The sequence below is a fragment of the Gemmobacter serpentinus genome (assembly GCF_008973825.1).
Taxonomy (GTDB): domain Bacteria; phylum Pseudomonadota; class Alphaproteobacteria; order Rhodobacterales; family Rhodobacteraceae; genus Gemmobacter; species Gemmobacter serpentinus.
The window spans coordinates 1-57,671 of record NZ_WCHR01000016.1 but is presented as its reverse complement, the minus strand read 5'-3'; the positions used below and the strand labels follow the sequence as shown (position 1 = coordinate 57,671).

Annotated in this window: 46 protein-coding genes (1 of these 46 running past the window's edge); 33 read left to right on the top strand and 13 right to left on the bottom strand. The window is 65.0% G+C overall.

What is annotated here, in order from left to right:
* From GBJ34_RS08525 to GBJ34_RS08495, 7 genes are all read left to right on the top strand, one after another.
* On the top strand, nt 1–314 hold the final stretch of the coding sequence (locus tag GBJ34_RS08525; RefSeq protein WP_151718846.1) for a hypothetical protein. It extends 1,102 nt beyond the left edge of the window; the window shows 314 of its 1,416 coding nt (coding positions 1,103–1,416); its start codon lies off the left edge, out of view; the stop codon is at nt 312–314.
* Nucleotides 315–324: 10 nt separating this feature from the next.
* Nucleotides 325–1,314 (top strand): glycosyltransferase, encoded by a 990-nt coding sequence (locus tag GBJ34_RS08520; RefSeq protein ID WP_151718845.1) that lies wholly within the window; start codon nt 325–327, stop codon nt 1,312–1,314.
* Nucleotides 1,315–1,528: 214 nt separating this feature from the next.
* On the top strand, nt 1,529–7,918 hold the full coding sequence (locus GBJ34_RS08515; protein ID WP_192931152.1) for a type I polyketide synthase: 6,390 nt from the start codon (nt 1,529–1,531) through the stop codon (nt 7,916–7,918).
* Complete coding sequence (locus GBJ34_RS08510) at nt 7,919–8,914, top strand: glycosyltransferase (RefSeq protein WP_151718843.1); 996 nt, start codon at nt 7,919–7,921, stop codon at nt 8,912–8,914.
* A gap of 55 nt (nt 8,915–8,969) precedes the next feature.
* Nucleotides 8,970–13,538, top strand: a complete 4,569-nt coding sequence (locus GBJ34_RS08505; RefSeq protein ID WP_151718842.1) for a MupA/Atu3671 family FMN-dependent luciferase-like monooxygenase — start codon at nt 8,970–8,972, stop codon at nt 13,536–13,538.
* 146 nt (nt 13,539–13,684) lie between these two features.
* Complete coding sequence (zapE, locus tag GBJ34_RS08500; RefSeq protein WP_151718841.1) at nt 13,685–14,800, top strand: cell division protein ZapE; 1,116 nt, start codon at nt 13,685–13,687, stop codon at nt 14,798–14,800.
* A gap of 45 nt (nt 14,801–14,845) precedes the next feature.
* Nucleotides 14,846–16,468, top strand: coding sequence for a DUF4139 domain-containing protein (locus GBJ34_RS08495; protein WP_151718840.1), 1,623 nt, complete (start codon nt 14,846–14,848; stop codon nt 16,466–16,468).
* Between the two features lie 63 nt (nt 16,469–16,531).
* Here GBJ34_RS08495 and GBJ34_RS08490 read toward each other — a convergent pair whose 3' ends face one another.
* On the bottom strand, nt 16,532–17,179 hold the full coding sequence (locus GBJ34_RS08490; protein ID WP_151718839.1) for a carbonic anhydrase: 648 nt from the start codon (nt 17,177–17,179) through the stop codon (nt 16,532–16,534).
* A gap of 126 nt (nt 17,180–17,305) precedes the next feature.
* Between GBJ34_RS08490 and GBJ34_RS08485 the strand changes: the two genes are divergently transcribed.
* From GBJ34_RS08485 to GBJ34_RS08475, 3 genes are read left to right on the top strand one after another with little or no spacing between them, the layout of a single operon-like run.
* On the top strand, nt 17,306–17,701 hold the full coding sequence (locus GBJ34_RS08485) for a hypothetical protein (RefSeq protein WP_226341098.1): 396 nt from the start codon (nt 17,306–17,308) through the stop codon (nt 17,699–17,701).
* Nucleotides 17,702–17,752: 51 nt separating this feature from the next.
* A complete protein-coding gene (locus tag GBJ34_RS08480) occupies nt 17,753–19,120 on the top strand; it encodes a leucyl aminopeptidase family protein (protein WP_151718838.1) in 1,368 nt (455 codons plus the stop codon).
* Nucleotides 19,121–19,123: 3 nt separating this feature from the next.
* Nucleotides 19,124–19,945, top strand: a complete 822-nt coding sequence (locus tag GBJ34_RS08475) for a C40 family peptidase (protein ID WP_151718837.1) — start codon at nt 19,124–19,126, stop codon at nt 19,943–19,945.
* Nucleotides 19,946–19,952: 7 nt separating this feature from the next.
* Here GBJ34_RS08475 and GBJ34_RS08470 read toward each other — a convergent pair whose 3' ends face one another.
* Together GBJ34_RS08470 and GBJ34_RS08465 are read right to left on the bottom strand one after the other, a co-directional pair.
* A complete protein-coding gene (locus GBJ34_RS08470; protein WP_151719151.1) occupies nt 19,953–20,309 on the bottom strand; it encodes a DUF2794 domain-containing protein in 357 nt (118 codons plus the stop codon).
* A 515-nt stretch (nt 20,310–20,824) separates the two neighbouring features.
* Nucleotides 20,825–21,826, bottom strand: a complete 1,002-nt coding sequence (locus GBJ34_RS08465) for an asparaginase (protein ID WP_151718836.1) — start codon at nt 21,824–21,826, stop codon at nt 20,825–20,827.
* Nucleotides 21,827–21,994: 168 nt separating this feature from the next.
* Here GBJ34_RS08465 and GBJ34_RS08460 point away from each other — a divergent pair, with 168 nt between their 5' ends.
* From GBJ34_RS08460 to GBJ34_RS08445, 4 genes are all read left to right on the top strand, one after another.
* Entirely contained in the window at nt 21,995–22,531 is a 537-nt protein-coding gene (locus GBJ34_RS08460) for an invasion associated locus B family protein (RefSeq protein ID WP_151718835.1), read from the top strand.
* A 96-nt stretch (nt 22,532–22,627) separates the two neighbouring features.
* Entirely contained in the window at nt 22,628–23,839 is a 1,212-nt protein-coding gene (gene rlmN, locus GBJ34_RS08455) for a 23S rRNA (adenine(2503)-C(2))-methyltransferase RlmN (RefSeq protein WP_151718834.1), read from the top strand.
* Between the two features lie 92 nt (nt 23,840–23,931).
* Nucleotides 23,932–24,363, top strand: a complete 432-nt coding sequence (locus GBJ34_RS08450) for a DUF1489 family protein (protein WP_151718833.1) — start codon at nt 23,932–23,934, stop codon at nt 24,361–24,363.
* 72 nt (nt 24,364–24,435) lie between these two features.
* Complete coding sequence (locus GBJ34_RS08445; RefSeq protein WP_226341097.1) at nt 24,436–26,106, top strand: phosphoethanolamine transferase; 1,671 nt, start codon at nt 24,436–24,438, stop codon at nt 26,104–26,106.
* Here the strand turns inward: GBJ34_RS08445 and GBJ34_RS08440 are convergent.
* Entirely contained in the window at nt 26,098–27,162 is a 1,065-nt protein-coding gene (locus GBJ34_RS08440; protein ID WP_151718831.1) for a Gfo/Idh/MocA family protein, read from the bottom strand. The two genes, GBJ34_RS08445 and GBJ34_RS08440, sit on opposite strands and share 9 nt — an antisense overlap.
* Nucleotides 27,162–27,947, bottom strand: coding sequence for a ThuA domain-containing protein (locus tag GBJ34_RS08435; RefSeq protein WP_151718830.1), 786 nt, complete (start codon nt 27,945–27,947; stop codon nt 27,162–27,164). Before GBJ34_RS08435 ends, GBJ34_RS08440 begins: the two co-directional genes overlap by 1 nt.
* A 165-nt stretch (nt 27,948–28,112) precedes the next feature.
* Between GBJ34_RS08435 and GBJ34_RS08430 the strand changes: the two genes are divergently transcribed.
* The 9 genes from GBJ34_RS08430 to GBJ34_RS08390 all read left to right on the top strand — a co-directional run bounded on the left by GBJ34_RS08430 (nt 28,113) and on the right by GBJ34_RS08390 (nt 35,939).
* Nucleotides 28,113–28,466, top strand: a complete 354-nt coding sequence (locus GBJ34_RS08430; protein ID WP_226341096.1) for a winged helix-turn-helix domain-containing protein — start codon at nt 28,113–28,115, stop codon at nt 28,464–28,466.
* A gap of 63 nt (nt 28,467–28,529) precedes the next feature.
* Nucleotides 28,530–29,294 carry a molybdate ABC transporter substrate-binding protein gene (gene modA / locus GBJ34_RS08425; protein WP_151718829.1) on the top strand — a complete coding sequence of 255 codons (765 nt, stop codon included), beginning with the start codon at nt 28,530–28,532 and terminating at the stop codon, nt 29,292–29,294.
* 36 nt (nt 29,295–29,330) lie between these two features.
* Nucleotides 29,331–30,029 (top strand): molybdate ABC transporter permease subunit, encoded by a 699-nt coding sequence (modB, locus tag GBJ34_RS08420; RefSeq protein ID WP_151718828.1) that lies wholly within the window; start codon nt 29,331–29,333, stop codon nt 30,027–30,029.
* On the top strand, nt 30,026–31,105 hold the full coding sequence (gene modC / locus GBJ34_RS08415) for a molybdenum ABC transporter ATP-binding protein (RefSeq protein ID WP_151718827.1): 1,080 nt from the start codon (nt 30,026–30,028) through the stop codon (nt 31,103–31,105). The genes modB and modC overlap by 4 nt, the downstream gene beginning before the upstream one ends.
* 47 nt (nt 31,106–31,152) lie before the next feature.
* Entirely contained in the window at nt 31,153–32,181 is a 1,029-nt protein-coding gene (locus GBJ34_RS08410) for an ABC transporter substrate-binding protein (protein ID WP_226341095.1), read from the top strand.
* Nucleotides 32,178–33,170 carry a FecCD family ABC transporter permease gene (locus tag GBJ34_RS08405; RefSeq protein WP_151718826.1) on the top strand — a complete coding sequence of 331 codons (993 nt, stop codon included), beginning with the start codon at nt 32,178–32,180 and terminating at the stop codon, nt 33,168–33,170. The genes GBJ34_RS08410 and GBJ34_RS08405 overlap by 4 nt, the downstream gene beginning before the upstream one ends.
* Before the next feature lie 23 nt (nt 33,171–33,193).
* Nucleotides 33,194–34,177 (top strand): FecCD family ABC transporter permease, encoded by a 984-nt coding sequence (locus GBJ34_RS08400; RefSeq protein WP_192931151.1) that lies wholly within the window; start codon nt 33,194–33,196, stop codon nt 34,175–34,177.
* Nucleotides 34,174–34,965 (top strand): ABC transporter ATP-binding protein, encoded by a 792-nt coding sequence (locus GBJ34_RS08395; protein WP_226341094.1) that lies wholly within the window; start codon nt 34,174–34,176, stop codon nt 34,963–34,965. Before GBJ34_RS08400 ends, GBJ34_RS08395 begins: the two co-directional genes overlap by 4 nt.
* On the top strand, nt 34,962–35,939 hold the full coding sequence (locus tag GBJ34_RS08390; protein WP_151718824.1) for a siderophore-interacting protein: 978 nt from the start codon (nt 34,962–34,964) through the stop codon (nt 35,937–35,939). The genes GBJ34_RS08395 and GBJ34_RS08390 overlap by 4 nt, the downstream gene beginning before the upstream one ends.
* Before the next feature lie 143 nt (nt 35,940–36,082).
* Here the strand turns inward: GBJ34_RS08390 and GBJ34_RS08385 are convergent, their stop codons facing one another.
* The 7 genes from GBJ34_RS08385 to GBJ34_RS08355 all read right to left on the bottom strand — a co-directional run bounded on the left by GBJ34_RS08385 (nt 36,083) and on the right by GBJ34_RS08355 (nt 45,937).
* Nucleotides 36,083–37,783: an ABC transporter ATP-binding protein gene (locus tag GBJ34_RS08385; RefSeq protein WP_151718823.1), complete on the bottom strand. Its 1,701-nt coding sequence runs from the start codon at nt 37,781–37,783 to the stop codon at nt 36,083–36,085.
* 68 nt (nt 37,784–37,851) lie between these two features.
* Entirely contained in the window at nt 37,852–40,029 is a 2,178-nt protein-coding gene (locus tag GBJ34_RS08380) for a TonB-dependent siderophore receptor (protein WP_151718822.1), read from the bottom strand.
* Between the two features lie 102 nt (nt 40,030–40,131).
* Nucleotides 40,132–41,025 (bottom strand): helix-turn-helix domain-containing protein, encoded by an 894-nt coding sequence (locus tag GBJ34_RS08375; protein WP_151718821.1) that lies wholly within the window; start codon nt 41,023–41,025, stop codon nt 40,132–40,134.
* A gap of 165 nt (nt 41,026–41,190) precedes the next feature.
* Entirely contained in the window at nt 41,191–42,090 is a 900-nt protein-coding gene (locus GBJ34_RS08370; protein ID WP_151718820.1) for a DMT family transporter, read from the bottom strand.
* A complete protein-coding gene (locus GBJ34_RS08365; protein WP_151718819.1) occupies nt 42,087–42,974 on the bottom strand; it encodes a LysR family transcriptional regulator in 888 nt (295 codons plus the stop codon). The genes GBJ34_RS08370 and GBJ34_RS08365 overlap by 4 nt, the downstream gene beginning before the upstream one ends.
* Nucleotides 42,975–43,100: 126 nt before the next feature.
* Nucleotides 43,101–44,696 (bottom strand): phosphoglycerate dehydrogenase, encoded by a 1,596-nt coding sequence (gene serA, locus GBJ34_RS08360; protein ID WP_192931150.1) that lies wholly within the window; start codon nt 44,694–44,696, stop codon nt 43,101–43,103.
* An 83-nt stretch (nt 44,697–44,779) separates the two neighbouring features.
* A complete protein-coding gene (locus tag GBJ34_RS08355; protein ID WP_151718817.1) occupies nt 44,780–45,937 on the bottom strand; it encodes a phosphoserine transaminase in 1,158 nt (385 codons plus the stop codon).
* A 515-nt stretch (nt 45,938–46,452) separates the two neighbouring features.
* Between GBJ34_RS08355 and GBJ34_RS08350 the strand changes: the two genes are divergently transcribed.
* From GBJ34_RS08350 to GBJ34_RS08320, 7 genes are read left to right on the top strand one after another with little or no spacing between them, the layout of a single operon-like run.
* Nucleotides 46,453–47,481, top strand: a complete 1,029-nt coding sequence (locus GBJ34_RS08350; RefSeq protein ID WP_151718816.1) for a hemin-degrading factor — start codon at nt 46,453–46,455, stop codon at nt 47,479–47,481.
* Nucleotides 47,478–48,326: a heme/hemin ABC transporter substrate-binding protein gene (locus GBJ34_RS08345; protein ID WP_151718815.1), complete on the top strand. Its 849-nt coding sequence runs from the start codon at nt 47,478–47,480 to the stop codon at nt 48,324–48,326. Before GBJ34_RS08350 ends, GBJ34_RS08345 begins: the two co-directional genes overlap by 4 nt.
* A gap of 18 nt (nt 48,327–48,344) precedes the next feature.
* On the top strand, nt 48,345–49,391 hold the full coding sequence (locus GBJ34_RS08340) for a FecCD family ABC transporter permease (protein WP_151718814.1): 1,047 nt from the start codon (nt 48,345–48,347) through the stop codon (nt 49,389–49,391).
* Between the two features lies 1 nt (nt 49,392).
* Nucleotides 49,393–50,172 (top strand): heme ABC transporter ATP-binding protein, encoded by a 780-nt coding sequence (locus GBJ34_RS08335; RefSeq protein ID WP_151718813.1) that lies wholly within the window; start codon nt 49,393–49,395, stop codon nt 50,170–50,172.
* Nucleotides 50,173–50,196: 24 nt separating this feature from the next.
* On the top strand, nt 50,197–51,270 hold the full coding sequence (gene exbB, locus GBJ34_RS08330) for a tonB-system energizer ExbB (RefSeq protein ID WP_151718812.1): 1,074 nt from the start codon (nt 50,197–50,199) through the stop codon (nt 51,268–51,270).
* A gap of 3 nt (nt 51,271–51,273) precedes the next feature.
* A complete protein-coding gene (gene exbD, locus GBJ34_RS08325; protein ID WP_151718811.1) occupies nt 51,274–51,690 on the top strand; it encodes a TonB system transport protein ExbD in 417 nt (138 codons plus the stop codon).
* Nucleotides 51,687–52,532, top strand: coding sequence for an energy transducer TonB family protein (locus tag GBJ34_RS08320; RefSeq protein WP_151718810.1), 846 nt, complete (start codon nt 51,687–51,689; stop codon nt 52,530–52,532). The genes exbD and GBJ34_RS08320 overlap by 4 nt, the downstream gene beginning before the upstream one ends.
* A 44-nt stretch (nt 52,533–52,576) precedes the next feature.
* On the opposite strand, the gene GBJ34_RS08315 is transcribed toward GBJ34_RS08320, so the two are convergent.
* Nucleotides 52,577–53,506, bottom strand: a complete 930-nt coding sequence (locus tag GBJ34_RS08315; protein WP_151718809.1) for a LysR family transcriptional regulator — start codon at nt 53,504–53,506, stop codon at nt 52,577–52,579.
* Between the two features lie 189 nt (nt 53,507–53,695).
* Between GBJ34_RS08315 and chvE the strand changes: the two genes are divergently transcribed.
* From chvE to mmsB, 3 genes are all read left to right on the top strand, one after another.
* Entirely contained in the window at nt 53,696–54,718 is a 1,023-nt protein-coding gene (gene chvE, locus GBJ34_RS08310; protein ID WP_226341116.1) for a multiple monosaccharide ABC transporter substrate-binding protein, read from the top strand.
* Nucleotides 54,719–54,799: 81 nt separating this feature from the next.
* Entirely contained in the window at nt 54,800–56,320 is a 1,521-nt protein-coding gene (gene mmsA, locus GBJ34_RS08305) for a multiple monosaccharide ABC transporter ATP-binding protein (RefSeq protein ID WP_151718807.1), read from the top strand.
* Between the two features lie 13 nt (nt 56,321–56,333).
* Nucleotides 56,334–57,512, top strand: coding sequence for a multiple monosaccharide ABC transporter permease (gene mmsB, locus GBJ34_RS08300; protein ID WP_151718806.1), 1,179 nt, complete (start codon nt 56,334–56,336; stop codon nt 57,510–57,512).
* The last annotated feature ends 159 nt before the right edge of the window (nt 57,513–57,671 follow it).

The following is a 57,671-nucleotide window of genomic DNA, read 5'->3' as shown; positions in this document are numbered from 1 at the left end:
TCATCATCATGGGGATTTATGGCTGGGCGGGCTATATCTCGCAATTCGGGCTGCTGGTTCTGCCCATGCTACTGCTTGGGGTAGAGGTCTGGCGGTCGCGCGCGCCGGTCACGCCATGGGTTGCGACCATCAGCCTGATCTTCGCGGCCAATCTGGTGGACCTGCTGCCGAATGCCACGCTGGTGCCCTTTACTTGGCTGATGGCCGGGGCTTTGCTGGGGCACGCCGAAAGCCTGGCCCGCCGCCGGATCGAGGATCGCGAGGCGCGGATCGTGTCGGGCTGGCATCCCGGGCATGGGCGGACGGTGATATGATAGGGCTGGCATGAAGGTCGATATCGGGGTTTTCGCCCATAATGAGGCGGCGGGCATCGGTGGCATGGTCGCGGGCCTGCTGACGCAGGACATGGGGGCCTTTGACGTGCGCATCCTTGTGCTGGCCAATGGCTGCACCGACCGAACCGCCGATCTGGCCCGCGCTGCGGGTGCCGAGGTGGCCGACCTGCCTGATGGCGGCAAAAGCCGGACATGGAACCGCTTTGTCCACGATCTGTCACGCGCCGACGCCGATATCCTGATCTTTGCCGATGCCGATATCGCGCTGCCCGAGGCGGATGCGCTGCGCCGTCTGGTGGAGGGCTTGCAGGCGCAGCCCGGACTGCATGTGATGAATTCCCGCCCCGTGAAGGATATCGTGGCGCGTCCCGATGGCCTTGGCTGGCAGGACCGCTTGATCGCCATGGCGGGCGGCACGCTGGATGATTGGCGCAAGGCGATTTGCGGCCAGCTTTACGCGATGCCTGCCGCGCGGGCGCGGGCGCATTGGATGCCGGTCGGCCTGCCGGTCGAGGATGGCTTTCTGCGCGCCATGGTGCTGACCGATACGCTGACCGTGCCGGAAGACCTGTCGCGCATCGATGGTGGCGATATCTGGCATATCTACGAATCGGAGCGCAGCATCCCGGCGCTGATCCGGCATCAGGTGCGGATCGTCATCGGCTCGGCCATCAATATGGCGTTGTTTGAAACAATCCGGGCGCTGCCTGCGCCTGCCCGCGCCGGGGCCTTGCAGCAAGCGGCGGCGCAACCCGGATGGCTGGGCGATGTGATCCGTGCCCGGCTGCCGCGCTGGCCCGATGGCTATGTGCCACTGCATTTCCTGACCAAGCGCAGCCAGAATCTGTTGCGCGACCGGGCAAGGCTCTTGACGCCAAAGGGAATTTTGCTGCTTTGCGCGGGCTTTGGGTTTGATCTGATTGTTTATGTCATGGCGCAAATCCGCATGGCTCGGGGCACCGGCGCCGGGCATTGGTAGGGCCCTTTGCCGCATTCCGGCGGGCATTGGGGCGGGAATGTGGCGAAGATGTGGCATTGTCCCGGTCGGGGGGATGATCACGCGCGCATTCCCCCTCGGGTATCGTTGCCGTCCTCTTTACGATAAAATCGCCTAAGTAAGAGTGGATTGCAGGTGCCTCTATGCAGGCGCTGCGGTGCTGTTGCGTTTTGATTTGGCAATGTGACGGATTGATATGACCGATCGGCTGGTGCAGCCCGCGGAGATCGCGGAAACGGATATCGCCATTGTTGGCATGGCGGCGCATCTGCCCGGTGCGGCGTCGATTGTTGACTATTGGGAAAATCTGCGCGCAGGCGTCGAGAGCATCCGCCATCTGTCCGAGGCCGAGCTTCTGGCCAATGGCGAGGCACCCGCCAAGATGCGCCACCGCAATTATGTGCCCGCAGCCGCAATCCTGGATGACTTTGCGCATTTCGATGCGGACTTCTTCGGCTTTTCCCCGAAAGAGGCCGCGATCCTTGACCCGCAGCATCGCCAGTTCATGGAAGTGGCCTGGGAGGCGTTGGAGAATGCGGGCCATACGCCTGAGGGCTTCAAGGGGCCAATTGGCGTCTATGCCGGCTGCGGCATGGGGTCGTATTTCTATTTCAACCTGTGTTCCAACCGCGATCTGGTTGAAAACACCGGCATGTTCCTGTTGCGCCATACCGGCAATGACAAGGATTTTCTGGCGACCCGCGTCAGCCATATCTTCGACCTCAAGGGGCCGTCGATCAATGTGCAGACCGCCTGTTCCACCAGCCTTGTTGCGGTGCATTACGCGACGCAGGCCCTGCTGAACGGCGAATGCGACATGGCGCTGGCTGGCGGCGTCACCATCGAGCTGCCGCATGGCCGGGGCTATGTCTTCAATGAGGGCGAGATCCTGTCGCCCGATGGCCATTGCCATGCCTTCGATCACCGCGCGCAGGGCACCGTCTTTGGCTCTGGTGCGGGCTGCGTGGTGCTGCGCCGGGCGGTCGATGCGATCCGCGATGGCGATCATATCTGGGCGATCCTGAAAGGCTCTGCCGTCAATAATGACGGGGCGGCCAAGGCCGGATATCTGGCCCCATCGGTCGAGGGGCAAGCGCGCTGCATCGCCGAGGCGCAGGCGATGGCGGGCGTCACATCTGACACGGTGGACTATGTCGAATGCCATGGCACCGGCACCTATTTGGGCGACCCGATCGAGGTGGCGGCGCTGACCCAGGGCTTTGCCGAAAGCGCGCAAAGCGTGGGCACCTGCCGCATCGGCAGCGTGAAGACCAATATCGGCCATCTGGATACGGCCGCGGGGGTTGCAAGCCTCATCAAAGTGGCGCTGTCGCTGCATCACCGCGAGATCCCGCCGACCTTGGGCTATGAGGCCCCGAACCCCGCGATTGATTTCGAGACCTCGCCCTTCCGGGTGAATGACCGGCTGACGGAATGGGCGGCATCCGCCCATCCCCGCCGCGCGGGCGTCAACAGCCTTGGCGTGGGGGGCACCAATGCCCATGCCGTGCTGCAAGAGGCGCCCTTGCGCCCGGCATCCGAAGACAGCCTCTGGCCGTTCCAGCCATTGGTGATTTCTGCCAAATCCAAGGCGGCACTGGACGGGCAGGCGGTGCGCCTTGCCGCGCATCTGCGTGCGCACCCGGAACAGCCGCTGGCCGATGTGGCCTATACGCTGAAGGAAGGCCGCCGCGCGTTCGAAAAGCGCCGGGTTCTGGTGGCTGCGAGCCATGCCGAGGCCGCCGATCTGCTGGAAGGCAAAGACCCCCGCCGGGTGTTCAGCCATGACTGGCTGGGCGATGACCCCGAGGTCATATTCATGTTCCCCGGCGGCGGCGCGCAATATGCGGGCATGGCGCGCGATCTGTACGAGACCGAGCCGGATTTCCGCGACTGGATGGATCGCGGCCTGGCGATCCTGCAACCGAAGCTCGACTATGACATTCGCGCGCTTTGGCTGCCCGAACCGGGGGCCGAGGCTGCGGCGGCGGAGCGGCTGAAGCGCCCCTCGGTGCAGCTGCCGCTGATCATGATCACCGAATATGCGCTGGCGAAGACCTATGAGGCCTGGGGCGTGACCCCCGCCGCGCTGATCGGCCACTCCATGGGCGAGAACACCGCCGCCTGTCTGGCGGGCGTCATGTCGTTCGAGGATTGCATCGGCCTTGTCCATCTGCGCGGGCAGTTGTTCGATACCGTGCCGCCGGGCGGCATGTTGTCGGTGCCGCTGGATGAAGCCAGCCTGCGGCCGCGCCTCACGGGCGATCTGGATATGGCATCGGTCAATGCGCCGGGGCTTTGCGTGGTCTCCGGCCCCGATACGGCGCTGGCCGCGCTCGCCGCTGACCTTGCGGCGGAAGAGATCGAGACGCAGCGCATCCAGATCGACATTGCCGCGCATAGCCGGATGCTGGAACCCATTCTGGCCCGCTTTGCCGACTATCTGCGGGGCATCCGCCTGAATGCGCCGCAAGTGCCGGTGATCTCCAACCGGACCGGGCTGCCGCTGACCCCGGAACAGGCCATGAGCCCGGATTACTGGGTGCAGCATCTGCGCGGCAGCGTGCTGTTCCAGCAGGGCATGGCTTGGCTGATGCAGGAACCCGGCCGGGTCTATATGGAAATGGGGCCGGGCCGCGCGATGTCGTCTTTGGCGCAGGCCAATGGCGTGGCGGGGGGCCAGGTGATCCCTGCGCTGCGTCACCCGGAGCAGAAGATTGCGGATGACGCCTGGCATATGGGCAGCATCGCCCGGCTTTGGGCCTGTGGCGTCACGGTCGACTGGTCGCAGATCTGGGCCGATGCGCGACGCAACCGCCTGCCGCTGCCGGGCTATGCCTTCCAGCGCAAACCCTATTTCATCGAACCCGCCGCCCCGCAGGCGGTTGAGGCCGAGCCGCTGCCGATGAAGATCGGCGATCTGGCGCAATGGGGCTGGCAGCCGGTATGGCGCGCCCGCGCGGTGGACGAATCCGACGATGCCACCCTGCATAGCTGGCTGGTCTTTGCCGATGAGGCGGGGCTTGCCAGCCCGGTCATCGCGGGTTTGCGCGCGGCGGGTCATCACGTCACCACGGTGCGCACGGGCGATGCCTATGCCCCCGATGGCGCGGGCGGCTTTATCCTGAACCCCGAACGCGGGCGTGAGGGCTATGACGCCTTGATCCGCGATCTGGTGGCCTCGGGCCATGCGCCCGACCGGATCGCACATTTCTGGCTGGTGACGGAGCGGGAAAGTTTTCGCCCCGGTTCCAGCTTCTTCCATCGCAATATCGAACAGGGCTTCTATGCGCTGATGTTCCTGGGCCAGGCGATGGTCGCGGAAAATCTGCCGCGTCCCATTCATGTGACCGTGGTGACCTCGGGTGCCGCGCAGGTGAAGGAAGAGGGCCTGCCCTATCCGGAAAAGGCCACCATCGCGGGGCCTGCCAAGGTCATGCCGCGCGAATTGCCGGGCCTGACCTGCGCCGCGCTGGATGTGGTGCTGCCCGTGCGGCCCAAGGGCTGGCGCGCCAAGGCCGATCCGGCGGCGCTGGATCATCTGGCGGCACAGGTGTTGGAAGATCTGCTGGCAGAGCCGGGCAACCGTGCCGCCGCCCTGCGTGGCGAAAAGCGGTTTGAGCGGGGCGTGAAGAAGCTGCCGCTGCAACCGGCTGGTGCGCTTGATCTGCCTGACGGGGCGCCGGTACTGATCACCGGCGGTTTCGGCGGCATTGGTCTGACGTTGGCCGAGAAACTGGCGGTGACGGCGCGGGCGAAGATCCTGCTGATCGCCCGCCGGGATCTTCCGCCCCGCGACCGATGGGCGGCGCATCTGGCCCGTCATGGGGCGGGCGATCCGATCGGGCGGCGCATCTTGGCGGTGCAGCGGCTGGAAAGCCTTGGCGCGCAGGTGATGGTCGCCCGCGCCGATGTCTGCAATACCGAGGAAATGCGCGCGGCCATTGCTTCAGGCGAAGCTGCCTTTGGTCCGATCCGGGCGGTGATCCATGCGGCGGGCGTGGTCGATGACGGCCCCTTGCTGACCAAATCCCCTGCCGCGGTCGAAGAGGTCTTTGCGCCCAAGCTGCATGGCACCCATGTGCTGAATGATCTTTTCCCCGACGGGAAGCTGGATCTTCTGGTGCTGTTTTCCTCCACCTCCACCGTGACCGGGCCTGCGGGGCAAGTCGATTATGTGGCGGCGAATGAATACCTGAACGCCTATGCGCAATCTCGTCAGTCCGGGCGCACCCGCGTTCTGGCGCTGAACTGGGGTATCTGGGCCGATGTCGGCATGGCGGCCGAGGCTTTGGCGGATCGCAATGGCAGCCGCCCGCCCGCGCCGAAGCTGCCGGTGGCGCGGCCGATGCTTGACAGCTCCACTTTCGATGCGACCGGCGCGCGGCTGTTCGAGAAGCGGCTTGATACCCAGGCCTGGATCCTGGATGGGCACCGCACCAAAGATGGCGCGGCGCTGATCCCCGGCACCGGCTATCTGGAGATTGCAGCCGAAGCCGCCGCCGAAGAGGGCTGGGGCAATTTCGAATTGCGCGACCTGATGTTCTTCCGCGCGCTGGACGTGGCGGATGGCACCGCGCGCGAGATGCGCCTGCGTCTGACCCCCTCGGATGAGGGGTTCGGGTTCGAGATCCGTTCCGGCTATGAGATGCGGGGGCGGCAGGGCTTTGCACTGAACGCGCAGGGGCGGTTGATGCCGCTGCGGACGCCTGCGGCATCGGTGGATCTGGCGGCGATTGCCGCCCGGATGGGGCCTGCGCAGGAAGACCCGCGCGGCATCCGTTCGCCACAAGAGGAACATCTGAACTTCGGGTCACGCTGGCGCGTGCTGCATCGTATGGCGCTGGGTCAGGGTGAGGGGTTGGCGATGCTGACCCTGCCGCTGGCGGCGCAGCCCGATCTGGCACAGGGCTGGCTGATGCATCCGGCATTGCTGGATCTGGCGACCGGCTGGGCCATGGGGCTGATCGACGGCTATCGCCCCGATCACCTCTGGGTGCCGGTGTCCTATGGCCGCGTCCGGGTCTGGGGGCCGCTGCCCGCACGCCTGCACAGCTGGGTGCGCAATGCCGCGGCCAATCGTGGCGCGGGGCCGGTTGCGGTCTTTGACATCACGCTGGCGGACGAGACGGGCCGGGTGCTGGCCGAGATCGAAGGTTTCACCATCCGCAAGCTGGATGCGGGCTTTACCCATGCCCCGCCCGCCGAGCGTGATCTGGAATTTGACGTGATTGAGGGTGCCAAGGCATCCTCGCCCCAGGAAGAACGCCTGTTGCACAATCTGGGCCAGGGTATCCGGGCCGAGGAAGGGGCGGATGCCTTCCTGCGCGCGCTGTCAACGGGTGCCGCGCAGGTGATCGTATCATCGCTGGATCTGCCCGCGTTGATCCGTCAGGCCGATCAGGTCGAGGCCGCGCGCGTTGAGGGCCAGACCTTCGCCCGTCCTGATCTGGACAGCGATTATGTCGAGCCGAGGAATGACATCGAACGCACGCTGGTCGGATTCTGGCAGGATCTGCTGGGCGTGGGGCAGGTGGGCGTCGAGGATGACTTTTTTGCCCTTGGCGGCCATAGCCTGATCGCGGTGCGGCTGTTTGCCATGGTCAAAAAGGCGTTTCGCGTCGATTTCCCGATCTCGGTTTTGTTCGAGGCCCCAACCATTGCCGGTTGCGCGGCATTGATTGAGGAGCGCATCGGGCCGCAGGATGGCACGGCCCCGAAAGCCGCAGCCCCGACCCGCCGTTTCAACCATCTGGTGTCGATGCATGAAGGGGCGGGTGGCTCCAAGCAGCCGTTCTTCCTTGTCGCAGGTATGTTCGGCAATGTGCTGAACCTGCGGCATCTGGCGCAGCTTCTGGGGGGGGATCGCCCGTTCTACGGGTTGCAGGCGCGCGGGTTGTTCGGCGAGGACGCGCCGCACCAGACCCTGCCCGATGCCGCCCGTGACTATATCGCGGAGCTGCGTCAGGTGCAGCCGCAGGGCCCCTATCTGCTGGGGGGCTTTTCGGGCGGTGGCCTGACCGCTTGGGAAATGGCCCGCCAGCTGGAGGCCGAAGGCGAGGAGGTTTCGCTTCTGGTCCTGCTCGATACGCCGCTGCCGATGCGCCCGCCGCTGTCGCGGCTGGATCGCGGGCTGATCAAATGGGCCGAGCTGAAGGCGCGCGGCCCGGGCTATCTGCTGGATTGGGCCAAGGCCCGCTGGGCATGGGAGCTAGAGAAACGCCGCCCCAAAGCCGCGACCGAGGTGGCGCACCAGTTCCACAATGCCGAGATCGAGGCCGCCTTCCGCGCCGCCCTGCCGATCTATGCCCTGCCGCTGCGCAAGGGGGCGACCGCGCTGTTCCGACCGCCGCTGGATCTGCGCTGGCAGGTGTCGAACGGGCAATGGGTGTCGGGTGCCAAGGAATATGTCTTTGCCGACAATGACCTGACCCGCTTTGCCCCGGCGCTGACCGTGCATGAGGTGCCGGGCGATCATGACAGTATGGTGCTGGAACCCAATGTCCGCGTATTGGCCGCCCGCCTGCGTGATGTGATCGCGGGCATCGAGGCGCAGGACGCCACGCTGCGCGAGGCGGCCGAATAGATGGCGACGGTTCTGACGGTCATCCTGAACTGGCGCACGCCGGAGATGTCGCTGCGCTCCTGCGCGGCGGCGCTGGACGCGATGCAGGGCGTGACCGGGGCGATCATGCTGGTTGACAACGATTCCGGCGATGGCTCGTTCGAGGCGATGCAGGCCGAGGTCGCAGCGCGCGGCTGGGACAAGGGCGTGGTGCCGGTGCGGGTGCTGCAATCGGGGCGCAATGGCGGCTTTGGTGCGGGCAACAATTACGGGATTCTTGCGGGGCTGCCGCCGGAATTTCCCGGCGGGACACGGCCCGATTACGTCTATGTGCTGAATTCCGACGCCTTCCCGGAGCCTGAGGCGATCTTGCGCCTGCATGACCACCTGGAGGCGCATCCGCAGACCGGCTTTGCAGGCAGCTTCATCAAGGGCGAGGACGGAGTGCCGCATCACACCGTGTTCCGGTTTCCGTCAGCCTTGGGCGAATTGGAGGGGGCCGCCCGTTTCGGCCCGATCTCGCGGCTGTTGCGGCGCCATATCGTGGCGATGCCGATCCCGGATCAAAGCTGCCGCGCCGACTGGATGGCGGGGGCCAGCGTGATGATGCGGCAGGATATGCTGGATCGCATCGGCCTGTTTGATGAGGAATTTTTCCTGTATTATGAGGAAACAGACCTGTTCCTGCGCGGCGCGCGCGCGGGCTGGACGGCCGATTATGTGCGCTCCTCCGTGGTGGTCCATATCGGCTCGGTGACCACGGGCATGAAGACCTGGACCCGGATCCCGACCTTCTGGTTGGATAGCCGCCGCCATTATTTTACCAAAAACCACGGGCATATCGGGTTTGTTCTGGCCACGCTCGCTCAGGTCGCGGGGGGGGCGTTCTGGCGTTTGCGGCTGCTGGTGCAGCGAAAGGACCGGGGCGATCCGCCGCATTTCCTGCGCGATCTGATCCTGCATCATATGGGCAGGCGCGGACGGAACAGGGCGGGGGCAACCCGCGCCAAGAATTAGGTCTGCTCCGGGCTGTCGGGGCATCGCTGCCCGTCTGGGTGGCAAGGAGTGTATGATGAACCCGTTTTCCTGTGTGCTTGTCGGCAATGAAAGCCTGACCCGCGAATGCGGCGAGATGTGGCTGGCGCGTGGCCACCGGATCGACGCATTGGTCACCCGTAGCCCCGAGGTCGCGGCATGGGGCACCGGGCGCGGGTTGACGGTCATCGCACAGGAAAAGGGTTGGGAAGCCGCGCTGCCTGATGCGGTGGACTGGCTTTTGTCAGTGGCGAATCTGTCGCTGATCCCTGACGCGGCCTTGGCGCGGGCGACACGGGGTGGGGTCAACTTCCATGACGGCCCTTTGCCGCGCCATGCCGGGCTGAATGCGCCGGTCTGGGCCATCATGGGCGGCGAGGCCGCGCATGGGATCACCTGGCATCGCATAAGCGGCGGTGTGGATGAAGGTGACATCCTTGTACAGCGCCTGTTCCCGATTGCCGCGACGGATACGGCGCTGACCCTGAACACCCGCTGCTTCGAAGTGGCGCTGGACAGTTTCCCGGATCTGATGGCGGCGCTGGAAAGCGGCGCGCCGGGGCGGCCGCAGGATCTGTCGCAGCGCAGCCTGCATCTGCGCGCGGATCGTCCGACGGCGGCGGGGCGGATCGACTTCACCCAAAGCGCCGAGCAGGTTGCGGCGCTGGTGCGGGCGCTGGATCATGGCACTTACTGGAACCCGCTGACCACGGCCAAGCTCTGGGATGGGCGGCGCCATGTTGTCGCGGGCGGGGCAGAGGTCGTGGCGGGCACGGGTGTGCCGGGGCAGATTCTGAGCGCGGCTGAGGATGCGGTGACGGTGGCCTGCGGCAGCGGCGCGGTGCGGCTGACGCGGCTGACCTGTCAGAAGGGATTTCCGGTTTCCGGGCACAGCTTGCCCAATCCGCTGGCCTCGCCCAGCCCGGCCAATGCGGCGGCGCTGACCCAGGCCCTGGCGTCGGTGGTGGCGCAAGAGGGGGCCTATCGCAAGGCCCTGCTTGCGCTGGACCCTGCCGAGGTGCCGGGGGCCATTGCCAGCAGCGCCCCGGAGTTCTGGCAGGCCATCCCCATGGCGGTGCCCTCGCTGGCGGTGGCGGCGCGTGGCCTGTTGCGGCTTTCGGGCAAGGCCGAGGCCGATCTGGCCTTTGGCACCTCGCATTCCACCCATGGCATTCTCTCGGATTGGGTGCCGCTGCGCATCGAGGCGTCCGGCCCCTTGCCGGAGGCTGCGGCACGCAGCGCGGCGGCGATCGCCAAGGCCGAGGCGCATCCGGCCTTTGCACTGGATCTGCTGGCGCGGGATCGGCGTCTGCTTGGGCTGAAGCCCCCGGGCTTCGGTATCGACGTCACGCCAGTGCCGGGCACCGTGGTCACGCTGACCCCCGAGGCGCTGCATTTTGACGCAAGCCGCCTGCCCCGCCCCGAGGCCGAGGCGATGGCGGCACGGCTATCCACCTTTATCGCGGCGGCGAAGGGTGACGCGCTGGTGGAAACCCTGCCGATGCTGACCGAGGTTGAGCGTGAAGCCGCGCTTTACGCCCCGAACCACACGCAAAAATCCTATGACGCCAATATCTGCATCCATCAGGCCTTTGAGGCGCAGGTGGCGCGCAGCCCCGATGCCGTGGCGGTGGTGTTTGAAGGCCAAAGCCTGACCTATGCTGCCCTCAACGCCCGCGCCAACCGCGCAGCCCATGTGCTGATCGGCATGGGGGTGGCCCCCGGCACGCTGGTGGGCCTGCATTGTCGCCGCTCGCTTGATCTGCTGGTGGGGGCGCTTGCGATCTTCAAGGCGGGCGGGGCCTATGTGCCGATGGACCCGGCCTACCCTGCCGAGCGCACCGCGCTGTTCATCGAGGATTCGGCCTGCCCGGTGATCGTGACGCAAAGCGCGCTGGAGGGTGCCCTGCCCGCGCATCAGGCGCAGGTCCTGTGCCTTGATACCGATAGCCGTCTTGGCCTTGCGCCGGAAACTGACCCGCAAAGCGGGGTCACCGGGGCCGATCTGGCCTATATGATCTACACCTCGGGCTCCACGGGGCGGCCCAAGGGCGTGATGGTCGAACATCGCAACGCGGCCAACTTCTTTACCGGCATGGATGATCGCATCGACCGTGATGCAGGTGCGGTCTGGCTGGCGGTCACCTCGCTGTCTTTCGACATTTCCGTGCTGGAGCTGTTCTGGACATTGGCGCGCGGCTTCAAGCTGGTGCTGACATCGGATGAGAACCGCGCGCTGGTGTCCAATGGCCGCATCGGTTCGGCGAAGGGGATGGAGTTCTCGCTCTATTACTGGGGCAATGACGATGGTGCAGGCCCGAAGAAATACGAGTTGCTGTTGAATGGTGCGCGCTTTGCCGACGAACATGGCTTCTGCGCGGTCTGGACGCCGGAGCGGCATTTTCACGCCTTTGGCGGCCCCTATCCGAACCCGAGCGTGACCGGGGCTGCGGTGGCTGCGGTGACCAAGCGTATTGGTGTGCGGGCGGGATCGGTCGTGCTGCCCTTGCACCATCCGGCGCGGGTGGCCGAAGATTGGGCGGTAATTGACAATCTGACCAATGGTCGGGCTGGGCTTGCCATCGCCTCGGGCTGGCAGCCGGATGATTTCGTGCTGCGCCCGGAAAACACCCCGCCCGACAACAAGAAGGCGATGTTGCAGGGCATTGACCAGCTGCGCCGGATGTGGCGCGGCGAGGCGGTCGATTTCCCCACCAAGTCAGGCACTTTCGGTGTGGTGACGCAGCCGCGCCCGGTTTCGAAAGAGATCGAGCTTTGGGTGACCACGGCGGGCAACCCCGCGACATGGCGCGAGGCGGGCGAGATCGGTGCCAATGTGTTGACCCACCTTCTGGGCCAAAGCGTGGATGAGGTTGCGGAAAAGATCGCGATCTATCACGCGGCGCTGCGCAAGGCGGGCCATGATCCGGCGAACTTCAAGGTTACCCTGATGCTGCACACCTATGTCTGCCGCGACCGCGAGCAGGCCCGGCGCGTGGCGGAAAAGCCGATGAAGGATTATCTGGCCGCAGCCGTCGGTCTGGTGAAGCAATATGCCTGGGCCTTCCCCGCTTTCAAGAAACCGGCGGGCGTCGACAATCCGATGGATATCGACCTGCGCAGCCTGTCAGCCGAGGAAAACGATGCGATCCTCGATTTCGCCTTCCAGCGATACTTTGAGGATTCGGGCCTGTTCGGCACGGTCGAGGATGCGCTGGATCGGGTGGAAAGTCTGAAACGGATCGGCGTGACCGAGGTCGCCTGCCTGATCGATTACGGCATCGCCCCCGAAGTGGTGATGGAGGGGCTTTACCCGCTGGCCGAGGTGCTGCGCCGCGCCAATGCGGGCGGGCAACCGGCAGCCGATGATTATTCGATTGCTGCGCAGATCATCCGTCACAAGGTCAGCCATCTGCAATGCACGCCGTCGATGGCGCGGATGATCCTGATGAATGACGAGGCCGGGGCGGCGCTTGGGGATGTGAAGACCCTGATGCTGGGCGGCGAGGCGCTGCCGGGTGCCTTTGTGCGCGATCTGCGCAAGGTCACCCAGGCACGCATTCTGAACATGTATGGCCCGACCGAGACCACGATCTGGTCCACGGTGGAGGAAGCGGGCGCGGGCGAAGGTGTGGTGAATATCGGCACGCCCATCGCCAATACTCAGGTCTATGTGCTGGATGATCGTCAGCAGCCGGTGCCACCCGGCACGCCGGGCGAGTTGTGGATCGGCGGCGATGGCGTGACGCGCGGCTATTGGCAGCGCGAGGATCTGACGGCGGAACGCTTCCTGCCCGATCCTTTCGTGCAAGACGGCGCCTGTGCCTGGGGGCCGCGCATGTATCGCACCGGCGATCTGGTGCGTCTGCGCAGGGACGGCAAGCTGGATTACCTTGGCCGCGCCGATTTCCAGGTGAAGCTGCGCGGCTACCGGATCGAGCTGGGCGAGATCGAAAGCCGGCTGGAGGAGCAGCCGGGCGTCACGCAGGCGGTTGTTCTGGCGCGCGAGGATCAGCCGGGCGATTTGCGGCTGGTGGCCTATTTCACCGGCAGCGCCAGCGAGGCCGGGTTGAAACCCGCGCTTGCCGCCAGCCTGCCCGACCATATGCTGCCCGCGCATTTCGTGCGGCTGGATCACTTTCCCCTCACGCCGAACCGCAAGGTCGACCGCAAGGCATTGCCCGCGCCGCAAGTGGCAATGGCAGAACCCGTGACCCATGTCGCGCCGGAAACCGATCTGCAATCGCAGATCGCCGCCGTCTGGCAAAAGGTGCTGAACGTGCCGAAGGTCGGCGCCAAGGACAATTTCTTTGCGCTGGGCGGGCATTCCCTGCTGGCGGTGCAGGCGCATCGGGAATTGCGCGATGGCTTGGGCCTGACCAAACTGTCGATCACCGACATCTTCCGCTTCCCCGTGCTGTCGGCGCTGGCCGCGCATCTGGGCGATGCCGCGAAGCCTGCAGTCGCGCCGGTGCGCGCAGCCCCCGTGGCTTCAGGGGTGGCCCCGGCATTGGCCCCGGAGACCGTTGGCACCAACAACCGTGCCGATGCAAGGATGGATGCGATGGCACGGCGGCGGGCGCTGCGGTCTGGCCGTGACGGCTGATCTGATCGCGCTGGAAAGGACCGCCATACGCTTTCACAGGAAGATCAGACTGATACTGGGCCGTTGGGTGACGGTGGTGGGGCATTTCCCGATACTTGTGACGCTCTGATCTTTTCGCGCGGGCCCAGCCGGGCTATGCAGGCCCCATGCGACAGACCCTGACCGAGATCTACGAATCCCGGGTGGCCGATGGCCGCCTGCGCGCCGATCCGGCGCAGCGCGCCGTCCTGCCCTTGCTGGAGGATCTGCGCAGCTGGCTGGAACAGAATGCCCATCGCAAGACCGGCCTGTTTGCCGGGCTGTTCGCCAAGCCGGTGACGCCGCCCAAGGGGCTTTATCTTTGGGGCGGGGTCGGGCGCGGCAAATCCATGGTGATGGATCTGTTTGTCGAAAACCTCGACATCACGCGCAAGCGCCGGGTGCATTTCCATGCCTTCATGCAAGAGATCCATAAGGGCATGTATGCCGCCCGCCAGACCGGGGTGGATGATGCGCTGAAGCCCGTCGCCGATGCGGTGGCGAAAGAGTTGCGGCTGCTGGCCTTTGACGAGATCCAGATCACCGACATCACCGATGCGATGATCGTGGGGCGGCTGTTCCAGATGCTGATGGATCAGGGCGTGGTGATTGTCACCACCTCCAACCGGGTGCCGGAGGATCTATACAAGAACGGGCTGAACCGCGCGCTGTTCCTGCCCTTCATCGCCTATATCCGCGACCATTTCATCGTGCATGAACTGGCCAGCCCCAATGATTACCGCCAGCACCGCCTTCTGGGGGCGCAGGTCTATTTTTACCCGTCCGGCCAAAGCGGGGCCGCGATTGACGCGATCTGGAATGATCTGTCGGGCGGTGCCCTTGGCGATCCGCTGGTGCTGGAGGTCAATGGCCGCAAGGTCGAGATGCCACGCTTTGCGAATGGTGTGGCGCGCGCGACATTCTGGGATCTTTGCGCCAAACCGCTCGGGCCCGCCGATTATCTGGCGCTGGCCAGCGCGGTCCGGGTCTTGATCCTTGAGGATATCCCGCAGCTGTCCTCGTCGAATTTCAACGAGGCCAAGCGGTTCGTCACGCTGATCGATGCACTATACGAGGCTAAGGTCCGGCTGATCTGTTCCGCCGCCGATGTGCCGGAGCGCCTTTACCTTGAAGGCGCGGGGGCGTTTGAATTTGAACGCACCGCCAGCCGCCTGCGCGAGATGCAGGATGCGGCATGGGGTCAGCAGGCGGATGCCGAAGGGGCAGAGCCGGGCTTGCCCTGAGCGCCCGGTCGGCGCATCCTGCCCCCGTCTTGACCGGAGGTTCCGATGCGCCCTTTGCCATCCCTGTTCTCGCTTGCGCTGGTGGCGCTGCCTTGCAGCCTGATGCCCGCTTGGGGCGATACGATCACCGCAACCTCGCAGGTGACGGCGGTCACGCTTTATCCGTCAGGGGCAGAGGTGACGCGGGTCTTGCGGCTGGATCTGCCTGCGGGCCAGCATGAACTGCGCATCGCCGATCTGCCGCAGGGCCTAGATCCCGGACTGATCCGGCTGGGCGCGGCGGCGGGCACCGATCTTGGGGCGTTTTCGTTGCAACAGGACGGGCTTGCCCCGGGTGAGACCGTGGCGCTGCCTGATCTTGATGCCGCTGTGGCCGATGCGCGGGCGGCGCGGGATGCGGCGCAATTCGCTATTGATTCCGTGGGTGCCCGCATCGCCGGGTTTGACGCGCGTGAAGGCTTTTTGCGTGGCTTGGAAACCGAGGCCACTGGCCAAAGCGTCGAAAGTATCGCCGCCCTGACCGAAGCCGTGGGCAATGGCGTGCGCGCGGCGCGCGAGGCGGCTTTGCAGGAACAGGCCACGCTGCCGCCCCTTGTGCAGACCTTGACCGAAGCGCAGGCCCGGTTGGAGAGGGCCGAGGCCGCGCAACAGGCCGGGCGCGACCGGCAGGCCGGAAAGGCCCTGTTGTCCATCGCAGTGGAGCAGGCAGCGGCTGGCGCTGCCGAGGTGACCTTGCGTCATTTTGTCGTCGATGCCGGGTGGCGCCCGGTCTATGATTTTGCCCTGACCCGCCAGCCCGCTCCGCAGGTCACGCTGTCGCGCGGTGTTTTGGTCAGCCAGTCCTCGGGCGAGGATTGGAAGGATGTGGCACTGGTTTTGTCCACCGCGCGGCCCACCGACCAATCTGCCCCGTCGGACCTGTGGCCTGAACTGCGCCGGATCGGCCCGCCGGAGCCGCCGATGGTGGGCGCTCCGATGGCGGGCGGGGCGATGATGGCCGATGCTGTGGCCGCCGAAGTTGCGCCGATGGCCAAGAATGCTGCGCTGGAAATGCAGGGCGAGATCGTCACCTATCGCGCGCCGGGCAACGTCAGCGTGGCAACCGGCGTGCAGGATCTGCGCATCGCGCTCAGCGAGGTGGTCTTGCCCGCGCAGATCGAGGCCCGCGCGGTGCCGCGCTATGATCGCACGGCCTTTTTGATGGCGACGGTGACCAATGGCACCGAGGCCCTGCTGCCGGGCGACGCCTATTACCTGCGTGACGGTGCCCTTGTTGGCGGCGGTGAGCTGGAGATGACGGCGGCAGGGGATGAGCTGGAACTGGCCTTTGGCCCGATTGACGGGCTGCGCCTGACCCGCGAGATGCCACGCAATTCCGAAGGCGATGCCGGGATGTTCAGCTCTGGCACCGCGCGCAGCGAGGTCGCGATCTTGAGGGTCGAGAACCTGACCACCGAGGATTGGAACCTGCATGTGATCGATCAGGTGCCCTATTCGGAACAGGACGATCTGAAGATCACCTATAGCGCCAGCCCGGCCCCGGACGAGACCGAGCCGAAGGGAAAGCGCGGGCTGCTGGGTTGGCACTTTGATCTGGCGGCAGGGGCCACACAGGAGATTTCGCTGGAAACCGCCTTGCGCTGGCCCGCCGGGATGGAACTGCGCTGATCCAAACGAAAGGGCCAGACCCGTGCAGGTCTGGCCCTTTTTCATTTCGTGTCAGCCTAGGTTTCAGATCGCGACAAAGCTGTTCAGCGCCGGGTCGAACTGTTCCAGCCCGCCTTCGCCGATATCGTTCCAAAGCCCATGCAGGGTCATCAACTCGGCCTCCACCGCTTCGCGCACGAAGGGGAAGGTCATCAGGTTCTCAAGGCTGACCAACACCGCCTGCTTTTCCAGCGCCGGGCCGCGCGCATCGGCGGACAGGTGGCTGACCCTTTCATAGCCGGGGCGCAGGATGTCCATCCAGCGGCCGACAAAGCTCGATTCCTCCAGCAGCGCCGGGGCATGGCCCGAGCACATGTCATCGCAGCCCTTCACGCCGCCGCAGCCGGAATGACCGATCACGATGATATGGGCGACCTTCAGTGCTGTCACCGCATATTCCACCGTGGCCGAGGTGCCGTGGTTGCGGCCATCGGGGCTGTAAGGCGGCACGAGGCCCGCGATATTGCGGTGGATGAAAAACTCGCCCTCATCCGCGCCGAAAATCGAGGTGACGTGCTGGCGCGAGTCGCAGCAAGAGATGATCATCGCGCGGGGGTGCTGGCCACCATGGGCCAGACGGCGATACCAGGCCTTGTTGTCCTGGTATGTGGTGGCCTTCCAGCCATGGTAACGACCGACAAGATATCCGGGCAATGGTTTCGCTTGGTCCATCGGTGCCTCCGTCTGGTTTTCGCCTTCTCTATGCTGCGATTGCAGAAAATTCGAGAGATTTCTTTGCCCCGCTTGCAACCATTTGTTCAGCGTCCGGCTGCAAGCTGTCGCTTGGGTGTATTCAGAATGTCGGGTGTCACAATGTTGGGCAAGGTGACGGTCTTGCGACCGAAAGATCGGCTGCGCCAGAATGCGGAGCCGGTGGCCGCGATCTATCGCGATCTGGGCACCGCGCAGGCGGAGCAGGTGGTGACGCGGGCCTTGGGCGAACTGGCCCTGACCATGTCGAGCCTTGCCACGCAGGTGCGGGCGCGCGATCTGCATGATCTGGGGCGGCAGTTGCGCCGTCTGCAGCGCATGTCGGAACAGTTGGGCATGATCAGCCTGGGCCAAGTGGCGGGGGATCTGCGGCTCTGTCTGGATCAGGGCGATTCCACCGCCTTTTCGGCGGTCTGGGCGCGGCTGTTGCGGGTGGCAGAGCGGTCGCTGGTGGTCGACAAGGATCTGCTGGAAACGAGCTGACTTGCGGGCGGCGGCGAATGGGATAGGGTTTGCCGCAAAGGAGACCGCCCGATGCCCCCCGTTTTTGCCGATCCGAACCTGCCTTCGCGCGCCTTGCATGTCGTGGCCCCCGAGGGGCTGGAAGACTGGCTTGCCACCCAGCCCGCAGGTGATTTTCTGCGCGCTGCGGGGTTCAAGGCAGGTTTGGGCGAGCTGGCGCTGATTCCCGGGGAGGGCGGCGTGGTGGCGGCAGTGATCGGGCTTGGCTCTGTGCAGGCGCGCGCGCGGCAACGTTTCGGTCTGGCCAAAGCGGCAACCGCCCTGCCACCCGGCATCTGGCACGCCGAAGGCATCCCCGCCGATCTTGCGCCTGAATCCGCGCTTGGCTGGCTTTTGGCGCAGTATCGCTTTGATCGCTACAAACCTGTCACCGCCGAATTGCCGCGCCTGAAATGCCCGGCAGGTGTCAATGAGGCGCAGGTTCTGGCAATGGCGGCGGGCGAATATCTGACCCGCGACCTGATCAATACCCCGGCACAGGACATGGGTCCGGCAGAACTGGCCGAGGCGTTTCTGGCGCTTGCCGCCCGGTTCAACGCCGAGGCAGAGGTGATCGAGGGTGCGGCGTTGGAACAGGGCTTCCCGATGATCCATGCCGTGGGCAAGGGATCGGACCGCGCGCCGCGTCTGTTGTCGCTGCGTTGGGGCAAGGCCGGGCCGTTGCTGACACTGGTCGGCAAGGGGGTCTGTTTCGACACCGGCGGGCTGGACCTGAAACCTTCCTCGGGCATGTTGCTGATGAAGAAGGATATGGGCGGCGCGGCCACAGTGATGGGGCTGGCGCAGATGATCATGCAGCTGGATCTGCCGCTGCGCCTGCGCGTCATCGTGCCTGCCGTGGAAAACAGCGTTTCGGGCCGGTCGATGCGCCCGAAAGACATCCTGCGCTCTCGCAAGGGTCTGACGGTTGAGGTCAATGACACCGATGCCGAGGGGCGGTTGGTTCTGGGCGATGCCCTCGCCTGGGCCACCGAGGAAGCGCCAGAGGTGCTGATATCGATGGCCACGCTGACGGGTGCCGCGCGCATCGCGGTTGGCCCCGATCTTGCGCCCTATTACACCGATGATGAGGCGATGGCGCAGGCGTTGGAGGCAGGCGCGCGGGCGGGGTCGGATCCGGTCTGGCGGCTGCCCTTCCACAATGCCTATGAAAGCGTGATCGAGCCGGGGATTGCCGATCTCGACAATGCGCCGGGCTATGGCTTTGCCGGGTCGATCACCGCGGCACTGTTCCTGCGCCGTTTTGCGGATCACCCGCGCTATATGCATTTCGACATTTACGGCCATACCCCGAACGAGGCCCCGGCGCGGCCCAAGGGCGGCGTGGGGCAGGGTGCGCGGGCGCTGCTGCTGGGCCTGCCCGCCATGTTGGGGATTTGAGCAATGGATCGCCGGCTGACCCCCGCCAATGCGCGTGCCGCGCTGGAATCCCTGCGCGGCAAGGTGGATGCCCCGCGCTTCGTTGCGGGCGAGGCGGCATCGGTCGCGGTGCCGTTGGCCGATCTGCTGAAGGCCCCGGCGGGCGGGCGCGACCGGCAGGTGATCCGGGGCGAGGCCGTGACGGTGATCGACCGGCACGAGGGCTGGGCCTTCGTGCAGGCGGCGAAGGACGGGTTCTGCGGCTATCTGCGCGAGGACCAGCTTGGCGGGGCACTTGCGGCGACGCATTGGGTGGCGACACCCGGCACCCATCTTTATGACGGGCCGAAGGTGCAGCATCGCGAATTGGCGGCGCTGCATATGCACGCGCGGGTGCAGGTCACCGGGATGCAGGGCAACTGGGCCGAGACGCCGCAGGGCTTTGTGCCCGCGATGCATCTGAAACCGCTGGGCCAGTTTCATGATGACCCGGCCAGCGTGGCGCAGATGTTTCTGCGCACGCCCTATCTCTGGGGTGGCAATTCGCGCGCGGGGATCGATTGTTCCGGTCTGGCGCAGGGGGCGTTCCTTGCCTGCGGCATTCCGCTGCCCGGCGACAGCGATCTGCAATCCGCCTGCGGCACCGAGATTCCCGAGGGCGCGCCCTTGCAGCGCGACGATCTGCTATTCTGGAAGGGGCATGTCGCCATTGCGCTGTCACCCAGCCACATGATCCATGCAACCGCCGCCTATATGGCCGTGGTCGAGGAAGAGACCGAGGCCGCCATTGCCCGCATCATTGCCGGCGGTGACGGGCCGGTGACGGGGCGGCGGCGGTTGGGCTGATGCCCCGTCAGTCGATCGGCTTGATCATCTTGCGGTCGAAAAAGCGCAGCAGTGCCGCCAGTTCGTGCCCGCGCCGCAGGATCTGCCCGCCCTCGCCCAAGACAGCGTAAAGCCCTTGCTTCATCCGCAGCCTGGGGCGCTTTTCAATGCGATAAAGCGGCACCTCTGCTGCGCGGCGGAAGATGGAGAACACCGCGACATCACGCATGGCAGCGATGCCGTAATCACGCCATTCCCCGGCAGCAACCATACGTCCATAGACTGACAGGATCGCGCCCAGCTCGTGCCGGTCAAAGCTGACCACTTCAACGTCTCGCGGCGTGAAGGGGATGGGCTGTGGCGGGATGGGCGGCAGCATCGACATGGCAAGATGCTGACATCTCGGCGACATGAAATCAACACCTGCGCCGCGTTGGGGCTTTGGCCCGATGCCGCGGCGCTTTGCAATGATACGGGGCTGCGTGTTCCATGTGGTCTGCATATCGGCCCGGCGCGAACTTAAATCCCGGCCATCGATCGCATCCAGTATCGTGATCGGCCCTGATGGTCAGCGCAGACCAGACCTCCACAGACCCGGAGCCACCCCGCAGCCTGTCATTCGGGACCTTGGTTGCGCAAGGAGGCTGGGGGGCAGGAGAACGGGCCGGACCTCGAAACGGAAACTCAATAAAATAAGCGGTTCTGACACGAAATTGCCGCCAAATGACCCCGAGAATTTCGCGGCGCGGGCCCGCTTGTGCCATCAGCGGGCGCGATATTGGACCAGTAGCAAGTGATGGCCCGGTGATGTGGTCCAACGCCCCCGCCCAGCCTGCATCACCGGGTTCTTGCTGTCGGAATGGCCCTCGCCCCAAGGCGGGGGCCTTATCCGTCTCGGCCTCAGGCCAAGGTGGCGGCAAAGCCCGGCGCCAGTTGCAGCATCCCGGTTTCAAGGCCGCGGCAATTGCGCTGGATCGCGGCGCTGTAGCGTTGCGCCGCAGGGGCAGGCAAGACGCCGCATTGCTGCAGCAGCGCGGCAATCACCGCCTCGGAGGCGCGGGAATTGCCATCCTCGATCTTCACCGCAATGCCGATGCCCTGTTCCGGGATGATCGCGATGAAAACCGCCTCCGCCCCGGTCTTGATGGCGACCCTGCCGCCCATCTCGCGCATCAGGATGGTGCAGGCGCGCCCTTCACCCGCCACCATCTCCGGGTGCTGCGCCATGGCGCGGGTCAGGCGATAGGCCGCCCTCTGGCGGGTGCTGCCGGTTTCCGGCGCATTGGCAAAGAAGGCCATGGCGCGGGCCAGCCCGGTGATGGAACAGGCAAAGTTCGGTGCCGAGCAGCCATCGATACCAAAGCCGGGGCTGGTCTCGCCGGTCAGATCCTCGAACGCCTCAAGGATTGCGCGTTGCAGCGGATGGGCGGGGTCAACATAGTCCGGCCCGGCCTTCACATGGCGGGTATAGGTCAGCATCCCGGCATGTTTGCCGGAACAGTTGTTGTGATACTGGCAGGGGCTGTCATCGGTCTTGATCAGCCGGTCGCGCTCCGCCCGGTCATAGGGTTCATGGCTGCCGCAGCGCAAATCGCTTTCGCCAAGGCCGAGGCCCGACAGCCAGTCGCGCACGGCCCCCACATGCAGCGCCGCCCCCTGATGGCTGGCGCAGGACAGCGCCAGTTGCGCGGGCGTCAATCCCGCCGCATCTGCCGCGCCGCTTTCGACCAAAGGCAGCGCCTGCAACATCTTGCAAGAGGAGCGCGGAAAGATGACCCGTGCCGGATCGCCCCATGCGGCGCGGATCTCGCCCGCGCGGTCACAGATCACCGCATGACCCAGATGCGTGCTTTCCAGCAGACCACCGCGCCACAGCTCCACCATCGGAACAGCCTGTGCCATCTCACCCTCCCATAACAGTTGCGCGATTCCCTGCCTATCGGCCTTTCGCGGCTTGCCATTTTCCTGATATGAAGGGATATCGGGTTGAATTTCGTCCCGCCACCGGAAAGCCGAGCCAATCGGCAGCGCGGCGGGCAGGCAGAGGCACTTTCGGCTGGAGGCTGAGGCATGAACTCCTTGATCGCTCGCACCCTTGGGGGGGCCGCGCTGGCGGTGATCGCCGCAACAACTGGCGCAATCGCGCAGGATTCGACCAATCAGGTCGCGGTGATGTCGGATTGGTCGGTCTTCACCGATCCGCCGACGGGCACACCGAAAGAATGCTGGGCCGTGACCAAGCAGAAAACCTCGGAGGCCACGCGCGATGGCAAGCCGGTTTCGGCGTCCCGTAGCGATATCTTGCTGTTCGTGACCTTCCGGTCCGGCGGCGGACGGGGTGAGGTCAGCTATACCGGCGGCTACCCCTTCCGCAATGGCAGCACGGTCAACGTGAATATCGACGGCACCGCGCATGATCTGTTCACCGAAGGTGAATTTGCCTGGACCAGCGGTGGCGATCAGGATGCACAGATCGTGGCAGCCCTGAAAAAAGGCTCCACCGCCATCGTGACCGGCGTGTCCGGCCGGGGCACCCAGACCAAGGACACCATCTCGTTGCGCGGCGTTACGGCTGCCATCGACGATGCGGCCAAGCGCTGCCAGTAAGCGCCGGGCCAGACCCTGACCCATCCGATGCCGCGCGGGCCATTTGGCAAGCGCGGCATTTTCCTGTATGAAGCCCCTTCACCAAGGGAATCCGTCATGAACGTTCCGACCCTGATACCGCAGGCCCAAGGCAATCTTTCCGCACCGATCACGCAGGATGTGCTGACCATCCCGCGCAAGCTGCCCGAGGGTGGCAAGCGCAATCTGGTGGGCCTGACGCGGGACCAGCTTCGTGATGCGCTGATTGCGGCGGGCACGACGGAAAAGCAGGCCAAGATGCGGGTCGGCCAGATCTGGCAATGGATCTACCATTGGGGCGTGCGCGATTTCGCGCAGATGACCAATCTTGCGAAAGATTACCGCGCCCTGCTGGCCGAGCATTTCGAGGTGACGGTGCCCGAGATCGTGACGCGCCAGATCAGCGCCGATGGCACGCGCAAATATCTGCTGCGCATCGCCGGTGGGCATGAGGTCGAGGCGGTCTATATCCCGGAAGAAACCCGGGGCACGCTCTGCATCAGTTCTCAGGTGGGCTGCACGCTGACCTGTTCCTTCTGCCATACCGGCACGCAAAAGCTGGTGCGGAACCTGACGGCGGCGGAAATCGTCGGTCAGGTCATGCTGGCGCGTGACGATCTGGGCGAATGGCCGGTGCCGGGCGCGCCGAAGGACGAGACCCGCCTTGTCAGCAATGTGGTGCTGATGGGCATGGGCGAGCCGCTGTATAATTTCGACAATGTCCGTGACGCCATGAAGGTGGTGATGGACAATGAGGGGATCAGCCTCTCGCGCCGTCGGATCACGCTGTCCACCTCGGGCGTGGTGCCGGAGATCGCGAAGACTGCCGAAGAAATCGGCTGTCTGCTGGCGATCAGCTTCCACGCCACCACCGATGAGGTGCGCGACCGTCTGGTGCCGGTGAACAAGAAATGGAACATCAAGACCTTGCTGGATACGCTGCGCGATTACCCGCGCCTGTCCAACAGCGAGCGCATCACCTTTGAATATGTGATGCTGAAGGATGTGAATGACAGCGATGCCGATGCCAAGCGTCTGGTGAAGCTCATTCAGGGCATTCCGGCCAAGATCAACCTGATCCCGTTCAACGAATGGCCGGGCGCGCCCTATCAACGGTCGGATTGGGATCGGATCGAGGCCTTTGCCGATATCGTCTACAAGGCGGGTTATGCCAGCCCGATCCGCACCCCGCGCGGCGAGGATATCATGGCCGCCTGTGGCCAGCTGAAATCCGCGACCGAGCGCCAGCGCAAGAGCCGGGCCGAGATCGCCGCCGAAGCGGGCCTGTAAACCTGAGATCCGGTTGGGGTGGCATCGCCAGCCACTGACCGTTTGCAGCGCCCCGACCTTTGGCGGAGCCCGGATCGTTTGCGGAGAAAGACGTGGCCGCCTTCATCAATCTGCTCAAGCTGAGCGTTGGATCCGAATCCGTCGAGGATCTGGAGATCTGGCAGGAAAGCCAGCGTTACCGCTGGCCCAAGGGCCGGTCGGTGCATGTCACCCGCATGTGGCCCAAGCGCGAGGCCGAGGTCTTGGCCGGGGGCTCGGTCTACTGGGTCATCAAGGGACAGATCCTTGCCCGCCAACGCATCCTTGGCCTGCAAGGCGTGGATGAGGGCGACGGGATCGAGCGTTGCGCGCTGTTGCTGGACCCGGATGTGATCCGCACCGAGGCAGCACCACGCCGCCCCTTCCAGGGCTGGCGCTATCTGGCACCCGATGACAGTCCGCGCGATCTGCCGCAGGGCCGCGCGCAGGAAGACGCGCTGCCGGAAGAGATGGCCCGCGCCCTGGCCGAACTGGGCCTGCGCTGATCCGTCAGGTTTCGTAAGGTTGGCGCAAGGTTGAGGCCGCAAGACCCTCCGCATGATCATGCGGAGACTATGATGCGGCCTGCCTTTCTGTTTCCCCGGCGCGATGACGCGGACGGGGCAGCCTCGTTTCGCCCGGAGCTGACGCCGCTGGCGTTGAATCTGATCGTTGCGGCCTGGCTGCTCGTGCTGATGAATGGCAGCTTCTGGGGCCGGGTTGGCAATGCCTTTGCAGGGTCGCCAATGGATCAGGTGCTGTTCGGCGGCGCGGCCGTCGCGCTGATGCTGCTGGTCCTGTCGCTGATCACCTTGCCGCTGCTGCATCGCCCTTTGCTGGCGCTGATGATCGTGACGGCGGCGGTGGCCGATTTCTATCAGCGCAGTTTCGGCGTGCTGATCGACAAGGAAATGATCCGCAACGCGATGCTGACCACCACGGCTGAATCGAAGCACCTGATTACCGGCGGCTTCGTCCTGCATCTGCTGTTTTACGGCATTCTACCCGCCGCACTCGTGTTCTGGCCGCGTCTGCACCCTGCGCCATGGCATCACCGGCTGTGGCGCTATCCGTTGGGTGTGATGCTCAGCGCCGCGCTGATGGCGGGTTTTCTGGCGGTGGATTTCAAATCGATCGCCTCGGCGGTGCGGATGCATCGCGACATGATGGCCAGCTTCCAGCCCGGCGCGACCCTGTCCAGCCTCATCCGCTATGCCAAGGACCAGACGGTCAGTGCCAATCAGCCGCTGGCCGCGTTGGGAACTGACGCCAAGCCCGGCCCCGCGCTGGCCGCGGCGAAAAAGCCGGTGCTGATGGTGATCTTTGTCGGCGAGACCGTGCGGGCGCAGAATTTCGGGCTGAACGGCTATGCCCGCGACACCACGCCGGAGCTGCGCAAGATGGATGTGTTGAATTTCCCCGATGTGTCTTCTTGCGGGACATCGACCGCGGTGTCGTTGCCCTGCATGTTCTCGCCGTATCCCGCGGATGACTATTCGCATCGCAAGTTCATGGGGTCGGAGAACCTGCTGGATGTGCTGGATCATGCGGGATTGCAGGTCGAATGGGTCGACAACAATACCGGCGATCAGCGCATCGCGACGCGAGTAACATCGCGGCGGATTGCGGTGACCGAAGATGCGGTGGCCTGCGCATCAGGCGAATGCACCGATGCGGCGCTGCTGCCGGTGCTGGCCCGCACGATGGAGAAGATGACCGAAGACACCGTGCTGGTGCTGCATATGATCGGCAGCCACGGCCCGGCCTATTCCCTGCGCTACCCGCCAGAGTTCGAGGCCTTTACCCCCGCCTGTCAGGTCTCGGATTTCTCGGCCTGCACCAATGATGAGATCGTGAACGCCTATGACAATTCGGTGCGCTTCACCGACCACATCCTGGCCTCGGCGATTGCCATGATGGGCGCGCAGGATCGGGTGATCCCGGCGATGATCTATCTGTCGGATCATGGCGAGTCGCTGGGCGAGGGCGGGCTTTACCTTCATGCCGCGCCGATGTTCATGGCACCCGAGACGCAGCGCAAGGTGCCGTTTGTGATGTGGCTTTCCCCGCCCTTCAAACAGGTGATGGGGCTGGATCAGGCCTGTCTGGCCCGCAAGGGGATGGACAGTCTCAGCCAGGATTACCTGTTCCATTCCGTGCTGGGATTGATGGATGTGCAGACATCCGTCCGGCAACCCGCGCTGGATCTGACGCAGGGCTGCCGGGCGGAGCTGCGCGCCTCAGGCTGAAACCGGCAGGCTGAGGCCGGACCTTGCCGCCGATTGTTCGGCCCGGTCCAGCAAGGCTTGCAGCGCGGCACCGCGCGCAAAATCGGGGATCGCGGTACCTTCGCCCCGGATTGCCGCGATGAAGCGTTGATAGACGGTCGGCACCTCGGGGCAGGGCACATCTTCCCAGAGAGCGTCGCGCAGATGCGGGGCGCGGCAGATCCGCAGGCGGCTTTGCGCCTGCTCAAACAGCACCTCAAGCCCGCCCGCCGTGCCATAGAGGCGCAGCCGCAGGTCGTTCAGGTGCCCACTGGCAAAGCGCGTGGCCGCAACCGTGCCAAGCGCGCCGTTTTCCAGCGCGATCTGCATGGTCGCGCTGTCATTGGCATCCAGCACATAATCCCCGATCCGCCCGCCCGGTGCCTTGTCAAAGGTGGCCAGACGGCAGGACACTTCGCGCGCATCCAGGCCCGCAATGAAGGTGGTGAAGTCAAGGATATGGATGCCCACATCCCCCAGCACCCCCTTCGATCCATGCGCGCTGGACAGTCGCCACAGCCATTGGCTTTCGCGATCCCACGCGCCCCAGGCATCCTGCACCAGCCAGCTTTGCAGATAGCTGGCCTCGAAATGGCGGATCGCACTGATCTCGCCTGCCTGCACCATGGCGGCGGCCTGTTGCAGCGCCGGGACATTGCGATAGGTCAGGTTCACCATATTGACCACGCCCGCGGCTGCTGCGGCCTGTGCCATGGCACGGGCGTCAGATTCGCTGGTGGCCAGCGGCTTTTCGCACAGCACATGCTTGCCCGCCGCCAGACAAGGCAGGGTCGTCGCCATATGCGCACCATCGGGGGTGACATTGGTCACGGCATCGAACTGGCCCCAATCCAGCGCCGCTTGCACCGTGGCAAAGCCGCGTTCCAGGCCATGGGTCTGGCAAAAGGCCGCCAGTGGTTCCGGGCGCGGATCGACACCCGCGACAAGCGTGACCCCGGGGATGGCGGCAAAGGCCTCGGCATGGTTCAGCGCCATGCCGCCGGTCCCGATCACCAGCAAACGGACTGGGCGCGCCATCAGCGATACCCTTCCTCGCCATCATGGTGCAGGCGGGGGCCGCGTTCCTCGATGGGTTCCAGGGCTGATGCAACGGGGCGGTTCGGGGCGGTGGTCGGATCGGCCAGCCGTGCCTCGGGGTTGAAGGCCCAGCGGACGCCATTGGCGATCACCCGCTGCACATTGGTGTCGTGATAGGTCGGATAGGTCTCATGCCCGGGGCGGAAATAGAACACATTACCCGCGCCGCGCCGCCACGTCAGGCCTGAGCGGAATACCTCGCCGCCCGCGAACCAAGAGATGAACACGGTTTCCAGCGGTTCGGGGATGCCGAAGGGCTCGCCATACATTTCCTCATGTTCCAGTTCGAAATGATCGGGCAGGCCGCGCGCGATCGGATGCTGGCGCGCGGTGACCCAAAGCCGCTCGCGCTCACCCGCCTCGCGCCAGGACAGGTTGCAGGGCGTGCCCATCAACCGTTTGAACGGTTTGGAAAAATGCGCCGAATGCAGAAAGATGATCCCCATGCCGGACCAGACCGCCTCGGCCACGCGCTCCGCCACCGCATCGCTGACATCACCATGGGCGGCATGGCCCCACCAGATCAGCACATCGGTCTCGGCCAGACGTTCGGGTGTCAGCCCATGTTCAACATCCTGCAAGGTGACTGTGCTGGCAGTGATGCCGCTTTCGCGGTTCAGCGCGGCGGCGATGGTGCCGTGCATCGTGTCGGGATAGATCCCGGCCACGACCTTGTTCTTTTGTTCGTGAACATTCTCGCCCCAGACGGTGACGCGGATGGACATGGGCTACTCCTGGATTCTGTGGAGGGTACTGCGTCCGGGATCATAGGCGGGCCGTGGGCGGCGTAAAGTCACGCCGCCATGGGGCGGCGGCCCCTTGCCATGGCGGCGGGCTGCGCGAATGATACGGGGCTTGATCTTGCGGGCTTCTCCGCAATGGAGACCCTCATGCCCCGTCTGAAACTGCGCATTCAGTTTGACAATCTGCTGCTTGGCCCCGGCAAGGCAGAGTTGCTGGAGCGTATTGCCGAGACCGGCTCCATTTCCGCGGCGGGCCGGCAGATGGACATGAGTTATCGCCGGGCATGGGCGCTGGTGGAAGAGATGAACGCAGCCTTTCGCGAGCCGCTGGTGCAGGGTGCGCGCGGCGGCAAGGGCGGTGGCGGCGCGCTGGTGACCGAAACGGGCCAGCAGGTTCTGGCGCGCTATCGCCATCTGCTGGCGGCTGCCGAACAGGCGGTGGCCGCGGATGTCGCGGCCTTGCAGGCCCTGCTGCGCAGCGATGTGTCTGTCGGGAAATAACGCTTGCGCTGATCCGACCTTCCGTTGGATATGTTTGTTCGAACATATCGAATGGAGCCGCCCATGTCCTTCCGCCTGCCCGCGCTGACGGCGCTTGTTCTTGGCCTTGCCAGCCCTGTCGCTGCCGAAGAGGTCGTGGTTTTCGCCGCCGCCTCGCTGAAAACCGCGCTGGACGGGATTGCGGCCGATTTCAAGGAAAAGACCGGCAATGAGGTGCTGGTCAGCTATGCGGGCTCCAACCAGTTGGCCAAACAGATCATCGAGGGCGCACCTGCAGATATCTTCGTCTCGGCTGCGGTGAACTGGATGGACGAGGTCGAGAAAGCCGGTGCCATAGCCGATGACAGCCGCAAGGATTTGCTGGGCAATGCGCTGGTGCTGATTGCGCATGGCAAGGATGCGGTGCCGGTCACGATCGGCGCGGATTTCGATCTGAAGGGCCTGTTGGGCGAGGGCAAGTTGGCCATGGGTCTGGTCGATTCAGTGCCTGCCGGCCAATACGGCAAGGCAGCCTTGGAAAAGCTGGGCGTCTGGTCGGCGGTCGAGCCGTCGGTGGCACAGGCCGATAACGTGCGCGCGGCGCTTGCGCTGGTCGCCACCGGCGAGGCACCCTATGGCATCGTCTATGCCACCGATGCAGCCGCCGAGGATGAAGTGACCGTGGTCGGCACCTTCCCGGCTGACAGCTATCCGGCGATCATCTATCCGTCCGCCCTGCTGACCGGTGCCGCCGATCAGGCCGACAAGGATTTCTATGCCGCCCTGCAATCGGATGAAGCGAAGGCCGCTTTCACCGAACAGGGTTTCGTGATCCTGTCGGACAAATAAGCCGAAACCCGGCGATTTGACAGGAACGCGATCAGGATGACGGACTGGCTTTCTCCGGCCGAATGGCAGGCAGTGATGCTATCGCTGCGCGTGTCATTCTGGGCGGTGATCGCCAGTCTGCCGCTTGGTCTGTTCGTGGCCTATGCGCTTGCGCGCTGGCGTTTTCGCGGCCATGCGCTGCTGAACGGTCTGGTGCATCTGCCGTTGATTCTGCCGCCGGTGGTGACGGGCTATCTGTTGCTTCTGACCTTTGGGCGCAAAGGCTGGATCGGGGCACTGCTCGATCCGTGGTTCGGGCCGGTCTTTGCGTTTCGCTGGACCGGGGCGGCACTGGCGGCGGCGGTCATGGCCTTTCCGCTGATGGTGCGGGCGATCCGCCTCGCCATCGAGGCGGTTGACCCAAAGCTGGAACAGGCTGCGGGCACGCTGGGGGCGGCGCGCCCATGGGTCTTTGCAACCGTGACCCTGCCCTTGATCCTGCCGGGGATCGTGGCCGGGATGATCCTCGCCTTTGCCAAGGCGATGGGAGAGTTTGGCGCGACGATTACCTTCGTGTCCAACATTCCCGGCCAGACCCAGACCCTGCCCTCGGCGATCTATGCCGCGCTACAGATCCCGGGGGGCGAGCCGATTGCGGCGCGCCTTGTGCTGGTGTCCATCGTGATCGCCATGGCGGCGCTTTTGCTCTCAGAGGCGATCAGCCGCGCCGTGGCCCGCAGGATTGCAGGATCATGACGCTGACCTTTCAGATGCGACACACCTTTCCGGCGCTGGTGCTGGATGTCGCCTTTGCGGCTCCGCGCGGCATCACCGTGCTGTTCGGCCGTTCCGGCTGCGGCAAGACCACGGTGGTGCAGGCAGTGGCGGGGCTGCTGCGACCCGATGAAGGCCGGATTGTTGCAGATGACACGGTGCTGCTGGACAGTGCCTTGGGAATCAACCTGCCGCCGCATCAGCGCCGCCTCGGCTATGTGTTTCAGGATGCGCGCCTTTTCCCGCATCTGACGGTGCATCAGAACCTGCGCTATGGCAGGTGGTTCACCCGCAAACACGCCATGGCGCAAGTCATGGATGAGACAGAGATCATCGAGATCCTGGGGATCGGTCCGCTGCTGTCGCGCCGCCCCGGCAGCCTTTCGGGCGGCGAGAAACAGCGCGTGGCGATCGGGCGCGCCATTCTTGGCAATCCGCGCCTGTTGCTGATGGATGAGCCGCTGGCCGCCCTTGATACGGCCCGCAAGGCCGAGATCCTGCCCTGTCTGGAACAGCTGCGCGATGAGTTGGGCCTGACCATTCTCTATGTCAGCCATTCCATGTCCGAGGTGGCAAGGCTGGCCGATAATGTGGTCGTGCTGGAGGACGGGCTGGTGCGGGCGACCGGACCCGCCGAACAGGTGCTGACCGATCCGGCGGCAGGTTTTGCCGCCGATGAGGCGGGTGCCATTCTGGACGCGCGCATGATCGGGCGAGAGGATGACGGGATGGCGCGGCTCGAAACCTTGGCGGGTGCGCTTTGGTTGCCCGATCTGCGGGCCGATCCCGGCGCGGTCTTGCGGCTGCGCATTCCCGCCCGCGACGTGATGCTGGCGCGGACCCGGCCCGAGGGGATCTCGGCCCTGAACGTGTTGGAGGCCGAGGTGATCGATCTGCACCCCGACGGCGCGGCGATGATGATGGTGCGACTGCGCGCGGGCGGGGCGGTGCTGCTGGCCAGCCTGACCCGCCGTTCCGCGGCGGCGCTGGACCTAGTGCCGGGGCAACGGGTTCATGCCATCGTGAAAAGCGCCTCATTGCTGCGTGAGCGTGCTTGAAACTGTGGCAAATGCCTCCGATAATAGTTGACTGATTTTGTAAAATTATGCAGATCGGCACCATGGTGCCCAAACCCTTCGCATCGCAGGATTTCTTGACCCGCCGCCGGTTCCTGGCCGGTGCCGGGGCTGCCCTGCTGGCTGCGCCTGCCTGGGCTGGGCAACCACTCGTTTTCGATCACGCCTATGGCCGCACGGTGCTGACGGCACCCGCACAGCGCGTGGTGTCGTTGGGCTATACCTCGCATGATACCTTGCTGGCGCTGGATGTGGTGCCGGTGGCGCTGCGTTTCTGGTATGGTCCCTATGAAAGCGGCGTCTGGCCTTGGGCGGAACCTCATCTGCGCGGTGCCCGCCCCGAGGTGATCCGGGGCGAGGTCTCGGCGGAACGTATCGCGGCCCTGGAGCCGGATCTGATCGTGGCGACAGGCGCGGGTATCAGCGCCGAAGAATATGACGTGCTGCGCCATATCGCCCCGACCCTTGTCCATGCCGCACCCGATGGTGCCTATGGCACGCCCTGGGATACCCTGACCCTGACGCTGGGCCGCGCCACCGGACGGCTGGCCCAGGCGCAGGCCCGCGTGGCCGAGGTTCACGCAGCCTTTGCCGCGGCAGGCCAGCGGCTGGGCAGCGCCGGCCTGACCGGGGCTGCGGCCTATCACTGGGCGGGCAGCACTGGGGTTTTTCTGCCCGGCGACAGCCGCGCGGCCTTTGTCGAGGAAATGGGCTTTGCCCAGACCCAAAAGGTTCTGGACTTGCCACGGGGCAATTTCTTTCAGGAATTGTCGCCCGAGGATCTGTCGCCGCTGGATGCAGATCTGCTGATCTGGGTATCGTCATTTGACCGCGATGCCGATCTCTCGGCGCTGCCGATGCGGCGCACCCTGGCCGCGCATCGTCAGGGGCGCGAGGTGTTTGCCGGGATGCTGGTCGGTAGCGCGATGGCGCATGGCAGCGTGCTGTCGCTGCCCTATGCGCTGGACGCGCTGGAGGCCGATATTGCGGCAGCCCTTGATGGCGATCCGGCAACCGTCGTGGCCTCGGCCAAGGCCGCAGGACTGGTGGGCCAATGACCATGCGGGCCGGGTTCCTTTTGCCGCTGGCGCTGTTGATCGCGGTTCTGCTGGCGCTGTTGGTCGGGGTGCGGATGATCCCACCCGCCGCTGCCTGGGCCGCGCTGACCAGCTTTGACCCCTATGATGCCGATCATGTCGCCTTTCTTGACCTGCGCCTGCCGCGCCTTTGGGCCGGGTTGATCGCGGGCACGGCACTTGGTCTGGCCGGGGTGATCCTGCGGGCACTGACCCGGAACCCGCTGGCCGAGCCCGGTGCGCTTGGCATCAATGCGGGGGCGGCCCTTGCCGTGGTGACCGGCGCGCTGATCGCCGGGCGCGGCGATGGCGGCATCGTGGTGGCGCTGGCCTTTCCCGGCGCGCTGGCCTCGATGATCGCGGTGTTCTTCATTGGTGGCATGGGGCGCGGTGGTGCCGGGCCGATGCGGCTGGCGCTGGCCGGGGCGGTGCTGAACGCGCTGCTCTTGTCGCTGACCACGGGCATCGTTCTGCTGCGGTCCGAGGGGGTGGAGGTGCTGCGCTTCTGGACCGTTGGCTCCTTGACGCAGGCCGCCGGGCGGCCGCTTGCGGCCATGGCGGGGCTGGTGGCGCTGTCGGCGCTGATCGCGCTGCTGATCGCGCCGCGGCTGGAACTGCTGTCCCTAGGTGACAGCATGGCGCGCGGGCTTGGCGCGCGGGCGGGCCGCGTGAAGGCCGCGGGGCTGATCCTGGTCGCCATGCTGGCCGCGTCATCGGTCGCGGTGGCTGGGCCGATTGCCTTTCTCGGTCTGATCGTGCCGGAGCTGGCGCGCCGCATCGTGGGCGCAGGCCTGCGGGCGCAGATGCTTGCCGCGCTGCTGCTGGGGCCTGCGGTGCTGTTGCTGGCCGATGTGGCCGGGCGTCTGATCCTGCAGCCGGGCGAGGTGCGCGCCGGGCTGATGGTCGGCCTTGTCGGAGGGCCGGTCTTCATCGCGCTGGCGCGGCGCGTCCGGCCGGGGGCACTGGCATGACGGCGGGGGCGAAGGGCGCGGGTATGGGAAGCCTCCGCTGGACCATCCTAGCGACGGCGCTGCTGGTGGTCACGGTGCTGGGCATCACGTTGGGCGAGACCGCGATGCCGCTGGCCGAGATCTGGAAGGGCCTGCGTGGTGAGGAGGGACCTGCGGCGTTGACTGTGCGGTTCTTGCGCGCGCCGCGCGTGTTGACCGCGCTTGGGGCCGGGGCCTGCCTTGGCCTGTCGGGCGCGCTGTTCCAGCGCCTGCTGCGCAACCCGCTGGCCTCGCCAGATCTGATGGGCTTTGCCCCCGGGGCGGGCCTTGCGATGATGATCACGCTTGCCTTTGGTATCACCCTGCCGCCGCCGCTGGTCTCGGCCACGGGTGGCGTGTTGGCCGCGCTGTCGGTCGCGATCCTTGCGCATCGCCGGGATGAGGGGCTTGCCCCCTTGCGGCTGGTGCTGGTGGGGCTTGGCTTTGGTTTCACCTGTTCGGCGCTTGCGGCTTTCCTCATGCTGACCCTGCCGGGGCCGCTGGCCTTGGAGGCGCAGCGCTGGTTGAGCGGGTCACTGGCGGCGCGGGGGTGGGGCCATGTGGCGCAGATCTGGCTGCCAGGGCTGATCCTCATCTTGCTGCTGGTCTTGCAGGTCCGGGCGCTGAGCCTTCTGGATCTGGGCGATGATCTGGCACAATCGCTGGGCCTGCGGGCCGGGCGGGCGCGGATGTGGCTGGCGGCCACGGGTGTGGGTCTGATGGCGGCGGGCGTGGCGGTGGCGGGGCCTGTGGCCTTCGTGCCGCTGATGGCCGGGCCTTTGGGCGCCGCAATCACTGGCGCGCGCCGCATCGGGCCTGCGCTTCTGGCGGCTGCCCTGACCGGCGCGCTGATCACCTGCGGGGCCGATCTGGTGGCGCGCGCGGCGGTGCCGGGTGTCGGCCTGCCGCTGGGTCTGCTGACCGGGCTTTTGGGCGCGCCCTATCTGCTGTGGCGTCTGTCGCTTGAAATCGAAAGGGGCGGGTTGTGAGTGATCCAGCCGGACAGAATGATCTTGAGGTGCGTGGCCTGACGCTGGGCTATCCGGGCCGGGCGGTGCTGCGGGATCTGAGCCTGCGGATGCCATCGGGGCGGGTGACTGCGATCCTTGGGCCGAATGGCTGCGGCAAGTCCACGCTGCTGCGCGCCTTGGGCCGGCTGATCGTACCGCAGGGCGGGTCGGTGCAATTGGGTGGGCGCGATCTGCGCGGCTATGAACCCCGCCTGCTGGCGCGCCGCCTTGGCATCCTGCCGCAAGCGCCGCTGGCACCCGAAGGCATCACGGTTGCCGATCTGGTGGGCCGGGGCCGCGCGCCCTGGCGCGGCTTGCTGTCGGGCTGGAGCACGGCGGACCGTGAGGCGGTCGCGCGCGCGCTGGCCGCCGTGCATCTGGAAGACATGGCTGAGCGGCCGATTTCCGAGCTGTCCGGTGGCCAGCGCCAGCGCGCATGGATCGCGCTTGCTCTGGCGCAGGAAACAGAGATCCTGCTGCTGGACGAACCGACGACATGGCTGGACCTGCCGCATCAGATCGAGGTTCTGCGGCTGTTCCAGCGGCTCAATCGTGAAAGGGGGCTGACGGTGATCAGCGTTTTGCACGATCTCAATCTGGCGGCGCGCCACAGCGACCATCTGGTGCTGCTGGGCCGCGATGGCCTTGTGGCCGAAGGCGCGCCCGAGGCGGTGTTGACACCGCTGCATCTGGCGCGCGCCTTCGGTTTGGAGGCGCGGGTGATGCCCGATCCGGTGACGGCAACGCCCATGGTGGTGCCGCTATGAGCGCGCTTGGGGAATACCGCAGCAGCGGTTTGATCGATCAGGGCGCGGGCGCGGCGGCTGCCGCGCTGCGGGCCCGCGCGGTGGAATGGGAGCTTGAGGTCTCAGACGCCGATGGCTTTCTCCAGATCCCGCTTTGGGGCGGCACGCTGAGCCTAGGCCTGGCCGGCGAAGGGGCGCGCCTGACCATTCGCGCGCCGGAAAAGCGCGTGGTGCAATTCATCCGCGACGCCGTGGCCGAGGTGTTGGAGGCCGAGGGAGTGACGGTCGGCTGGGATCATGTCGATGCCGGGGCCCTGCCACCCGGCGTCGCGCTGATGCAGGTCGAAAGGATCACGGAATTTTCGCCAACCTATCTGCGGGTGCGGCTGCGTGGTGCGGATTGCACGCGTTATGCCAGCACCGGGTTGCATTTCCGCCTGTTGTTGGCACCTGAGGGCCGTGCGCCGGTCTGGCCGGTGATCGGCGTGAATGGTCGCACGGTCTGGCCCGATGGCGCGGATGCTTTGCATCGCCCGGTCTATACGGCGGCGGCTCAGGGCGAAGACTGGCTTGATTTCGATATCTTCCGCCATGCGGGCAGCCCGACCTGTGACTGGGCGGCGCGCAATCCGGTGGGCGTGACGGTGGGGGTGATGGGCCCGGGGGGCGGCATGTGCCCTGAGGCCAGCGATTTGCTGCTATTTGGCGATGAGACGGCCTTGCCCGCCATGCGCCGCATGTTGGATCTGGCTCCGGGCCGGGTGTCTGCGGTGTTGCGGGCCAGGCGCGAAGACATCGCCGATCTTGCGCAGGACATCCGCGTGACCTGTGTGCCCGATCTGTTGGTCGCGTTGATGGCGGCCAACCCGGAGCCCGCGCCGGGGCGCCATGTCTGGTTTGCCGGGCGCGACGACGACGCCCGCGCGGCCCGCGCCTTTCTGTCGGGCCGGGGCTTTGCCAAGCGCGATTTTACTGCGGCCGCCTATTGGGGATGAAAGCCCATGCGGGCTGCGCAAAATGAAATGCCCGCGCCCGGTTGAGGCGCGGGCATTATCATGTCTGGCAAAGCCGCAGGCCTGACAAGGTTGCAGGTCAAGGTTGCCGGTTTGGCAGGTTTCATATCCGGCAAAGGCTGCGGTCAGGCAGCAAGCCGCGCGTAAAGCCCGTCTTGCGCCAGAAGCTCGTCATGGGTGCCGGCTTCGGCCACGCGCCCGGCCTCCATCACCACGATGCGGTCGGCCTTTCGGATAGTGCCTAGGCGATGCGCGATGACCAGCGTGGTGCGCCCGACCGCCAGTGCATCCAGCGCGTCCTGAATGGCGCGCTCGGTCTCGCTGTCCAGAGCCGAGGTCGCCTCGTCCAGAATGAGGATCGGCGGGTTTTTCAGGAAGGCGCGGGCGATGGCGATGCGCTGTTTCTGGCCGCCCGACAGCATCACACCGCGTTCCCCGACGATGGTATCAAGCCCCTGCGGCAACCCCGCGATGAAACTGCCAAGTTCGGCCTTGGCGGCGGCGTCAAGGATCTCTGCCTCGGTCGCGCCAAGGCGGCCATAGGCGATATTCTCGCGCAGCGTGCCGCCGAACAGGAACACATCCTGACTGACCAGCCCGATCTGTTGGCGCAGGCTGTTCAGCGTCATGCTGTCCAGCGTCAGCCCGTCAATGGTGATCCGGCCCGAAGACGGCTCGTAAAACCGGGGCAGCAGGGCCAGAAGCGTGGTCTTGCCCGCCCCTGACGGGCCGACAAAGGCCACGGTCTCACCGGCGCGGATTTGCAGATCAATGCCGCGCAGCACGGGGCGGCGGCTGTCATAGCCGAAATCAACCTGCTCGAAACGGATATCGCCGCGCAGGCTGGGGGCGGGCTTTGCTGCCGGGCTATCGGTGATCTCCGGCTCGGTTGCCAGCAGATCCAGATAGCGCCGGAAGCCCGCGATGCCGCGCGGATAGGTCTCGATCACCGCCGCAATCTTGTCGAGCGGGCGAAAGAACACGCCGACCAGCAGCAGGAAGCCCACGAAGGCCCCCGTGCTCATCTGCCCCTGCAGCACGAACCAGGCCCCCGCCACCATCACGACGACCTGGACCAGCCGCATACCCATGTAATGCAATGAACTGGAGGCCGCCATGACGCGATAGGCATCCAGCTTGGTGACGCGATAATTCTGGTTGTCACGGGCGAAAAGGCCGCTTTCATGGGTTTCATTGGCAAAGCTCTGCACCACACGGATGCCGCCAAGCGCCTCTTCCAGCCGGACATTGAAATCGCCGACACGGGCATAGATCGACTGCCATGTGCGGGTCATCCGCCCGCCATAAACCGCAACGATCACCGCCGTGGCCGGCACAATGGCCACCGTGATAAGGGCAAGCCCCGGATGCAACGCGAACATCAGCGCGAAGGCCCCGATGAAGGTCATCACCGCGATGAACATGTCTTCGGGGCCATGATGGGCCACCTCGCCGATTTCTTCCAGATCGCGGGTCACGCGGGCGACCAGTTTGCCGGTGCGTTCGCGGTCGAACCAGCGCCAGCTGAGGCTGGTCAGATGGTCGAAGGCGCGGGCGCGCATCTCGGTCTCGATATTGATGCCAAGCATATGGCCCCAATAGATTACAATCGCCATCAGCCCGGTATTGAGGACATAGATCGCCATCAGCCCCGCCGCCGCCATCAGCGTCAGCGACCAGTTGCCCATTGGCAGCAGGTGGTCGATGAAGCCGGTCACCGCCAGCGGGAAGACCAGTTCCAGCAGGCCCGACAGCACGGCACAGCCGAAATCCAGCCAGAAAAGCCCGAGCCAGGGGCGGTAATAGGCGAAAAAGGCGCGCAGCATATCGGGGCCGTCCGAGAATAGGAAAGGCGGGCCGGATCGGCCCGCCGCCGTTGTCTTGTAATGCCTGCTCAGAACTTGTGCGAGAGCGAGAGTGAGGCACGGCGCTCTTCGCCATAATAGCAGCCCGTCGCATCCTGGCAGGAGCTGACATAGACCTTGTCCGTCAGGTTGGTGACCGCAAAGTTGGCCTTCCAGCTATCGGTGAACTCGTAGCTCACCCCCGCATCCAGCAGCAGCGCCGAAGGCACGCGCAGGGTATTGGCATTGTCTGCCCAGCTGGAACCCAGATAGCGCAGGCCACCGCTCAGGGTCAGGCCCTGCACCGTTTCGGGGCTGAAATCGACTTTCAGCGTCGCCATGTCCTCGATGGCGATATAGGGCGTGTTGCCGATGATCGCCGCATTGATGTCGTCCTTGATGCGGATGTCCATCGTGGTTGCCGAGGCGCTGACCTTCAGACCATTGCCGAAGTCATGCTGTGCTTCAAGCTCGACGCCCTTGGAGGCAACGCGACCGATCTGGAAGTAGTCATACCCCGCACCGTTCCACTGCGACTGCGAGATATTCTCGCGGGTCATGTTGAACGCGCTCAATGTGATCATGGTGCTTTCGCTCGGCGCCCATTTCACCCCGACTTCGGCCTGATGGCCGGTTTCGGGCGGCGTGCTGTTGCCTGCGGTGTTGGTCACGACCTGCGGGTTGAAATAGGTCGACCCCGAGGCATAGACTGTCAGGCCATTATTAAATTCCTTGGCCAGACCGATGCGCCCGGTGGTTTCACCATCCTTGCGACGTGAGCCGGGGGTCCCCAAGGTGCGGTCATCGCTGACACGCGTGCGGGCAATGTCGTGACGCAGGTTCAGCGTGGCAATCCAGCCATCGCCCCAACGCAGCTGGTCCTGGGCATAGATGCCGAACTGGGTTTGGTTCACCACGTTGTCGGCATAGGGGGTTGTCGGGCTCAGAACCGTATTGGCGGCATAGTCCGGGTTCGCGATGGACAGCGCAGTGACAGACCCGCTGCCCTGAACCTGATCCAGTTCAAACCACTTGGCATCAAGACCGAACATCAGGCGATGCTCTACACCTCCGGTCTGGAAGGTGTTTTCCAGCCGCAGATCGTTCAGGAGGGTGCGGGTTTCCGACTGGTGCTGGAAGAAGATCCGCGACAGGGTCGCCGGGTTGTTCGGCGTGGGTGAGAATCCCCAGGGTGCGGTATTGTAGCCGTAGGAATAGACCGTGCTCTCATCAACATCGGACCAGCCGAAACGGGTGTTGTTCACCAGACGCCAGCCGCCGTCGAAATTATGCGAGATTTCCGAGGACAGGGTGAACTGGTCGCGTTTGTACCAGTCATAGGCCGGAACACCAGAATTGAAATCGCGGTCGATCTTGCCGTAGGGCGCATCGACAACCGTGCCAATGTAGGGCAGCCAGCCACCACCGACGTGATCTTCATCGATCTTGGTGTAGGTTGCGGACAGATTGACCTGGGTGCCGCCATCCAGCGAGAAGGCGATCGAAGGTGCAAGATAGACGCGGGCACCCGGATCGAAAACCCCCATGTCGTCGGTGCGCTCCACCTTGCCGATGAACCGCCAGGACAGATCGCTTGCCGTCACACCCTGACGGTCGGTTTCCAGCCAGACGCGGCCCGAACTGTCGACGCCTAGGGTGTCGGTGCCGCCGGGGGTGTCCGTCGGACGTTTGGACACCATGTTGACGATGCCACCGGGATTGGAGGCCCCGTAAAGCGCCGAGGACGGGCCGCGCAGCACTTCGATCCGCTCAAGACCGGCGGGATCAATATAAAAGCCGCCAAAGCCGTAGGAATAGGACGGCAGGCCGTCGACAAAGGCCCCCGTCGAGGTGCCGGAGAAGCCGCGCACGAAAAACCAGTTGGTGTCGCTGTCATAGCCATAGGGCTGCGCCTGCACACCCGCCGAATAGGCCAGTGCCGCATCGACCTTGCTGATATTGCCTGCCGCGATCGCCTCGGCACCGATGACCGACACCGATTGCGGGATCTCGCTCAGCTTGGTGGCGGTCTTGGCACCGGTCGTGGTTGTCGGATCGGCCTGACCGCCAACCGGGCCGGTGCCGGTATCAGTGATCTGACCTTCAAGAACCACCTCTTCCAATGTTGTGACCGGGGCGGTTTGCGCAAAGCCCGCGATGGGCGCAAGCAGCGCCACGATCGCGGTCTGACCCAGAAGGCGGCGGGTCATGGAGGAGGTGTTTGTCATTTCAATCCTGTTCGCTCGTCACGGGGCCGCCCGAGAGACCCGGCAGCACAATTGCCGAGTAATTAAGTCGGGTTCGCGCATCCTGCTTGTCGGATCCTGCCGTCAGTTGAAGGCTTCTGCTGCAAATGCAGCCATATGGCGCTTGCGCCAGGCGGCTGGCGGCATCCCATGCAGAGCGCGGAAGGCGCGGGTCAGGTGCGACTGGTCGGTGAAGCCGGTGGCCGCGGCGATCTCGGCCAGCGAGGCATCGGCATCGCGCTGCATCAGGGTTGCGGCGGCCTTGATCCGGCGCGAGATCTGCCACTTCAGCGGACTTTGCCCGGTGCTCTGCTTGAAGGCATGGGCAAACCAGCTTTCCGACAACCCGGCGGCTTCGGCCATTTCGGCCACGCTGGGCGGATGGTCCAGCCGCGTATCGACCAGCCGCGCCACCGCCTGCACCTGATGTGGCGCAAGGCTTTGGCGCGCGCCGGGCAGATCCTCTTCGGGCATCGCTTCGAAAATCTCGGCCAGCGTTGCCAGAAGCAATCCCTCCAGCATCAGCGCGGATCGGGTGGGCTGGGCAATCTCATGCGCCAGAAGCCGGGTCAGATCATGGATGCGGCTGCCGCGATCCAGAAAGACCGGCTGATCCAGACTGCGGCGCAGCGTCAGGCCGCTGAGCCGTTTGCGCAGCGGCGTCTGTTCCAGATGCAGGTCGACATGCGAGAAGCGCCGCGCCTGCGACATCTGCGACCGCATCGGCATATGGGCAGGCACGAACAGCGCGCTGACGCCTTTGCGGGGGGCATTGCCCTCGAAGAACGTGATGGCAGATGCTGCGTCTTCGTCAAACAACACGATGCGGGGATAGGGCGCTATGTAGAATCCGCGGCCACCCTCTTCGCCCTTGGCGTGCCAGAGATCGGCGATGACACCGTTCCAGCGTCGGAAATGCAATGGGCTGACGGCTTGGATGCCGCTCAACTCTGCCGTCATGGCTGGCGCAAAACCCATCCGCGTGCGGCCCTTTTCCCGGAATGCGCGTCGCGGTCTGGCTGCGCGATAAGGTGACTGTTTTCATTGGTTATATGGAAAATGACGGATTCGCGCAACGGCATGGCCCGCAGGACGAGCCGGGCCTGTGGCAAGATCGACACGCCAGTTGCACATGCGGGCAGGTCAGACCGCCCGGGCGGGCTCGTTTTTCAGCAGCAGAAGCAGGGCCGCGATGGTCAGCACCACCCCCAGAAGCGTGATGGCGGGCGGCAGTTCATGGCCAAGCGCGATCTCCCACAGGATGACCCAGCTGGGCACCAGATAGGTATAGGCCATGACCTTGGCCGCGGGCAGGCGCAGGGCGGCATATTGCAGCGCCACGAAGGTCAGGGCGGTGGCGGCGATGGCGACATAGATCAGGCAGATCCAGACGATGGCGGGCAGGGCGGCCCAGTCGGTTTCCAGCACTTCGCGCCCGCCATAGCCGAGCAGCAGCAGGAAGCCCGCAACCATCATCCCGAAGGTGAAGACCACCGGCGCCTCGCCCCGGTTCCATTTGCGCACCAAGGGGGCATAAAGCGCATGTGCCGCGCAGCCCCAGAAATAGATCACTTCGCCGCGCCCGATCTCCAACCGCAACAGCGCGCTGATATCGCCGCGAAAGATCACCCATGCCGCACCAAGCGCGCCAAGCAGCAGCGCGCCGCCCATGCGCGGCGTCAGGTGCTGGCGCAGCGTCAGCCAGCCAAAGCCCGCCGCCATCAGGGGCGTCAGGGTGAAGACGGCGGCAGCCGAGACGGCGGCGGCGGTTTTCAGCCCTTCGAACATCAGAACGAAATAGGCCGCCATCAGCCCGCCCAGAAGGATATAGCGCCAGGGCGCGCGAAAGGCCGCCCGCGTGACCTTGCCCCCGGCAAAGGCGGCAGCCCCCACCAAGGCCCCTGCCAGCGCAAAGCGCGGCACGGTCAGCGCCACCGGGTCGATCAGCGGCGCGGCCAGCCGCCCCAGCGAGAACGATCCTGCCACCAGCGCCGAAAAGGTGAGCATTGCCAGATGCCCGCGGTGATGCGCGGCAAGGGTCATACCCCGGCCCAGCCCGCCGCAGCCTGACGCAGATGGGTAAGGAAGGTCTGCACCTTCAACGTGCGATGCAGATCGACATGGGTCACGATCCACAGGGGCGCGTCCCAATCGCTCTGGCTGGGCATCACCTCGACCAGATCGGGGTCATTGGCGGCCAGCCGCACCGGCAGGAAGCCAAGGCCAAGGCCGGATTGGACTGCCTGCGCCGTGGCCTCCGGCTCGGTCGCACGGAAGGAGATGGATTCCTCCGGCACATGGGCGCGGAGCCAGCGATAGAACGGCGCGCGGCTGTCGAGATTGTCATTGCCGATAAAGCGGTGGCGCGGGAAATCATCAGCGCTTTCGGGCAGGCCATGCGCATCGATATAGCAGCGCGCCGCGTAAAGCGCCGACCGCAGCCGCACCAGCGGTTGCACGACATAATCGGGTTCCTGCGGCTGGGCTCCGGCGCGGATCGCGACATGCGCCTCGCCGTAATCCAGCCGGAACACCCGCATATCCGTCAGGAAGCGGATGATGACCGAAGGATGTGCGCGCTGGAAATCGGAAAAGACCGGCGACAGCAGATCGGCGATCCCGGTGATCGAGGTCACCAGCAATTCGCCCGAGACCCGTTCGCCCTGACCCTTGATGCGGCTGGCCAGTTGCGCGAACTGATCTTCGGTCGCCTGGGCCACACCCAGCAGGTCGCGCCCGGCCTCGGTGGGGGTATAGCCACGGGCGTGGCGTTGGAACAGCTTGGCACCAAGCCGTTTTTCCAGCGCATCGATATGGCGGATCACCGTTGCATGGTGGACGCCAAGCGCCTCGGCCGCGCCGGAAACCGTGCCAAGCCGGGCAACCTGAAACGCCGTGCGGATCTCGTCCCAATTGTCCATGCGCAACCCCTTTGTCCTGACGCGTCAGATTAGCCAGCGGCGGCGCGGCGGCAAGGGCGCATTGTGCGAAGTTGCCCGCCCAATGGAAAAGGGCCAGGAAATCCCGGCCCTTTTCTGTCGGCTCGCGGTGGCTCAGGCCACGTCGAATTCAAGCGGCTTGACTTGCTGGAACATGCCGGTTGCCTCCAGCGTTTCGACCACCTTGGGGTTGATCGCCTGGTCCAGATAGAGAATGGCGATTGCATCGGCCCCGACGCCGGAACGGCCAAGGGTGAAGTTCGCGATGTTCACGCCGTTCTTGCCCATGGTCATGCCCAGCAGGCCGATGATGCCCGGCACGTCCTCATTGGTGGTATACAGCATGTGCTGACCGACCTCGGCATCGATATTGATGCCCTTGATCTGGATGAAGCGCGGCTTGCCATCGGCAAAGCAGGTGCCCGCCACCGAACGCTCGCGCTTGTCGGTGACCATGGTCACTTTCACATAGGCATCGAAGGCACCCGACTTGTCCTGCCGGGTGGTGGAGATCTGGATGCCCTTGTCCTTGGCCACGACCGGGGCCGAAACAAGGTTCACATCCGGGTTATGCGCCTTCAGCACGCCCGCGATCACCGCCTGATTGAGCGCGGCCACGTTCATATCGGCGACCGAGCCATCATAAAGGATGTTGATCGCCTTGATCGGCTCATCGGTCATCTGGCCGATGAAGGCCCCCAGATGCGAGGCAAGTTTGATCCAGGGCCCCATGACGGCGGCCTGTTCGGCGGTCACATTCGGCATGTTCAGCGCGTTTTCAACCGCGCCGGTCAGCAGATAATCCGACATCTGTTCCGCCACTTGCAGCGCAACGTTTTCCTGCGCCTCGGTGGTGGAGGCCCCAAGATGCGGCGTCACCACGACATTGGGGTGGTTGAACAGCACGTTTTCGGTGGCGGGCTCCACCTCGAACACATCCAGCGCGGCACCGGCGACATGGCCGCTGTCCAGCGCATCCTTCAGCGCCGCTTCATCGACCAGACCGCCACGGGCGCAGTTGATGATGCGCACACCCTTCTTGGTCTTGGCGAGGTTTTCTTTCGACAGGATATTGCGGGTCTTGTCGGTCAGCGGCACATGCAGGGTGATGAAATCGGCGCGCGCCAGCAGTTCGTCCAGTTCCACCTTGGTGACGCCAAGCTGTTTTGCCCGCTCTTCCGACAGGAAGGGGTCATAGGCCACGACCTTCATGCGCAGACCAACCGCACGGTCGCAGACGATGCCGCCGATATTGCCGGCACCGATCACGCCGAGGGTCTTGTTGAACAGTTCAACCCCCATGAATTTCGACTTCTCCCATTTCCCGGCATGGGTGGAGGCCGAGGCCTCGGGCAGTTGCCGGGCGATGGCGAACATCATGGCAATGGCGTGTTCAGCGGTGGTGACCGAGTTGCCAAAGGGCGTGTTCATCACGATCACGCCTTTTTTCGACGCGGCCGGGATGTCGACATTGTCGACACCGATCCCGGCGCGGCCCACGACCTTCAGCTTGGTCGCGTTTTCCAGCAGCTTTTCGGTCACCTTGGTGGCCGAACGGATGGCAAGGCCGTCATACTGGTTGATGATTTCAGCCAGCTTTTCCTTGTCCTTGCCGAGCTTCGGCATGTAGTCGACCTCGACGCCACGGTCGCGGAAGATCTGGACGGCGGTTTCGGAAAGTTCATCAGAGACGAGAACGCGGGGGGCCATATCGGGTATCCTCAGGATGCGTTTTGAGAACGGGGTGGAGGGCTGGCCCCCACCCGGATGTCATTCGATGACGGCGCGGCGGTTCAGGCCGCGACAGTCAGCGCCGCGATCTCGGCGTTGAAGGCATATTCGATCCAGGGCATCAGGGCTGCCACATCGGATTGCTCCACCGTGGCACCACACCAGATCCGCAGACCGGCAGGGGCATCGCGGTAAGCGCCGGCATCAAACGCCACGCCCTCTTTCTCCAGCCGCTTGGCCACGTTCTTGGCGAAGGTGGCACCATCGGTGATGCGCGGATCGGTGAATTTCAGACAGACCGAAGTGCAGGAGGCAATCTCGGGCCGCACCGCCAGGTTGGCGATCCAGTCCTTGTCCGCGATGAAGTCGGCAATGGTCTTGGCATTGGCCTCTGACCGCGCGATCAGGCCTTGCAGCCCGCCAATGGTTTGCGACCATTTCAGCGCGACAAGGTAATCCTCGACGCAAAGCATGGAAGGCGTGTTGATGGTCTCGCCCACGAAGATGCCTTCGGAAATCTTGCCCTTGGAGGTCAGGCGGAAGATCTTCGGCAGCGGCCATGTGGGGGTATAGGTCTCCAGCCGCTCCACCGCGCGGGGGCTCAGGATCAGCACGCCATGGCCACCCTCGCCGCCCAGCACTTTCTGCCAGGAGAAGGTGGTGACATCCAGCTTGTCCCAGGGCAGGTCCATGGCAAAGGCGGCGCTGGTTGCGTCACAGATGGTCAGGCCGGCGCGATCGGCCGGGATCGCATCGCCATTGGGCAGCCGGCAGCCCGAGGTGGTGCCGTTCCAGGTGAAGACGACATCGGAATTGAAATCGACGGTGGTGAAATCGACGATCTCGCCATAGGGCGCTTTCTGCACCTTGGCATCCAGCTTCAGCTGTTTCACCACATCGGTGACCCAGCCCTCACCGAAGGATTCCCACGCCAGCATTTCCACCGGGCGCGCGCCTAGCAGGGACCACAGCGCCATCTCGACGGCGCCGGTATCAGAGGCGGGCACGATGCCGATGCGGTAATCCGCAGGCACGCCCAGAATGTCGCGGGTGAGGTCGATCGCCTCTTTCAGTTTCGCCTTGCCAATGGCCGCACGGTGCGAGCGACCCAAGGGCGCATCAGCAAGCATGTCGAGCGAAAAGCCGGGGATCTTGGCGCAGGGGCCAGAGGAAAAACGCGGATTGGCCGGGCGCGTTGCCGGGGCGATCAGATCAGCCATGGTATCCTTCCAGATATAAGCCTCTCGTTGGGGAGAGGTGTCCCGCCGCCGTGTTTATGGGAGTTGCCAGAGTCGCGCAAGCCGGAAAAGTGTCGTTATTTTCCTGAGATGGGGCGTAATTTCCCCAGTTCGCCTCGCGTTTGCGGCGGGGCGATATGCGGCCCCTGCGGGTAGCGCGGTGCAGGGTGCGGCGACCAGCACCCCCGCGCGGCAAGACGATCTGTGGCCCCTGCGCGTAGAGGGCTAGGGGGGCTCAGCTTGGGCCGGACCACATTTTCGAACGTGGCCCCTGCGCAGAACGTGCCAGTGTCACGCGGCGGCGCGGACCCTATACTGCCTCGCTGCGGCCCATGCGGGTAGCGGGGCAGGGGGCTTGGGTGTATTCTGACTTGAATTGTCGGGATTCGCTGATATGAACGCGCAGCGGATCCGAAATCTCCGTTGCGCAGGTGTCGCCAGCCTCGAAGAAGGTCAGCCAAAACAGCGCCCGCCGCCTTGTCGCGAAAGGAAGCCCCATGGCTGACAGCCCCGCCCCGCGCGCGCTTTCCGCAGCCGAGATACGTGCGCGCAGGCTTCAGGACAGCAAGACCCGGGCCCGTGATTTTGCGGAAAGCATTGGGATTTCCGAAGGTGAGCTTGTCTCGGCGCATGTGGGTGAGGGTGTAACGCCGATCCGGGCGCTGCCCGATGCGCTGATCCCGATGGTGGGCCGCATGGGCGAGGTGATGGCGCTGACCCGTAACCGCTCTGCCGTGCATGAGCGGGTGGGGGTTTATGAACCCTACACCGATGGTATCCATGCCGCGATGGTCACCGGGTCCGAGATTGATCTGCGGATCTTTCCGGCGCATTGGGTGCATGGCTTTGCCGTGCAAGAGGGCGAGAAGCGCAGCCTGCAGATCTTTGATGCCCATGGCGATGCGGTTCACAAGATCCATCTGCGCGACAGCTCCGACCATGCGGCGTTTGACGCGCTGGTGACGGCGCTGCGCATCGATCCGGTGCCGATGGTGGTGACGCCGCGTGCGCCCGTGCCGAGCGCCAAAGCCGATGTGACCCGGTCAGATGAACTGCGCAGCGAATGGGCGCGCATGACCGACACCCACCAGTTCCTGCGCATGGTGCAGCGGCTGAAGATGAACCGCCTTGGCGCCAATCGCATTGTCGGTGCCCCTTGGGCGCGGGCTCTGTCTGTCGAAGCCGTGCATATGGCGCTGCAAGGGGCTGCCGAACAGGCGATCCCGGTGATGATCTTTGTCGGCAATATGGGCTGTATCCAGATCCATGGCGGGCGGATTGAAAAGCTGGTGCCGATGGGGCCGTGGATCAATGTGATGGATCCACGCTTCAATCTGCACTTGCGCGCCGATCACATCACCGAGGCCTGGGCGGTGCGCAAGCCGACCCGCACCGGCGATGCCATCTCGGTCGAGGCGTTTGACGCCGATGGCGCGCTGATCCTGCAAATCTTCGCCTGGCGCAAGGATGTGCCGGCGGAGCCGTGGAATGACCTTGTGAACACCCTGCCCGGAGCCCCGGAATGACCCGCCTCAAGACACGCCTTGCCTTTGCTGCCCTTGCGTTTTCCGCGCTGACTTTGCCCGCCATGGCAGATCCCTCGCGGATTGTCGGCCTCGGTGGCACGGTATCGGAGATCGTGGCGGCCCTTGGCCAAGACAGCCGGATGGTGGCGCGCGACAGCACCTCTACCTTCCCCGAAAGTCTGGCCGCGCTGCCCGATGTGGGCTATGTCCGCGCGCTGTCGCCCGAGGGCGTGCTGTCGTTGGAGCCTGACCTGATCCTGGCGGATGAGGGCGCGGGCCCTGCGGAAACCGTCGATGTGCTGAAAGCCTCGGGCGTGCCTTATGTCGTAGTGCCCGACAGTTTTGCGCCCGACGGGATCGCCAAGAAGATCGAGGTGATCGGCGCGGCGCTTGGCCAGCAGACTGCTGCGGCCGAGCTTGCCGCCAGGGTCGATGCCGGTCTGGCGGAGGCGCGCGCCAAGGCCGATGCGATCGGCACGAAGAAGAGTGTGCTGTTCATCCTGACGCTGCAAGGCGGGCGGGTGATGGCGGCGGGCGAGGGATCCTCGGCCGAGGCGATCATCCATCTGGCCGGTGGCGTCAATGCTGCGACCGGCTTTCAAGGCTACAAGCCGATGACGGATGAGGCAGTTCTGGCCGCCGCCCCGGATGCGATCCTGATGATGGACCGCGAAGGGCCGCGCACCGTCAGCAATGACGATGTGAAGGCGCTGCCCGCCTTGGCAGAAACCCCGGCGGTGAAATCCGATGCGATCATCCGCATGGACGGGTTGAAACTGCTGGGCTTTGGTCCGCGCACACCTGAGGCCGCGAACGAGTTGCGCGCCGCCCTTTACGGCCAGTGATCGGAGAGGCCGGGCGCGATGGTGGCAGAGATCAGCCTTCCGGTTGCAGGAGACCGCAATGCCCGTGCGCTGCGGGCCAGCTGGCTTCTGGTCGGGCTGGTGCTGATTGCCTGTGTCGCGGCGCTTGATCTGGGGGCCTCCTCGGTCTCGCTGCATGATGTGATCGCCACCCTGCTGCGCGGCGAGACGTTAAGCGCGCGTGACCGCCTGATCCTGCTGGAAATTCGGCTGCCCCGGCTGGTGCTGGGCTTGATGATCGGGGCGGCGCTTGGGGTGTCCGGCGCGCTGATGCAGGGGCTGTTCCGCAACCCGCTGGCCGATCCCGGTATCGTGGGGGTGGGTGCCGGTGCCGGGCTGGGGGCGGTTCTGGCCATCGTGCTGGGCGGGATTATCGGTTTCGTCTCGCCCTGGTCGGTGCCGATTGCGGCCTTTGCTGGCGGCTGGGTTTCGGTGCTGCTGCTTTACCGCATTGCCACGCGCAGCGGGCGCACATCGGTCGCCACGCTGCTGCTGGCCGGTGTGGCGCTGGCCGCCTTGGCGGGCGCGGTGACCGGCGTGTTGATCTTTGTTGCCGATGACCAGCAATTGCGCGACCTGACCTTCTGGTCGATGGGGTCGCTTGCGGGGGCGAGCTGGGCCAAGGCGATGCTGGCCGCGCCCTTCATCCTGCCGGTTCTGCTGCTGGCACCGCGCCTTGGCCGGGGCCTGAATGCGCTGGCCTTGGGCGAGGCGGCGGCGCGACATATCGGTCATCCGGTGGAGAAGATCAAAACCCGTGCCATCCTTGGGGTGGCGGCGGCAACCGGGGCGGCTACGGCCGCCGCCGGGGGCATCGGCTTTATCGGCATCGTGGTGCCGCATCTGCTGCGCCTGTCGACCGGGCCGGATCATACTCGCCTGCTGCCCAATGCGGCCCTGCTGGGGGCGGCGCTGCTGGTCGGGGCCGATACGCTGGCGCGGCTGCTGGTGGCCCCGGCAGAGCTGCCCATCGGCATTATCACCGCCGTTCTGGGTGCGCCGGTCTTCCTGTGGATCCTGCTGCGCCAATCCGGATGGGAGGCATAGGATGCTGATCGCCCGCAATGTATCCGTCAGCCTGTCGCGCCGCCCCGTGCTGCATGGTGTGGATTTCACCGCCCGCCCGGGCGAGGTGACGGCGATTGTCGGCCCGAATGGGTCCGGCAAGACCACGCTGCTGCGCGCGCTGTCGGGCGATCTGCACTTTTCGGGTGAGGCCAGGCTGAACGGCCAGCCCGTCGATGGCACGCCGCCGTGGAAGATGGCCGCGCTGCGCGCCGTGCTAGCACAGGCGACGCAGGTGGGCTTTCCCTTCACCGTGCTGGAGGTGGTGCGCCTTGGCCTGACCGCAAGCGCCGGGCGCGAGACCGATCCGCGCGCGGCCTTGGCGCGGGTGGGCCTTGCGGGCTATGAGGCGCGACTGTTCCCTGAATTGTCGGGGGGCGAGCAGGCGCGTGTCCATCTGGCCCGCGTGCTGGTGCAATTGGGGGCTGCGACCGGCCCTGATGGGCCACGCTGGCTGTTTCTGGATGAACCCGTGGCGGCCCTCGATATCGGGCATCAGTTGCAGGTGATGCAGCTGGTCCACGATTTTGCCCGTCAGGGCGGCGGCGTGATTGCCGTCATGCATGACCTGAACCTGACGGCCCAATTCGCCGCCTCCACCGCACTGATGGCTGGGGGGCGGCTGGTCGGGCAAGGTCCGACCGAAACCGTGTTGACTGATGATGCCTTGAGCTCAGCCTATCGCTGTCCGATCCGATTGAACCGCGCGCCCGAAAATGGCCGCTGGTTCCTGCCCCAGATGGCTGGCCTTCTGCCAGTCTGAACCCTTGACGATCCGAGTTTGCCCATGCGCCTGCCTGCCCTGATCCTTGCCACCCTTGTCCTGCCGCTGCCGCTCATGGCGCAGGACCAACCGCCTGCGGCCCCCGTGACCGAGGCCCCGGCACTGGCGGCCCCTGCGGTCCCCGAAACCGCCCCCGCGCTGGCGACCCCGGCTGCACCTGTGGCCCCGGTGTCCGAGGATGCGCCGGTGCGCCTGCCGGGGCAGGGTGAGGCCACCGCACAACCCGCAGACACCGGCACAGCCACGGGCGCAAGCCCGTTGGCACAGCCGGGTGTCGCGCTGGCTGACGCAGCCCAACCCGGCGGCGCGGCCTCCGCGCAGGCGGCAACCACTGTGACCCCGGGCATGACCACCGCGACACCAGAGGTTGCCACGCCTGCGGCCCCCGCTGCGGGCCTTGTCGCCCATGACCTGACCCCGATGGGCATGTATGAACAGGCGCATTGGGTGGTGAAGGCGGTCATGCTGTCGCTGCTTTGGGCCTGTTTCGTGACCTGGACGGTCTGGCTTTACAAGACGGTCGAAATCTTCTTTGCCAAGCGTGCCCTGCGCCATAGCCACCGTGTGCTGCATGGCGATGCAAGCCTTGCCGCCGCCGCCCAAAGCCTGTCGGGCCGTCGCGATCCGGTTTCGGTCATGGCGCGCGCCGTGGCGGATGAGCTGAGCCGCTCCGCCGCAGCGCTGGATGCGGCAGGCAATGCGGGTGTGAAGGAACGTGCCACCTCACTGGTGGAACGGCTTGAGGCGCAATCGACCGCCAGTATCCGTCGCGGCACCGGCCTTCTGGCCACGATCGGCTCCACCGCGCCCTTTGTCGGGCTGTTCGGCACGGTCTGGGGGATCATGAACTCGTTCATCGGGATCGCCGAAACCAAGACCACCAACCTGGCCGTCGTGGCCCCCGGGATCGCCGAGGCGCTGCTGGCCACCGCCATCGGTTTGATCGCGGCCATTCCGGCAGTGGTGATCTACAACTTCTTTGCGCGCTCCATCGCGGGCTATCGTCAGGCCTTGGGCGATGCGGGTGCCACGGTGCTGCGGCATCTGAGCCGCGATCTCGACTATCGGAAGGTATGATCCATGGCCGGCGGTATTCGCGAGAATGACGATCTGGAAGAGGCGCACGAGATCAATGTGACGCCCTTCATCGATGTGATGTTGGTGCTGCTGATCATTTTCATGGTGGCGGCACCGCTGTCGACGGTCGATGTGCCGGTGAATCTGCCGCAGGCCGGGGTGCCCCCGGCAGAGCGCCCGGACGAGCCGTTGATCGTGACGCTGCAGGAGGATCTGACGGTCAATCTGGGCAATGCCCCGATCCCGCGCGAGGCGCTGGCGGCGCAATTGATGACGGCAGCAGGTGGCAAGCCCGAAACCCGTATCTATCTGCGCGCCGACAAGGCGGTCTCCTACGGGGATCTGATGGCTGTGATGACGCTGTTGCGCGATGGTGGCTTTCGTCAGGTTGCGCTCATGGCTGAGGAGGCGTCACCGTGACGGATTGGAGCGAATACCTCGTCCGTGGTCGCCGCAAGGCCGAAACGTTGTTCTGGCTGGTTTCGGCCTCGGTCGTCGCCTTGGCAGTGCTGGCCACAGCGGCGCTGGCCACCTGGCTGGACCTGACAGCGGGCAAGGACAATGCGCTTGAAAACGCGGTTCTGGTGGAACTGGACAGTTTGCCCCCGGTGGAGGCACTGGCCGAGATCCCCGAGGTTCCGCAGCCCGAGGCGGCGACCGATCTGCCCGATGAGCTGGAGCCCGAGCCGGTGGTGGAGGACACCCCTCCGGAGATGACCCAGGATACCCCGCCCGAGCCGGAGGTCGCGCCCGAGCCGCCCAAGCCCGAGGTGGCCGACGCGCTGCCGCAGGTCGCACCGGAGCCGCCGCCGGTGCAGAAGGCCGAGGTGAAGCCGGAGCCCAAGCCCGAACCGAAACCGGAACCCAAGCCGAAGCCGCAGAAAAAGCCCAAGCCCGTCCGCAAGGCCGAGACCAAGCCGGAACCGCAGGCCAAGCCGCAGGAAAGCCAGGCTGGTCGTGCCGGGTCACAGGCACCCAAAGGGGCGGCAACGGCCTCGCAGCGGGCCAAATGGCACGCCCGGGTGCAGGGTCAGCTGGCGCGCCAGCTGAAGAAGAAAAGTTTTGGCGCGAAGGGCCTCACCCTGTCCCTGCTTGTGACGGTGAACGGATCGGGTGCGATCACCGGCATCACTTTGGCGGGATCAAGCGGCAATACCAAGATCGACAATGCGGTGCTGGCGCAGGCGCGTCGTTTGGGATCGGTCGCGGCCCCGCCGGATGGCAAGGGTGACCGGCTGAAACTGCCGGTGACGGTGCAGTAAGCCAGGCCTGTCTGCCGGTCAAACCTGTCTGGGATGCGATGGCCCTAAAGCGGCCATTGCGCCGCAGCCTCGGCCACCACCAGATCGCGCAGATGGATCGCGACCGGCGAGAGCGGCCTGCGTTTCAGGCTGAGCAGGTAATAGGGCGACACGCGGATCTCGCGTGGCATCGGCAGCGCCACCATCCGGGCGCTGACCGGGGCCTCTGTCAGCAGTTGCGCCACCTCTTCCGACATGGCAGCGATGGCGTTGGTCTGCGACAGATAGGCGATCATGAACAGCAGCGACGGGCTGTTGACGATGTTGCGCGGCTCACTCAGGCCGATATCGGCAAAGGCCTCCAGCGTCGCCTCGCGGATCGGGGCACCGCGTTCCTGCATGATCCATTCGTAATCGGCCAGTTGGGTCAACGTGATCGAGGCGGATCGTGCCAGAGGATGCTCCTGCCGCACCAGCAGCGCCAGTTTCTCGTCGCGCATCGGATGCACGTCGAACTGGCGGCTGTCAAATTCGGGCAGCATCCGGCCCAGAACAAAATCGGTTTCGCCCGCCGCAAGTTGCCGCAGCAATTCGCGCGATGGAGCAACATCGACCGTGACCTTGGATTCGGGGGCCGCGCGTTTCAGCGTATGGATTGCGGGCACCAGCAGACCCACCGCCGGGCCGGTTACCGCGCCCACCCGCACCGTGCCACCAGATCCTTCGGCCAGGGCTTGCACCTCGGCGGCCATGCTGCGCATTTCGCGCAGGATGGCGCGGGCGCGGCGGATCACCACCAGCCCGGCTTCGGTCGCATCCATCCCCTTGGGGCGGCGGATGAACAGCATCGCACCCGCCATCCGCTCGATCTCGGCCAACATGCGCGAGGCGGCGGGCTGGGTCATCGCCACCGCATCGGCGGCCATCTGCAACTGCCGGTGTTCGGCGATTTCAACGATCAGTCGAAGCTGCGCGGGTTTGAGCGTCAGGATCATGACATACCATTGTTGATATATGGATTACATATAAAGTAATTTTACGGACATGGACATGCAAATTAGAAGAAGATCAAGGTCAGCCGAGTCGACATGATCGCGCTGGTCGAGGGAGGACGGGGCACCGGAGGGGGCCTCATGTCAGGGAGAGACAACATGAAACTGAAATCCGTCGCCGTCGCGCTGGCGATGTGCGCCTCTTTCGTGGCCTATGGGGCTGCCGCCGAAACCGTCGGCATCTCGATGCCGACCAAATCCTCGGCGCGCTGGATCTCCGACGGGGATTCGATGGTCAAGGAATTCCAGGCGGCCGGTTACGAGACCGACCTGCAATATGCCGAAGACGATATCCCGAACCAGCTGGCCCAGATCGAGAACATGATCACCAAGGGCGTGGATGTGCTGGTGATCGCCGCGATTGACGGCACCACCCTGTCCAACGCGCTGGAAAATGCCGCCGCCGCCGACATCAAGGTCATCGCCTATGACCGTCTGATCCGCGACAGCGCCAATGTCGACTATTACGCCACCTTCGATAACTTCAAGGTCGGTGTGCAGCAGGCGACCAGCGTGGTCGACGGGCTGAAAGCGCGTTTCCCCGATGTGAAACCGTGGAATGTCGAACTGTTCGGCGGCAGCCCGGACGACAACAACGCCTATTTCTTCTATGATGGCGCAATGTCGGTGCTGCAGCCGCTGATCGATGATGGCTCCATCGTCATCGGTTCGGGCCAGACCGGCATGGACAAGGTCGGCACCCTGCGTTGGGATGGCGCTGTGGCGCAGGCCCGCATGGATAACCTGCTTTCGGCGAATTACACCGAAAAACATGTGAATGGCGTGCTGTCGCCCTATGATGGTCTGTCGATCGGGATCCTGTCCTCGCTCAAGGGTGTGGGCTATGGTTCGGGCGATCTGTTGATGCCGATCGTGTCGGGCCAAGATGCCGAAGTGCAGTCGGTCAAGTCGATCCTTGCGGGCGAGCAATATTCGACCGTGTTCAAGGACACCCGCGAACTGGCCAAGGTCACCGTGGGGATGGTCGACGCCGTGCTGAAAGGCACCGAGCCGCAGATCAATGACACCACGACCTACAACAATGGCGTGAAAGTTGTGCCCTCCTACCTGCTGGAGCCGGTCAGCGTGGACGCCTCGAACTGGGAAGCTGTGCTGATCGGTTCGGGCTATTACACCAAGGATCAGATCCAGTAAGGCATCCTCCTCCCGGATGCTTTTGGCCGCCTCCCCCTGCCGGGGGGCGGCCTCCCCTTACCGCCAGTTTGGAGGCCAGCCATGTCAGCGCTGCTGGAGATGCGCGCCATCACCAAGACCTTTCCGGGCGTCAAGGCGCTGGATCAGGTGAACCTCGTGGTCCGCAAGGGCGAGATCCACGCGATCTGCGGCGAGAACGGGGCCGGAAAATCCACCTTGATGAAGGTGCTGTCGGGCGTCTATCCGGCGGGCAGCTATGAGGGCGATATCCTGTATGACGGCGCAGTGGCGCAGTTTCGCGGCATCCGCGACAGCGAGGATCGCGGCATCATCATCATTCACCAGGAGCTGGCGCTGGTGCCGCTTCTGTCGATTGCGGAGAACCTGTTTCTCGGCAATGAACGCGCGCAAAGCGGTGTCATCAACTGGCCTGAGACCTTTCGCCAGACCGAGGCCCTGCTGAAAAAGGTGGGCCTGAGCGAAGCACCGGGCGTGCAGGTTGGCAAGCTGGGGGTTGGCAAGCAGCAGTTGGTCGAGATCGCCAAGGCCTTGGCCAAGGATGTGCGCCTGCTGATCCTGGATGAACCCACCGCCGCCCTGTCGGAAAGCGACAGCCAGGCCCTGCTGGATCTGCTGCTGGAGCTGAAGGCGCAGGGCGTGACCTCGATCATCATCAGTCACAAGTTGAACGAGGTGCGGCGCGTGGCCGATAGCGTGACGGTGATCCGCGATGGCACCACCGTCTCCACGCTGGATGCCCATGCCGAACAGATCACCGAAGACCGCATCGTGCGCGACATGGTGGGGCGCGATATGGCGAACCGCTATCCTGAACGGGAACGCCGGGCCGGCGATGTGGTGTTCGAGGTCGCGAACTGGAATGTCTGGCACCCCGAACACGCGGACCGGCAGATCATCCGCAATATCGCGATGAATGTCCGCGCGGGCGAGGTGGTGGGGATCGCGGGCCTGATGGGGTCTGGCCGGACCGAGCTTGCCATGTCGATCTTCGGGCGCAGCTATGGCCGCGCCATCTCTGGCGAGGTGAAGATGGGTGGCAAGCGCGTGGATACCTCCACCGTCAGCCGGGCGATTGATGCGGGCCTTGCCTATGTGACCGAGGATCGCAAATCGCTGGGGCTGATCCTGGATGAGAATATCCGCAAGAACACCAGCCTTGCGAATCTTGCCGGCGTTTCGGCGCGTGGCGTGATCGACGAGAATCGGGAAACGGCCGTGGCCGAGAAATACCGCGCCGCGATGCGCATCCGCACGCCAAGCGTATTCCAGAAGGTCGGCAACCTGTCGGGCGGCAACCAGCAAAAGGTGGTGCTGTCGAAATGGCTGTTCACCGAACCCGAGGTGCTGATCCTCGATGAACCGACGCGCGGCATCGATGTCGGCGCGAAATACGAGATTTACGGGATCATCAACGAACTGTCCGCACAGGGCAAGGCGGTGGTGATGATCTCGTCGGAAATGCCGGAGCTTCTGGGCATGTGCGACCGGATCTATGTGATGAATGAAGGGGCTTTCGTGGGCGAGCTTGCCGCCGCTGACGCCTCGCAAGAGCGCATCATGTCGCTCATCGTGACCGAATAAGGGGGGCCAAGCGATGAACCAATCAGCCAAGGACGGCATCGGCGCCTATCTGGTAAAGCATCTGCGCGAATACGGGCTGCTGTTTGCCCTGATCGCCATCATGGTCTTCTTTCAGGTCGTGACGGATGGCACGTTGCTGAAGCCCGTGAACATCACCAACCTGTTCCTGCAGAACAGCTATATCATCATCATGGCGCTTGGCATGTTGATGGTGATCGTGGCGGGCCATATCGACCTCTCGGTCGGGTCGGTCATGGGCTTTGTCGGCGCGCTGGCGGCGGTGATGATGGTCAGCTGGAACATGCCGGTCTGGATCGTCATCCCGATCTGTCTGGCCGTGGGCGCGCTGATCGGCGCGGCGCAGGGCTATTTCGTGGCCTTCTGGCGCATCCCGTCCTTCATCGTGACGCTGGCGGGAATGCTGGTCTTCCGGGGGCTGTCGCTCTGGCTGCTGGCGGGGCAATCCATCGGCCCCTTCCCCAAAAGCTTTCAGGCGCTGTCGAACGGCTTCATCCCCGATCTGTTCGGGGTCGGCAAACCCAATGTCACGGCGCTTGCGGCGGGTGTCATTGCCGTGGCCGTGCTGATCTGGATGGGGCTGCAAACCCGCGCCCGCAATGCCCGCTACGGCATCGAGGATGAGCCGACCGCGTTTTTCGTGCTGCGCAATGCCATCGTCTCGGCGGGCCTCATGTTCGTGATCTGGAAGCTGTCGGGCTTCCGTGGCCTGCCCAATGTGCTGATTTCGATGGTGGCGCTGACCGTGGTCTATGCCTTCATCACCGAACGCACCACGCTGGGCCGCCGCGTCTATGCCATTGGCGGCAATGAGAAGGCTGCGAAACTGTCGGGCATCAAGACCGAACGGCTGGCCTTTTTCACCTTCATGAATATGGGCTTTCTGGCGGCCCTTGGCGGGCTGGTCTTCGCGGCGCGCCTGAACACCGCCACGCCGAAAGCCGGTTTCGGGGTGGAGCTGGACGTGATCGCCGCCGTCTTCATCGGGGGGGCCTCGATGTCAGGCGGGTCCGGCAAGATCATCGGCGCGGTGGTCGGTGCCTTCATCATGGGCGTGATGAACAACGGCATGTCGATCATGGGCATCGGCATCGATTACCAGCAGGTCATCAAGGGGCTGGTGCTGCTCGCGGCCGTGTTCTTCGACGTCTACAACAAGCAAAAGCAGGGCTGAGCACGCGGCCGGGGCGGTGGCTGCCGCCCCGGCCCCCGCTTGGCCGGAACCTACCCTTACCTCCCGAGGCACAGATGTCCTTCACCCCCGCTCCCTGGCCCCGTCCGCTCCGGTCGCAGCACTGGTATGGGGGGACGTCGCGTGACACGATCTATCATC

Excerpts from the sequence above, each read along its gene's own strand:
- GBJ34_RS08445 (WP_226341097.1), top strand. The coding sequence starts at position 24,436 with ATGCGGCCTGCCTTTCTGTTTCCCCGGCGCGATGACGCGGACGGGGCA.
- rlmN (WP_151718834.1), top strand. The coding sequence starts at position 22,628 with ATGAACGTTCCGACCCTGATACCGCAGGCCCAAGGCAATCTTTCCGCA.
- chvE (WP_226341116.1), top strand. The coding sequence starts at position 53,696 with ATGTGCGCCTCTTTCGTGGCCTATGGGGCTGCCGCCGAAACCGTCGGC.
- GBJ34_RS08380 (WP_151718822.1), bottom strand. The coding sequence starts at position 40,029 with ATGACAAACACCTCCTCCATGACCCGCCGCCTTCTGGGTCAGACCGCG.
- modC (WP_151718827.1), top strand. The coding sequence starts at position 30,026 with ATGACGCTGACCTTTCAGATGCGACACACCTTTCCGGCGCTGGTGCTG.
- GBJ34_RS08485 (WP_226341098.1), top strand. The coding sequence starts at position 17,306 with ATGTCGGGTGTCACAATGTTGGGCAAGGTGACGGTCTTGCGACCGAAA.
- exbD (WP_151718811.1), top strand. The coding sequence starts at position 51,274 with ATGGCCGGCGGTATTCGCGAGAATGACGATCTGGAAGAGGCGCACGAG.
- serA (WP_192931150.1), bottom strand. The coding sequence starts at position 44,696 with ATGGCCCCCCGCGTTCTCGTCTCTGATGAACTTTCCGAAACCGCCGTC.
- GBJ34_RS08495 (WP_151718840.1), top strand. The coding sequence starts at position 14,846 with ATGCGCCCTTTGCCATCCCTGTTCTCGCTTGCGCTGGTGGCGCTGCCT.
- exbB (WP_151718812.1), top strand. The coding sequence starts at position 50,197 with ATGCGCCTGCCTGCCCTGATCCTTGCCACCCTTGTCCTGCCGCTGCCG.
- GBJ34_RS08475 (WP_151718837.1), top strand. The coding sequence starts at position 19,124 with ATGGATCGCCGGCTGACCCCCGCCAATGCGCGTGCCGCGCTGGAATCC.
- GBJ34_RS08350 (WP_151718816.1), top strand. The coding sequence starts at position 46,453 with ATGGCTGACAGCCCCGCCCCGCGCGCGCTTTCCGCAGCCGAGATACGT.
- GBJ34_RS08370 (WP_151718820.1), bottom strand. The coding sequence starts at position 42,090 with ATGACCCTTGCCGCGCATCACCGCGGGCATCTGGCAATGCTCACCTTT.
- GBJ34_RS08355 (WP_151718817.1), bottom strand. The coding sequence starts at position 45,937 with ATGGCTGATCTGATCGCCCCGGCAACGCGCCCGGCCAATCCGCGTTTT.
- GBJ34_RS08400 (WP_192931151.1), top strand. The coding sequence starts at position 33,194 with ATGGGAAGCCTCCGCTGGACCATCCTAGCGACGGCGCTGCTGGTGGTC.
- GBJ34_RS08510 (WP_151718843.1), top strand. The coding sequence starts at position 7,919 with ATGGCGACGGTTCTGACGGTCATCCTGAACTGGCGCACGCCGGAGATG.
- GBJ34_RS08460 (WP_151718835.1), top strand. The coding sequence starts at position 21,995 with ATGAACTCCTTGATCGCTCGCACCCTTGGGGGGGCCGCGCTGGCGGTG.
- GBJ34_RS08435 (WP_151718830.1), bottom strand. The coding sequence starts at position 27,947 with ATGTCCATCCGCGTCACCGTCTGGGGCGAGAATGTTCACGAACAAAAG.
- GBJ34_RS08340 (WP_151718814.1), top strand. The coding sequence starts at position 48,345 with ATGGTGGCAGAGATCAGCCTTCCGGTTGCAGGAGACCGCAATGCCCGT.
- GBJ34_RS08430 (WP_226341096.1), top strand. The coding sequence starts at position 28,113 with ATGCCCCGTCTGAAACTGCGCATTCAGTTTGACAATCTGCTGCTTGGC.
- modA (WP_151718829.1), top strand. The coding sequence starts at position 28,530 with ATGTCCTTCCGCCTGCCCGCGCTGACGGCGCTTGTTCTTGGCCTTGCC.
- GBJ34_RS08405 (WP_151718826.1), top strand. The coding sequence starts at position 32,178 with ATGACCATGCGGGCCGGGTTCCTTTTGCCGCTGGCGCTGTTGATCGCG.
- GBJ34_RS08520 (WP_151718845.1), top strand. The coding sequence starts at position 325 with ATGAAGGTCGATATCGGGGTTTTCGCCCATAATGAGGCGGCGGGCATC.
- GBJ34_RS08490 (WP_151718839.1), bottom strand. The coding sequence starts at position 17,179 with ATGGACCAAGCGAAACCATTGCCCGGATATCTTGTCGGTCGTTACCAT.
- GBJ34_RS08505 (WP_151718842.1), top strand. The coding sequence starts at position 8,970 with ATGAACCCGTTTTCCTGTGTGCTTGTCGGCAATGAAAGCCTGACCCGC.
- GBJ34_RS08480 (WP_151718838.1), top strand. The coding sequence starts at position 17,753 with ATGCCCCCCGTTTTTGCCGATCCGAACCTGCCTTCGCGCGCCTTGCAT.
- GBJ34_RS08390 (WP_151718824.1), top strand. The coding sequence starts at position 34,962 with ATGAGCGCGCTTGGGGAATACCGCAGCAGCGGTTTGATCGATCAGGGC.
- GBJ34_RS08470 (WP_151719151.1), bottom strand. The coding sequence starts at position 20,309 with ATGTCGATGCTGCCGCCCATCCCGCCACAGCCCATCCCCTTCACGCCG.
- zapE (WP_151718841.1), top strand. The coding sequence starts at position 13,685 with ATGCGACAGACCCTGACCGAGATCTACGAATCCCGGGTGGCCGATGGC.
- GBJ34_RS08375 (WP_151718821.1), bottom strand. The coding sequence starts at position 41,025 with ATGGGTTTTGCGCCAGCCATGACGGCAGAGTTGAGCGGCATCCAAGCC.
- mmsA (WP_151718807.1), top strand. The coding sequence starts at position 54,800 with ATGTCAGCGCTGCTGGAGATGCGCGCCATCACCAAGACCTTTCCGGGC.
- GBJ34_RS08440 (WP_151718831.1), bottom strand. The coding sequence starts at position 27,162 with ATGGCGCGCCCAGTCCGTTTGCTGGTGATCGGGACCGGCGGCATGGCG.
- GBJ34_RS08465 (WP_151718836.1), bottom strand. The coding sequence starts at position 21,826 with ATGGCACAGGCTGTTCCGATGGTGGAGCTGTGGCGCGGTGGTCTGCTG.
- GBJ34_RS08315 (WP_151718809.1), bottom strand. The coding sequence starts at position 53,506 with ATGATCCTGACGCTCAAACCCGCGCAGCTTCGACTGATCGTTGAAATC.
- modB (WP_151718828.1), top strand. The coding sequence starts at position 29,331 with ATGACGGACTGGCTTTCTCCGGCCGAATGGCAGGCAGTGATGCTATCG.
- GBJ34_RS08515 (WP_192931152.1), top strand. The coding sequence starts at position 1,529 with ATGACCGATCGGCTGGTGCAGCCCGCGGAGATCGCGGAAACGGATATC.
- GBJ34_RS08385 (WP_151718823.1), bottom strand. The coding sequence starts at position 37,783 with ATGCTGCGCGCCTTTTTCGCCTATTACCGCCCCTGGCTCGGGCTTTTC.
- GBJ34_RS08345 (WP_151718815.1), top strand. The coding sequence starts at position 47,478 with ATGACCCGCCTCAAGACACGCCTTGCCTTTGCTGCCCTTGCGTTTTCC.
- GBJ34_RS08410 (WP_226341095.1), top strand. The coding sequence starts at position 31,153 with ATGCAGATCGGCACCATGGTGCCCAAACCCTTCGCATCGCAGGATTTC.
- GBJ34_RS08335 (WP_151718813.1), top strand. The coding sequence starts at position 49,393 with ATGCTGATCGCCCGCAATGTATCCGTCAGCCTGTCGCGCCGCCCCGTG.
- mmsB (WP_151718806.1), top strand. The coding sequence starts at position 56,334 with ATGAACCAATCAGCCAAGGACGGCATCGGCGCCTATCTGGTAAAGCAT.